General features: G+C 60.2%; 36 protein-coding genes and 2 pseudogenes. 16 read left to right on the forward strand and 22 right to left on the reverse strand.

The window, feature by feature from the left end:
• The 4 genes and pseudogenes from HCZ87_RS06385 to HCZ87_RS06400 form a co-directional block, all read right to left on the reverse strand.
• Positions 1-220: pseudogene (locus HCZ87_RS06385) on the reverse strand (spermidine/putrescine ABC transporter permease PotC); the annotation flags it as partial.
• Entirely contained in the window at positions 210-1,121 is a 912-nt protein-coding gene (locus tag HCZ87_RS06390) for an ABC transporter permease (protein ID WP_167642937.1), read from the reverse strand. The pseudogene HCZ87_RS06385 and the gene HCZ87_RS06390, both read right to left, overlap by 11 nt.
• A 3-nt stretch (positions 1,122-1,124) precedes the next feature.
• On the reverse strand, positions 1,125-2,216 hold the full coding sequence (locus tag HCZ87_RS06395; protein WP_167642938.1) for an ABC transporter ATP-binding protein: 1,092 nt from the start codon (positions 2,214-2,216) through the stop codon (positions 1,125-1,127).
• Positions 2,200-3,867 (reverse strand): amidohydrolase, encoded by a 1,668-nt coding sequence (locus HCZ87_RS06400; RefSeq protein ID WP_167642939.1) that lies wholly within the window; start codon positions 3,865-3,867, stop codon positions 2,200-2,202. Before HCZ87_RS06400 ends, HCZ87_RS06395 begins: the two co-directional genes overlap by 17 nt.
• A 150-nt stretch (positions 3,868-4,017) precedes the next feature.
• On the opposite strand from HCZ87_RS06400, the gene HCZ87_RS06405 reads away from it, so the two are divergent.
• Complete coding sequence (locus tag HCZ87_RS06405; RefSeq protein WP_167642940.1) at positions 4,018-4,719, forward strand: GntR family transcriptional regulator; 702 nt, start codon at positions 4,018-4,020, stop codon at positions 4,717-4,719.
• On the opposite strand, the gene HCZ87_RS06410 is transcribed toward HCZ87_RS06405, so the two are convergent.
• The 10 genes from HCZ87_RS06410 to HCZ87_RS06455 all read right to left on the reverse strand — a co-directional run bounded on the left by HCZ87_RS06410 (position 4,716) and on the right by HCZ87_RS06455 (position 16,142).
• Positions 4,716-6,137 carry an amidase gene (locus HCZ87_RS06410; protein WP_167642941.1) on the reverse strand — a complete coding sequence of 474 codons (1,422 nt, stop codon included), beginning with the start codon at positions 6,135-6,137 and terminating at the stop codon, positions 4,716-4,718. The two genes, HCZ87_RS06405 and HCZ87_RS06410, sit on opposite strands and share 4 nt — an antisense overlap.
• A gap of 4 nt (positions 6,138-6,141) precedes the next feature.
• A complete protein-coding gene (locus HCZ87_RS06415) occupies positions 6,142-6,576 on the reverse strand; it encodes a VOC family protein (protein WP_167642942.1) in 435 nt (144 codons plus the stop codon).
• 50 nt (positions 6,577-6,626) lie between these two features.
• Positions 6,627-8,057 carry an aldehyde dehydrogenase family protein gene (locus HCZ87_RS06420; protein ID WP_167642943.1) on the reverse strand — a complete coding sequence of 477 codons (1,431 nt, stop codon included), beginning with the start codon at positions 8,055-8,057 and terminating at the stop codon, positions 6,627-6,629.
• A 224-nt stretch (positions 8,058-8,281) separates the two neighbouring features.
• Positions 8,282-9,847, reverse strand: coding sequence for an alkaline phosphatase (locus HCZ87_RS06425; RefSeq protein WP_167642944.1), 1,566 nt, complete (start codon positions 9,845-9,847; stop codon positions 8,282-8,284).
• 314 nt (positions 9,848-10,161) lie between these two features.
• Positions 10,162-11,478, reverse strand: a complete 1,317-nt coding sequence (locus HCZ87_RS06430) for a TRAP transporter large permease subunit (RefSeq protein WP_167642945.1) — start codon at positions 11,476-11,478, stop codon at positions 10,162-10,164.
• Positions 11,475-12,026: a TRAP transporter small permease subunit gene (locus HCZ87_RS06435; RefSeq protein WP_167642946.1), complete on the reverse strand. Its 552-nt coding sequence runs from the start codon at positions 12,024-12,026 to the stop codon at positions 11,475-11,477. Before HCZ87_RS06435 ends, HCZ87_RS06430 begins: the two co-directional genes overlap by 4 nt.
• A gap of 56 nt (positions 12,027-12,082) precedes the next feature.
• Positions 12,083-13,099 carry a TRAP transporter substrate-binding protein gene (locus tag HCZ87_RS06440; protein WP_167642947.1) on the reverse strand — a complete coding sequence of 339 codons (1,017 nt, stop codon included), beginning with the start codon at positions 13,097-13,099 and terminating at the stop codon, positions 12,083-12,085.
• Positions 13,100-13,133: 34 nt separating this feature from the next.
• On the reverse strand, positions 13,134-14,177 hold the full coding sequence (locus tag HCZ87_RS06445) for an L-idonate 5-dehydrogenase (RefSeq protein ID WP_167642948.1): 1,044 nt from the start codon (positions 14,175-14,177) through the stop codon (positions 13,134-13,136).
• 4 nt (positions 14,178-14,181) lie between these two features.
• Positions 14,182-14,949: an SDR family oxidoreductase gene (locus HCZ87_RS06450; RefSeq protein ID WP_167642949.1), complete on the reverse strand. Its 768-nt coding sequence runs from the start codon at positions 14,947-14,949 to the stop codon at positions 14,182-14,184.
• The gene (locus HCZ87_RS06455; RefSeq protein ID WP_167642950.1) at positions 14,946-16,142 is read right to left on the reverse strand and encodes a mandelate racemase/muconate lactonizing enzyme family protein; all 1,197 of its coding nucleotides are present in this window, start codon (positions 16,140-16,142) and stop codon (positions 14,946-14,948) included. The genes HCZ87_RS06450 and HCZ87_RS06455 overlap by 4 nt, the downstream gene beginning before the upstream one ends.
• A gap of 198 nt (positions 16,143-16,340) precedes the next feature.
• Between HCZ87_RS06455 and HCZ87_RS06460 the strand changes: the two genes are divergently transcribed.
• Complete coding sequence (locus HCZ87_RS06460) at positions 16,341-17,051, forward strand: FadR/GntR family transcriptional regulator (RefSeq protein ID WP_167642951.1); 711 nt, start codon at positions 16,341-16,343, stop codon at positions 17,049-17,051.
• Between the two features lie 69 nt (positions 17,052-17,120).
• On the opposite strand, the gene HCZ87_RS06465 is transcribed toward HCZ87_RS06460, so the two are convergent.
• The 6 genes from HCZ87_RS06465 to HCZ87_RS06490 are packed head-to-tail and all read right to left on the reverse strand — an operon-like array spanning position 17,121 to position 23,568.
• A complete protein-coding gene (locus HCZ87_RS06465) occupies positions 17,121-17,414 on the reverse strand; it encodes a hypothetical protein (protein ID WP_167642952.1) in 294 nt (97 codons plus the stop codon).
• Positions 17,411-17,677, reverse strand: a complete 267-nt coding sequence (locus HCZ87_RS06470) for a sarcosine oxidase subunit delta (protein WP_167642953.1) — start codon at positions 17,675-17,677, stop codon at positions 17,411-17,413. Before HCZ87_RS06470 ends, HCZ87_RS06465 begins: the two co-directional genes overlap by 4 nt.
• 9 nt (positions 17,678-17,686) lie before the next feature.
• The gene (locus HCZ87_RS06475) at positions 17,687-18,937 is read right to left on the reverse strand and encodes a sarcosine oxidase subunit beta family protein (protein WP_167642954.1); all 1,251 of its coding nucleotides are present in this window, start codon (positions 18,935-18,937) and stop codon (positions 17,687-17,689) included.
• Positions 18,934-19,605: a TetR/AcrR family transcriptional regulator gene (locus tag HCZ87_RS06480; RefSeq protein WP_167642955.1), complete on the reverse strand. Its 672-nt coding sequence runs from the start codon at positions 19,603-19,605 to the stop codon at positions 18,934-18,936. The genes HCZ87_RS06475 and HCZ87_RS06480 overlap by 4 nt, the downstream gene beginning before the upstream one ends.
• Before the next feature lies 1 nt (position 19,606).
• Entirely contained in the window at positions 19,607-21,157 is a 1,551-nt protein-coding gene (locus HCZ87_RS06485) for a trimethylamine methyltransferase family protein (RefSeq protein ID WP_167642956.1), read from the reverse strand.
• Entirely contained in the window at positions 21,154-23,568 is a 2,415-nt protein-coding gene (locus HCZ87_RS06490) for an FAD-dependent oxidoreductase (RefSeq protein ID WP_167642957.1), read from the reverse strand. The genes HCZ87_RS06485 and HCZ87_RS06490 overlap by 4 nt, the downstream gene beginning before the upstream one ends.
• A gap of 173 nt (positions 23,569-23,741) precedes the next feature.
• Here HCZ87_RS06490 and HCZ87_RS06495 point away from each other — a divergent pair, with 173 nt between their 5' ends.
• The 4 genes from HCZ87_RS06495 (at position 23,742) to HCZ87_RS06510 (ending at position 28,069) form a co-directional block, all read left to right on the forward strand.
• Entirely contained in the window at positions 23,742-25,370 is a 1,629-nt protein-coding gene (locus tag HCZ87_RS06495) for an ABC transporter substrate-binding protein (RefSeq protein ID WP_167642958.1), read from the forward strand.
• Positions 25,371-25,587: 217 nt separating this feature from the next.
• Positions 25,588-26,004 carry a hypothetical protein gene (locus HCZ87_RS06500; protein WP_167642959.1) on the forward strand — a complete coding sequence of 139 codons (417 nt, stop codon included), beginning with the start codon at positions 25,588-25,590 and terminating at the stop codon, positions 26,002-26,004.
• Between the two features lie 98 nt (positions 26,005-26,102).
• The gene (locus HCZ87_RS06505) at positions 26,103-26,378 is read left to right on the forward strand and encodes a hypothetical protein (RefSeq protein WP_167642960.1); all 276 of its coding nucleotides are present in this window, start codon (positions 26,103-26,105) and stop codon (positions 26,376-26,378) included.
• 11 nt (positions 26,379-26,389) lie between these two features.
• Complete coding sequence (locus tag HCZ87_RS06510; protein WP_167642961.1) at positions 26,390-28,069, forward strand: S8 family peptidase; 1,680 nt, start codon at positions 26,390-26,392, stop codon at positions 28,067-28,069.
• A gap of 80 nt (positions 28,070-28,149) precedes the next feature.
• Here HCZ87_RS06510 and HCZ87_RS06515 read toward each other — a convergent pair whose 3' ends face one another.
• Positions 28,150-28,824, reverse strand: a complete 675-nt coding sequence (locus HCZ87_RS06515) for a response regulator transcription factor (protein WP_167642962.1) — start codon at positions 28,822-28,824, stop codon at positions 28,150-28,152.
• Positions 28,825-29,321: 497 nt separating this feature from the next.
• Between HCZ87_RS06515 and HCZ87_RS06520 the strand changes: the two genes are divergently transcribed.
• From HCZ87_RS06520 to HCZ87_RS06565, 10 genes are all read left to right on the forward strand, one after another.
• On the forward strand, positions 29,322-30,992 hold the full coding sequence (locus tag HCZ87_RS06520) for a transcriptional regulator (protein WP_254868541.1): 1,671 nt from the start codon (positions 29,322-29,324) through the stop codon (positions 30,990-30,992).
• A gap of 12 nt (positions 30,993-31,004) precedes the next feature.
• Positions 31,005-31,877, forward strand: coding sequence for a phosphatase PAP2 family protein (locus HCZ87_RS06525; protein ID WP_167642964.1), 873 nt, complete (start codon positions 31,005-31,007; stop codon positions 31,875-31,877).
• On the forward strand, positions 31,877-33,256 hold the full coding sequence (locus HCZ87_RS06530) for a S8 family serine peptidase (RefSeq protein ID WP_167642965.1): 1,380 nt from the start codon (positions 31,877-31,879) through the stop codon (positions 33,254-33,256). The genes HCZ87_RS06525 and HCZ87_RS06530 overlap by 1 nt, the downstream gene beginning before the upstream one ends.
• A 369-nt stretch (positions 33,257-33,625) precedes the next feature.
• A complete protein-coding gene (locus HCZ87_RS06535; protein ID WP_167642966.1) occupies positions 33,626-34,804 on the forward strand; it encodes a site-specific integrase in 1,179 nt (392 codons plus the stop codon).
• A 150-nt stretch (positions 34,805-34,954) separates the two neighbouring features.
• Entirely contained in the window at positions 34,955-35,686 is a 732-nt protein-coding gene (locus tag HCZ87_RS06540) for a hypothetical protein (protein WP_167642967.1), read from the forward strand.
• An 83-nt stretch (positions 35,687-35,769) separates the two neighbouring features.
• Positions 35,770-36,018: an AlpA family transcriptional regulator gene (locus HCZ87_RS06545; protein ID WP_254868542.1), complete on the forward strand. Its 249-nt coding sequence runs from the start codon at positions 35,770-35,772 to the stop codon at positions 36,016-36,018.
• Between the two features lie 117 nt (positions 36,019-36,135).
• Entirely contained in the window at positions 36,136-36,354 is a 219-nt protein-coding gene (locus HCZ87_RS06550) for a hypothetical protein (protein WP_039982563.1), read from the forward strand.
• Between the two features lie 180 nt (positions 36,355-36,534).
• A complete protein-coding gene (locus HCZ87_RS06555; protein ID WP_167642968.1) occupies positions 36,535-37,683 on the forward strand; it encodes a hypothetical protein in 1,149 nt (382 codons plus the stop codon).
• A 333-nt stretch (positions 37,684-38,016) separates the two neighbouring features.
• Complete coding sequence (locus tag HCZ87_RS06560) at positions 38,017-41,028, forward strand: TrlF family AAA-like ATPase (RefSeq protein ID WP_167642969.1); 3,012 nt, start codon at positions 38,017-38,019, stop codon at positions 41,026-41,028.
• Between the two features lie 64 nt (positions 41,029-41,092).
• On the forward strand, positions 41,093-42,472 hold the full coding sequence (locus HCZ87_RS06565; protein ID WP_167642970.1) for a PIN domain-containing protein: 1,380 nt from the start codon (positions 41,093-41,095) through the stop codon (positions 42,470-42,472).
• A gap of 91 nt (positions 42,473-42,563) precedes the next feature.
• Here the strand turns inward: HCZ87_RS06565 and HCZ87_RS06570 are convergent.
• Positions 42,564-42,794 (reverse strand): annotated as a pseudogene (locus HCZ87_RS06570) (transposase); the annotation flags it as partial.
• Positions 42,795-42,888: the final 94 nt, after the last annotated feature.

Genomic DNA, 42,888 nt, shown 5'->3' on the forward strand with positions numbered 1-42,888 from the left:
GCACCGAGTTGAACGCGGCACGCTGGATGGTCTCGTTGTTCCAGGCGCTGACGTACCAGCGCAGCGACCAGCCACCCCAGACCCCGACCGAGGATTCCGCGTTGAAGGAATAGACCACCAGCGAGACGATCGGCGCATAAAGGATGACAAAGATCGCAAGCGCGACAGGCGCAAAGCCCGGCATCCGGCGCAGGTTGAAGGATTTGGTTCTAGTGGCCATCTGTTTCGCCTTTCTTCCCGTCCTGACGCACGTAGACGATCAGCAGGATCATCACGATGAACAGCAGGGTCATCGACAGGGCAGAGCCAAGCGGCCAGTTGCGCCCCTGTCCGAACTGGAGTTCGATGAAATTGCCCATCATCATGTTCTTGCCACCGCCCAGAACGCGCGGCGTCACATAGGCGCCGATAGATGGGATAAACACCAGGATGCATCCGGCGATGATGCCGGGACGGCAGGAGGGCAGGATGACATGGCGCAGCACCTGCGCGCGGTTGGCGTAGAGATCATAGCCCGCCTCGACCAGCCGCAGATCCAGCTTTTCAAGGCTTGCATAGATCGGCAGCACCATCAGCGGCAGATAGACGTAGATCAGGCCAAAGAGCACAGCCCCATCGGTGAAGAGCATCTGGATCGGCTCGTCGATCACACCGATACCGATCAGAATATTGTTGATATGGCCGGTGTTGCGGATCAGATCCATGATCGCGAAGGTCCGCACCAACAGGTTGGTCCAGAACGGGATCGTGATCAGGAAAAGCCAAATATTGCGGGACTTGGCCGGTCGGGTGGCGATGAAATAGGCGGTCGGGAAACCGACAAGCAGCGCCCCGCTCATTGTCATCAGGGACAGTTTGAGCGACCGCCAGAAGATCGCCAGGTTGGCGTCGGCAAAGACCAGGGAATCGTCAAAGATATCCTTGGTGTAGATCACACTTAGCCAGCCTTCGGTGGAGAATTGCCCGAATTTCACGCCACCGTAGTCGCCACGCTCCATGAAGGAGAACAGCAGCACGACGATCAGCGGCCCAGCCGCAAACAGGAGGATCGTCAGGATCGCCGGCGCCGACAAAAGCCAGCGACGGCGGGTATCTTGGGACTGTTCTGGTGTCTCGGACATCGCTCAGTCCTTCAACAAACGCGCGGATTGCGGATCGACCACGATGTAGACATCGGCGCCGGGCTCCAGCGGCGCTGTCGCCGCCGAGCGGTTCTGTTCGCGGGCGATGAAGGGCTCGCCGTTGTGCAGCCGCAGATAGTAATGCGTATCCGTGCCAAGAAAGACCGTGCGCTCCAGCCGTGCAGGCAGGGCGTTGGCGCTGGCCTCGGTGCTGACCTGCACATGTTCGGGCCGGATCATGAGGGTGACGGCGGTGCCGGGGGCGACATCCACATCGCCCGTTGCAGAAAGGGTTGCGCCGTCCAGAGTGACGCGATGCTGCGCCCCATCGCGGGACTCGATGGTGCCCGCGATGAAATTCGCCTCGCCGATGAAATCCGCCACAAAGCGGTCAGCGGGCCGGTCGTAGATCGCCCGCGCATCGCCAACCTGAAGCACTTCGCCCGCGCTCAGGACCGCGATGCGGTCCGACATGGTCAGCGCCTCTTCCTGGTCGTGGGTCACAAAGATGAAAGTGATCCCGGTTTCGGTCTGGAGGCGTTTCAGCTCGACCTGCATTTCCTTGCGCAGCTTGTAGTCCAGCGCCGAGAGCGGCTCGTCCAGCAACAGAACCCGCGGCGAGGGCGCCAGCGCCCGGGCCAGCGCCACCCGTTGCTGCTGACCACCGGACAGCTGCCCGGTGCGCCGCTTGGCAAAGGCCTCCAGCTGGACCAGCGCCAGCATTTCCTTGACGCGGGCGGCGATCTCCGCCCGCGGCTTGCCCAGCATCTTCAGACCAAAGCCGATGTTCTCGCTGACCGTCATATGCGGAAACAGCGCGTAGTTCTGGAACACCGTGTTGATCGGGCGTTTGAAGGGCGGCAGCGTGGCGATGTTTTCGCCCATCAGCTTGATTTCGCCCTCGGTGGGGGACTCAAACCCCGCAATCAGCCGCAGAAGCGTTGTCTTGCCACAGCCCGAGGGGCCAAGCAGCGTGAAGAATTCGTTCTGATTGATCGTCAGATCGACCCGTTTCAGCGCGGTGAAGGTGCCAAATTTCTTGACGACACCTTCGGCTGCGACGGAGGGCTGGGTAAAATCAGTTTCCGATTTCATGGGTCACCTTTCCGCCGCAGATTGTCATGACCGGTTTCATGGCCGGGATGTCCTCGACCGCAGTTGCCTCGATATCCGCCGACAACAGCACGAGATCCCCGAGATAGCCCTTTTTCAACATGCCCTTGCGGTCTTCGGCGTGCTCGGCATAGGCGCCTTCGATGGTGTAGCCGGCCAGCGCCTCTTGCAGGGTGACGGTGTGATCGGGCAGATGCGGCTCCCAGGGTTTCCAGGTCAGGGCGGCGTGAATGCCGGCCAGAACGTCGATCCGGGCCACCGGCCAGTCCGACGAGAACGGCACATGCGCGCCCGCGTCGATCATCCGCCGCCAGGGGAAGGCCAGATGCCAGCGATCCGCGCCAAGCCGGGATTTCGCGGGTTCGATCTGGAAATCCATCGCGCCCGGGGGGTGCGGAGGCTGCATGGAGGCGATGGCGCCGATTTCCTTGAAACGCGGAATATCGTCTTCGTGGATCAGTTCCACATGCTCGACCCGGTGGCGAGCGTCGCGTTCGCCATTGGCCTTTGCCGCGGCCTCATAGCCGTTGAGCACCTGGCGCACCGCCGCATCCCCGCAGGAATGCACCGCGATTTGCAAGCCGCGCCGGTCTGCCTCGACCATCATTTCGGTCATCTGTTCTTCGGTAAACAATGGCTCGCCGCGATGGCCCGGGCGGTCGGCGTAGTCCTCCAGGAAATAGCCGGTGTAGCCCTCCATGACGCCGTCGCAGAAGCATTTGACCAGGCCGGAGTTGATCCAATCGCCCGTATAGGTCTCATGCATCATCGAGGCCTTTTCGAGCATGTCCACATCCATGAAGTTCTTGAAGTGGAACGGCACCTTGATGCGGCAGGTCAGATCGCCGTCGGCCTCGATCTCTTTCAGAAGCTCCATCGTATAGAGGTTGCCGTCCATATTGTGGATCGAGGTGATGCCATGTTGCGCACACCAGTCCAGACCGGCCAGCAGGTCGGCCTTGTCCTTGGCGCGTTCCTCGGGCGTCGGGGCGGGATCAGGTTCGCCACCGGTGGAGAGGCCCAGGCTGCTGCGATGCTCGCCGGAATAGAAATCGACCGGGCTGAAGGCTTCGGCCTCGCGCAGCTCGCCATTGGCCAGCCCGTCCTCGCCCATGACAATCTCGTTGCCGGGGCCGAGTTCCTTGCCATGCAGCAGGCTGGTTTCCTTGAGCAGCAGCGTGTTGGCCCACATGGTGTGATAGTCAAAGGACACAAAGGCCAGCGGGCGGTCCGAGATCATCCGGTCCAGAACATGCCGGTCAAAGAGCTGCCCGTCGCCGAGCATGTCGTAATCGACCCCCTCGGCATAGACCACCTTGGCATCGGGGTTGGCTGCGGCCTGGGCGCGGACTTTTTCGCAGATCGCGTCAAAGCCTTTGGTGCCGGTCAGTTTCAGGTGCTTGAGCGAGGCGCCGCCGCCAAAGAGATGCATATGCGCCTCGATGAAACCGGGCAGCAACGAGCCGCCCTTGGCGTCAACGATCCGCGTCTGGGGCCCGGCATGAGCCATCACCGCATCGTCAGAGCCGACCTCCAGGATGCGCCCATCGGCGATCGCAACGGCAGAGGCTTTTGGGTTCTCCGGGTCCATCGTCAGTGCATGCGCACCGGTGACAATAATATCTGCTTTCATTCTTTTTGGGACGCCCGGGTTCCCCCAAAGCGCCGCTTCTCCCTGTTTTGTGGATTCTTTTTTGTATACGTTTTCGGTGGGCATCACACTTGTCAACTGATTACTCTTGGGTTAGGCCAAATAGTTACCTTTGGATCAGAAAGTCGCCCAATGAGCGTTCAAAATCACGGCAACCTTCGGCAAACCACCTATGAGGCGATCAAGAGGCTGATCGTCACCGGGCAATTGCCGCATGGGTCCCGGGTCGCGGAGGCCGATCTGGCGGAGCGGCTCAAGGTCAGCCGCACCCCGGTCCGCGAGGCGTTGAACCGCCTTGAACGCGATGGTTTTGTGCTGCCGCGCCCCCGCAGCGGCTATTCGGTCATGACCATTGACATGGAGACGGTGAACGAAGCGTTCGACGTGCGCGACCTGCTTGAATCTGAGACGACACGACTGGCCTGCCGCGCCATCGACGACAGCGGTCGCGCCGCCCTGAACGCCATTATCGACGAATGCGACCGGCTCGCCGCGCTCCCTGATCGCTCGATCGAGGATGATCTGCGCGAAATGCAGATCGGCATCGACCTGCATCGCGTTATCGCGGACCTTGGCGGCAACCGTCTGCTCTGCGATCTTCTGGACGGCATCCTTGACCGCTGTCAGGCCTATATCTGGCTGGACGTCAGCCACATGGACACCTTTGGCGACGCCCGTGACGAACATCGCGTTATCGTCGAGGCCATTTGCCGGGGCGACGAAGAAAACGCCATCGCCCTGACCCGCCGCCACGTGGAGGACTCGCGAGAGAACATCCTTACTGTGTTGCGGCGGCGTCAGGGCATCCATGGTATGACGGTTCGCTCCGATTAACTGCGTCTCGGGTCGATCGGGACGGCCTTGTCCAGCCCGAGCATCTGTTCCAGCTGGTAGGCCGCCGCCAGAACCGCATGATCGCCACGCGGCGGACCGCAGAGTTGCAGGCCGACCGGCAAGCCCTCGGGCGTCAGGCCGACAGGCAGCGACAGCACCGGGCAGGAGGTGATCGACAGCATCGACGTCAGCTGCAACCAGTCCATATAGTCCTTGAAAACATAGCCGTTCAGCTCTTTGGGGCTGCTGATTTCGACCGGGAAAGGCGGCATGCAGGTACAGGGTGCAAGCAGCAGATCGTGGGTTTCAAAGAACGCCACCATAGCCTGAAACAGGATCCCGCGCTGACGCTCGGCCTCTGCCAATACCGCGCCGGATTGGGTCAGGCCGCGTTCGGTGTTCCAGATATTGTCGGCCTTCCACATCTCTGGCTGGGCCTGAACCGATGGGCCTTTGCCCGCCGCGAAACTGGCCGCGCGGATGGCGTGGAAGGTCTCCATCGCCTTGGAAAAATCGGGGATCTCCTCGGTGACCTCCCAGCCGGCCTTGACCAGGTGTTCCACCGCTTTGTCGCAGGCATCGGCCACGTCCTTGTGGACCGGCGAGACGCCCAGATCGCGACTATAGGCGACGCGGCGGGGGCGGTCGTCGGGCCGCGCGGCCTCGGAAAACGGGATCGCGGGGGCGGGCAGCGCGAGCGGATCGCCGGGGTGGGTGCCTGCCATTGCATCCATCATCAACGCCACATCGCTGACGGTGCGACCCATCGGCCCCTCGACCGCAACGGTATCAAAGGGAAACGGATTCGGCCCATTGGCCACGCGCCCCGGCGAGGGGCGCAGCCCGACAATGCCGCAAAACGCCGCCGGTGTACGCAGCGATCCGCCATAGTCGGACCCGCTGGCAAGCCAGACCTCACCGGCCGCCAAAGCCGCCGCCGATCCACCGGAGGAGCCGCTGGCGGTCATGCGGGTATCCCAGGGTGTCACCGTGGGCTCAAAGACCTGATTGAACGTATTGCCGCCCGCGCCAAATTCCGGCGTGTTGGATTTGCCGATGACGATGGCGCCATTGGCCTCCAGCCGCTCCACCATGAAATCCGAGCGATCCGGCACATTGTCGGCATAGATCGGCGAGCCATAGGTGGTGCGCACCCCGGCCACATCGTTCAAATCCTTGATTGCGATCGGCAGACCCGCCAGCCAGGAGGGATCGTCCTTGCGCACGTCGCCCATGGCCTCAACCGCCTTTGCGGCGGCCAGGGCGCGGTCCTTGCACAATGTCGGCAAGGCCTTGATGTCATCCTCGACCGCAGCAATCCGGTCAAAGGCGGCGTTCACTGCCTCGGTCGGGGTGACCTCACCGGCCTTGAGTTTCTGCACCAGCGCAACCGCGCTCAGTTTATAAAGCTCTGTCATGCTGTCACCAGCTGCCCGTATTGGCCATCGAGGCCCAGGGCTCCTGTGGCGCAAGCTTGTCGCCGGTCTGGATCAGCTCGATGGAAATGCCGTCGGGCGAGCGCACAAAGGCCATATAGCCGTCGCGGGGCGGGCGATTGATGGTGACGCCGCCATCCATCAGGCGCTGGCAGGTCTCGTAGATATTATCGACCTCGAAACACAGATGCCCAAAGCCACGACCGACGGTATAGTCCTCCGGGTCCCAGTTGTAGGTCAGCTCCAGCTCCGGGCCTTCGCGGCTGCTGTCCAGATCCCCCTCGGCGCGCAGAAACACATTTGTATAGCGGCCCTCTTCGCTGCTGATGCGTTCGGTTTCGCGTAGCCCCAGAAGGGTGCAGTAAAACGCCAAAGACGTGTCAATATCAGTGACCCGAACCATCGTGTGCAAATAGTGCATATCGTGTTTCCTAAACTTATCAGAGGGTTGAGGGGGATCTTACTCCAGGTTTATGCCTCCTCGATCCAACCGCTGACGGCCTTGACCTCGAGGAATTCTTCAATGCCCCAGACACCGCCCTCGCGGCCAATGCCGGACTGGCCAAAGCCCCCAAAGGGCGCGCCAAAGGGAATATCGGTGCCGTTGAGCCGCACCATGCCGCTGCGCAATTTACGTGACAGGCGCTGTGCGCGCGCAGCATCCGTGGTCCAGAGATAAGCCGCGAGCCCATAGGGGCTGTCGTTCGCCATGGCGATGGCCTCGGCCTCGGTGTCAAAGGGGATGATCGACAGGACGGGACCAAAAATCTCCTCGCGGGCGATGGTCATGTCATTGGTCACATCGGCAAAAACGGTCGGCTCCACAAAAAAGCCGCCCTCGTCAGCGGCCCCGCCGCCGGTGACCAGCCGGGCCTCTTCCTTGCCCTTCGCCATGAAGCTCTTGACCCGTTCATACTGCGCGAGGTTCGCCAGTGGCCCCATATCGGTGGCGGCGTCCTCGGGATCGCCAACCTTCAGGGATTGCGCCACATCGCTGGCCGCCTTGACGACCTGATCATAGACGCTGCGCTCGACCAGCATGCGCGAGGGTGCGTTGCAGGACTGGCCGGTGTTGCGAAACATCGACACCGCGGTCTCCCGCCCTGCGGCCACCGGATCCGCATCGGAGAAAACGAGGCAGGCACCTTTGCCGCCCAGTTCCAGGCTGACGCGTTTGATATCATCGGCGGCGGCATGGGTGACAGCGGCCCCGGCGCGGGTCGATCCGGTCAGCGACACCGTGGCGACATCGGGGTGGCGCACCAGCGCTTCGCCCAGGTCCGGCCCGGTGCCAAAGACCATGTTGAACACGCCTGCGGGCACCTCTGCCGCATGCATGATCTCGGCAAAGACCTGCGCCGAGAGGGGCGACAGCTCCGAGGGTTTCAGCACCATGGTGCAACCCGCCGCCAGCGCCGCGCCGACCTTCAGCGTGATCTGGTTCATCGGCCAGTTCCACGGCGTGATCAACACAGCAACGCCCATCGGCGCCATCATGATCCGGTCCGACCCATCGCCGACGTCGGGCGTGCTGATCCAATGGACCTTTTCGATGGCCTTGATGAAGTCTTTCAGATGGCCCTTGCCAGCCCCGACCTGTGCGGCGGCGGACATCGTTGCCGGCGCACCCATCTCGCGGGTCATGGCCACGGCCAGATCCTCTGCGCGCGCCTCATAGCAGGCCAGAACCCGTTCCAGAACCGCCTTGCGTTCGGCCACGGAGGTCTCTGCCCAGGCATCAAAAGCCGCGCTTGCGGCCTGAACCGCGCGCGCGCCATCCTCGGCGCCGCTTAGGGCAAGCGTGCCGATTGCGGTGCCAGTTGCGGGGTTAATGATCTCGTGTTCAGCTACGGCTTGGGTCTTTTGCCATGCGCCGCCGATATAGGCTTGATCCAGTCGCATCTCGGGTCTCCGGTTGGTGTTATGGGGAGGCTAGCCAGTTTGAGGAAGGCAATCAACATCATTGTATACGATTTTGTATTTTTGAAGGTGGTGATGCCAGCCCCCTAAATTAGTGGATGTTTTTTAGGCACTTGCGCAATGCAGGACAAACCAATCGGCCCGGGGCAGCATATGTGCCCCGGGCCGACTCTCTTCTAGGGACGACCGGAAATCGGGTCGTCAGATCAGATGCTGACGCCTTTGGGGTCCAGGGTGATCTTCCACAGCTCCTCGTCGGCGCGATCCATCAGGCGCACGGTCATCTGCTGGGTCTTGGCGTCGATATCGACCAGACCGAAGAATTGCAGACCGGCGGAGGGCGGCAGGTTGGCGCCCTGCTCGGCGGTCGGCGCCTTCACAAATTTGACCTCGGGACCAAAGGTGCCATCGAGGGCGTTGGGGCCGAAGGTGCCGGCGTGCAGCGGGCCGGAGACGAATTCCCAGAATGGATCAAAGTCCTGAAACGCCGCCTTGTCGGGGTTGTAGTAATGCGCCGCGGTGTAATGCACATCGGCGGTGAACCAGACGGTGTTCTCGATCTTGGCGGTCTTGATAAAGCGCAGCAGGTCGGCGATCTCGAACTCGCGGCCCTTGGGGGTGCCATTGTCGCCATTGGCGACGGCTTCGACATAGTCGCCATCGCGCACCACCAGACCCAGCGGCATATCGCAGGCGATCACCTTCCAGGTCGCGGTGGAGTTGGTCAGCTCGCGCTTCAGCCAGGCGATCTGCTCGGCCCCCAGCAGCGTGGTCGCCGGATCCTTCGGATCCTCTTGCAGGCCGAGATCATTGCCCGCGCGATAGCTGCGCAGATCAAGGAAGAACACGTCCAGCATCGGGCCATAGGCGATCTTGCGATAGACGCGACCGGGCTCTGCCGGGGTGTAGCTGATCGGGGTCATCTCGTGGAAGGCCCGCGCCGCGCGCGAGGCCAGCACATGCACCGATTTCTCCGTGTAGCGGTCATCGGCGGTCAGATCCTTGGAATCGGACCAGTTGTTTACCACCTCATGGTCGTCCCACTGGAAGAAGGTCGGGCAGAGCGCATTCATCGCCTGCACGTGTTCGTCCATCAGGTTGTATTTCCACTGGCCGCGGAATTCGTTGAGCGTCTCTGCGACTTTGCGCTTTTCGTCGATCAGGGTGGTGTTTTTCCAGATCAGCTCGCCATCCTTCACCACCTCGTCCTGCATCGCGCCATCGGCATAGATGGTATCGCCCGAATGGATAAAGAAATCCGGCTTGTGATGCGCCATGGTGGCATAGGTGCGCATGCCTTCATCGTCGATCCCCCAGCCCTGACCGGCGGTGTCGCCGGACCAGGCAAAGCGGATGTCACGGCGCGCGGTCGGCGCGGTGCGGAACTGGCCGACGATCGGGTCAGAGCTGGCCTGAAGGTCGTTCAGATCCGCCGCCACGAAGCGGTAAAAGATATCCTGATCGGAGGGCAGCCCCTCCACCATGCGCTTGACAGCAAAGTCGCCATTGGGGTCGGCATACATCGGCGCCAGCTGGCGGGCATTGGCAAAGCTCTCGGTGGTGGAGACTTCCATCATCACCTTGGCGGGACGGTCGGTGCGGGTCCAGATCATACCCGAGGAGGTGCCGACATCGCCCGACTGAACGCCATGGGTGAACATCGGACGCGCCGAAGCGCGTGACAGCGAGGGTGCCGCCAGCGCGGCGGTGAATGCGGTGCCGCCAGCCAGAAAGGCGCGGCGGCTGGGACGGAGAAAACGAGAAGAAGACATCTGAATTTCCTGTCTAAGTAAGGATGGGTGCCATCCTCAGACCGCAGGAATGTAAAAACAGATCTCGTTTTGGATGAAGAGTTCGCTATGGTTTTGTAACGACCGCCGAGCGGGGCGATCCAGCCTCCACCGCGCCGCTTGCGCGCGCTCCGTCCAGCGACCGTTGCTTCCCTCTTGGCCGCGTAGCTCTCTTCCTCTTGCGACCCTAGCAAGCGGCCTTGCGCAGCGGGCGGGCCGGTGGCCCGGGCGTCCTGCCCAGGCCGGCGACAGCCCCCCCCGACGCGGCTGTTGCGCCATGCCCGAGGCCGGGGCTGCTAGCGTCCGGTGAGACCCGGAAACGCCACCAGCAAGCCGACCGCGAGGATTTGCAGCGCGATAAAAGGCAGCAACGCACGGAAAATCTCGCCCAGCGATATATCCGGTGGCGCCACGGACTTCAGGTAGAAGGCGGCCGGGCCAAAGGGCGGCGACAGGAAGCTCACCTGCATGTTCATCGCAAACAGCACCCCGAACCACACCGGGTCGAGGCCGAGCGTCTTGATGATCGGCACGAAGATCGGCATCGTCAAAAGCGCAATCCCGACCCAGTCGAGAAAGGCCCCGAGAACAAAGAGGATGGCCATCATCACCAGCACGATCACGGTTGGATTGTCGGAAATCCCCGTCATCAGCTCGGAGATGAAACGAATGCCGCCCATCAGGTTATAGACCCCGACAAGCGCCGTGGCGCCGATGCCGATCCAGACGATCATGCCGACCGTGGCCAGGGTTTGCATGGCGCTGTCGCGCAGCATTTTCAGCGAGAACTCCCCGCGCAGGAGGGTCGAGAGCAGCACCCCGCCTACCCCGACAGCCGAGGCTTCGGTCACCGAGGCAATACCGGCGTAGATCGACCCCAGCACAAAGAAGACGACCAGCAGCGGCAGGACCAGCCCCTTGAGCAGCTTGATCTTTTCCGCGGCGGGCATAGGCACCGGATCAGGTGGCGGTGCAATATTCGGGCGGCCGTAGGACAGCACGAGAATATAGATCACGTAGAACATCGCCAGCATGAAGCCGGGAATAAAGGCCGCCGTGAACAGGTCTCCGATCGACACATTGGCCGTCAGCCCGTAGATGATCAGCACGATCGACGGCGGCACCATCGTGCCCAGAGAGCCACCGGCGCAGACCACGCCGATCGCCAGCTTGCGGTCATAGCCCTGCCGCAGCATCTGCGGCAGCGCGATCATGCCCAGCAGGACGATCTCGCCGCCGATGATCCCGGACATCGCGGCCAGCACCACCGCGACAAAGATCGTTTGCACCGCGACGCCACCGCGCAAGCGCCCGCCGATCAGCTTCATCGCGTCAAAGAGGTCGCGCGCAATCCCGGATCGGTCCAACAGCGCCGCCATCAGCACGAACATCGGCACCGAAACAAAGACGAAGCTTTCGACAAAGGTGTATATGCGCGAGGTGATGATCGGCACCGCCATGGTGCCATAGCCCAGGAGCGCAAAGACCAGCGCCACCAGCAATGTGACAAAGGCCAAGGGCATTCCCGTCAACAGCAGCGTGACCATCAGGCCAAACATCCAGAGCGTCAGCGGCCCGATGCCGATGGCCGCGAAATCGAGAAGGGCACTCATGCGTCATTCTCCGAGGCGCGCTCGACCGGGGCGCGCAGGTAGTTGAGGGCGAGGATCAGGAACTGCACCGCCATGGCGATCAACATGAGCAGCAAGAAGCCCTTGACCAGCGCCGGCGTCGGCGGGTTCCAGGCAGAGCCGGAGGTTTCCATGCGAAAGGCGCCGGACGGTGTCCAGAAGGACTTTGACACCATGATCCAGCAGGCAAAGGCGAAGAACCCAGAGGCGATCAGCGACAGGAGGGAAATGGCGACATTCAGGCACCGCCTGCCGCGCGGCCCGATCACGTCATAGATCAGCACAACCCGAATATGGCTGTTGCGCGACACGCAGAACAACCCGCCATAGAGGAAGGCGAGACCGCACAGAAAGGTCGTGGTCTCATGTGCCCAAAGCGTCGGACTGTTGAACACATAGCGCAGGAAGACCTCGAGCAGCAAAATGCCGGCAGCCAGCACGATGCCCGCCGCAAAGACATAGCCCCCCTTGTCGATGATGCGCCCAAGGCGGCCCGCTTCGGGCGCCGCGCGCATGGACAAATCACTCATGTTTTTCCTCCCCGCTCAAAATCCGGGGCGGGTCACACCGCCCGCCCCGGTTTTGTTCACTTGATCAGGCCCTTGGATTCCAGATACGCGTTCAGGCCGTCATAGACCTTCTGCGCCATCTCGGACTGGCTTGCGACCTTTTCCCATTCACCGCGCGCGATGCCACGGAACTTGGCGCGCTCCTCGGCGGGCCAATCGTGGATGGTCACCGCACCCGAGGCTTTGGCCGCTTCGATCGCCGCCAGATCGCGCTCTTGCAGGGCGTTGATCTGGGTTTGCTGGAAATCCTTGATCGACGCGCGGAACATCTCCTGCACCTCTGCGGGCAGCGCGTCCCATTTGGCCTTGTTCATCGAGACCTCAACAAGCGGCAACGAGTGGAAACCGGGATAGACCGGGTGCAGGGCCACGTCGTTCATGCCCACCTCCTGGTTGACCGAGAAGACCGAATAGTCGGCAGCGTCGATCACACCCTTGTCGAGCGAGGTATAGACCTCGGAGGCGGGCAGGTTCACGGGCGCGGCGCCCGCAGCGCGGAAGACATTGGCGATCAACCCCTCCGGGTTACGCACCTTGATCCCTTCAAGGTCGGCAACGCCATCCAGCGGCACTTTGGAGACAAAAGCCTCCAGCCCCGGGGTCGAGACGCCGATGAATTCCAGCCCATAGGGGTTCAGAAGCTCGTTCATCAGCTCGGCACCGCCGCCGTTCTCGACAAAGTCGATCATCTCGGCGGGGTCGGACCAGGCGCCGACCGGGTTGGCGATCAGGCCAAAGGCCGGGTCCTTGCCCGCAAAATAGGACGTGTCGGTGATATGGCCGTCGATGATGCCCGCGCCCACGGCATCCTGGGTTTCCTTGTAATCGACGATGGAGCCCACCGGCAGCAGCTCGACGACAACATTGCCGTCGCTCATCTCTTTCAGCGTTTCGGTCCAGCCCTGCTGGAACTCGAAATTCGGGTTGCCCGCCGGATCGGACGATTGAAAGCGAAAGCTGTAGTCCTGTGCGGTGGCGGCCATGGCCGTCAGGCCAAGGGCCAGCGCGCTGGTGAGCAGGGTCTTGTAGGTCATCGAGGTCTCCTCCCTCTGGGTGAATTCCGGCCTGTCAGCTGCCGGAGAAACGGATCTGCACCTTCATGGCGCGGGTTTTGTCAGCGGCCAGATCAAAGGCCGCGACGGCGTCGTCAGCGTCGTGAACACCAGTCAGGAGCGGACGCAGGTCAATGCGCCCCTCGGATATGACCCGCGCAGCGGTGGCGAACTCTTCGTGGAAACGGAACGCACCGCGCAGGGTCAGCTCCTTTGCGACCGCCAGTTGCAGCGGCAGCGGCGCATCGCCTCCCATGCCGACCAGCACCACCGTGCCGCCGGCCCGCGTCGCATTCAAAAGCCCGCCCAGCGCCTGCGGCGCGCCGGAACATTCAAAACTGACGTCAATCTGCCCCTTGTCGCGCTGCACCGGCGACAAGGCCTCCGGCGCGCTGGCCAGGTTATGTGTCTCATCCGCGCCCATGTTCCGGGCCACGCCAAGCGGCGTATCGGAAATATCGGTCGCGATGATCCGCGTTGCCCCGGCCAGACGCGCCGCCGCGATCACCAGACAGCCGATCGGGCCGCAACCTGCGACCAGAACCGTCTTGCCGACCAGCGACCCGGCCTGGCGCACGGCATGCAGGCAGACCGCCAGCGGCTCGGTCATCGCGGCAAGGGCCAGATCGGCCTCGGGCGCAAAACGTTCAACCAGCGTCGCGGGCAGCGTCAACGACTCGCGAAACAGGCCCTGTTCATGCGGCATCCGCATCGCCGAGCCGTTGAAACGCATATCAAGACATTGGTTCGGCTGTCCTTGCAGACAGTACGCGCAGCGCGCGCAGGGTCTTGAAGGGTTCACCGCGACCTTGTCGCCAACCGCCAGCCCCTCGACGCCCGCCCCGACGGCAGCGACCACGCCCGAGACCTCGTGCCCCAGCGCCATCGGCTCGCGAATGCGGATCGCACCAAAACCACCGTGCAGGTAATAATGCAGGTCGGACCCGCAGATCCCGCCGTTGGTGACCTGCACTTGTACCTCGCCCGGACCGGGCTGCGCAGCGGGCGCCATGCGTTCGATCCGCAAATCGCGCGCCCCATGTATGACAATTGCCTTCATCGCGTCACAGCACCGAAATCATGCCGCCGTCGGCATAGATGATCTGGCCCGAGACATAGTTGGACGCATCCGAGGCAAGGTAGATGCAGGTGCCCGCAAGCTCCTCTGGCAGGCCCCAGCGGCGCATCGGCGTGCGCCCTTTGACCCAGGCGTCAAACTCCGGGTTCGACAACAGCGCCTCGTTCATGTCGGTGACCATGTAGCCCGGACCGATGGCATTGGCCTGAATGCCCTTCTCGCCCCATTCCGCCGCCATCGCCTTGGTCAACATCTTGATGCCGCCCTTGGCGACCGTGTAGGGCGCGACGGTTGCACGGGCCAGTTCCGAGGTCAGCGAGCCGATGTTGATCACCTTGCCCCGGCCCCGATTTGCCATGCGTTTCGCGGCCTCGCGCCCCACGACAAAGGCCGCCGTCAGGTTGATGTCGATCACCCGTCGCCAATCGGCGGTGTCCAGCTCCAGCATCGGCTTGCGGAACTGGATGCCGGCGTTGTTCACCAGGATATCGACCTCGACGCCGTCGCCGTCCAGCGCCTCGAAGGCGGCGACGATCGCCGCCTCATCTGCAACGTCAAAGGCGGCGGTCAGCACGTCAAAGCCCTGGTCGCGCATCTCTTGCGCGGCGGCTTCCAGCCTCTCGGGATTGACACCGTTCAAAACGATGCGCGCGCCAGCCTGCGCCAGCCCCTCGGCAAAGGCGCGGCCCAACCCGCGAGAGGAGCCGGTGACAAGGGCGGTCTTGCCGGTCAGATCGAACAGGGGATGGCTCATGAGACCTCCGAAATACGTGTTGTCAGGTCGCCGCGATCAAAGAAATCGGGGCGCAGTTCAGTGCCAAGACCGGGGCCTTCCATCGGGTAGACATAGCCGCCTTCGATGCGCGGCACCTCGGTCACCAGCTCGCGATACCAGCCGTTGTAGAAGGCGCGAACCGATTCCTGGATCAGTGTGTTGGGCTGGCTGAAGCTCATGTGGATCGCGGCGGCAAAGCCCACGGGGCCGATGCAATCATGCGGCGCAAAGGGGCGGTGGTAGGTGTCGGCCATGGCGGCGATCTTGCGCCCCTCGGTCAGGCCGCCGGTCCAGCACAGGTCGGCCATGACCACATGCGCCGCGTCGCGGTCAAGGTAGTCCTTGTAGGCAAAGCGCGAGCCCAGCGTTTCCGACGCGCAGGTCCAGATCGAGGTCGAAGCCGCAAATTCCGCCAGCGCCTGCGCGTTGTTCATACGGATCGGATCCTCGTACCAGCGCGGGGCGTAATCCTCCAGAACGCGGGCGATATCCTTGGCCACCGGCAGGTTCCACAGGCAATGCAACTCGACCATGATCTCCATCCGGTCGCCCACGGCCTTGCGGATCTGTTCAAATGGTTTCACCGCCTGTTTCATCTGTTCCGCGGTGATGAACATGCCCTTGTTCTCGATCGCGGGCGGATCGAAGGGCCAGATCTTCATCGCGGAAATGCCGCTCTCCAATAGGTTTTCGGCCAGCGCGCCTGCGTCGGTCATGAAGGCGTCGAGATCCTCGTACTGGCCCTCGTCCCGGTTCCAGGTGTCCACCGGCTTGATCTTGTTGGTGCGCACATAGCGTGTGCCGGCACAGGTGTTGTAGACCCGGATGCGGTCCCAGCTCTGGCCGCCCAGCATCACATGCACAGGCTGGCCCGCCACCTTGCCGAAGATGTCCCACAGCGCGATGTCAATGGCCGAGGCCGCGCGGTATTCCACGCCGGTGCTGGCCTGCGCATTGGGCAGGCTGACCATCTCCTTGTGCAGCGCCTCGATGTTCAGCGGGTTCTGACCCAGGAGGCGCACCGCAAGCGTATTGTGGATATGTGCCTCGCAGGCTTCGGCCCCGTAGAAGGTTTCGCCCAGGCCGGTGATCCCGGCATCGGTTTCCACATGCACCCAAAGCACGTTTGCGAATTCCTCCGCACGGTAGGTGCGGATGGCGGTGATCTTCACGTCAGATGTCCTCCCTGCGCGCCCGGACAGGCCGGTGGCGTTTCTCACGCCATACCTACCCGCCCAAACCGATCACAACCACATTTTGTGACAATTTCCCATTGATTGTCAGACAATTAACATGCAAATCTGCTCAATATCTCAATTTGCGTCCTTCGATGAAAGGAACATCCCGAACTGACACAGAGGATGCATGTCATGACAAAACCCATCTCCAGCGAAGCCGGACTGGCCGAAATGGCCATGAAGGGTATTCGCGACCTGATCCGCGCCCAAGGTTTGCGCCCCGGCGACACGCTGCCCTCCGAGGCCGCCCTGGCCGCGCATCTGGGCGTCTCCCGCCCGGTCACGCGCGAGGCGCTGCGCGGTCTGGCGACGCTACGAATCCTGGATATCGGCGGCTCACGCAAGGCGCGGGTGGCCTTGCCCGACGCCTCTGCCCTGAGCCTTGTGCTTGATCATACCACCTATAGCCGGGGGCTGAGCATCCAGCAGGTGCTGGACGTGCGCAGGACCCTGGAAATGCGCACCGTCGGCCTGGCTGCGATGCGCCGCAGCGACGCCGAGGCGACAGAGCTGCTGGATCTCACCGCGCGCATGTTTGCCGCCCTGGAAGGCGGGCACACCGAGCTGATGGAGCTGGACATCCGCTTTCATTCGCTGATCGCCAAAGCCTCGGGCAATCATCTCTATGCGATGATGGTCGACAGTTTCTGGATTATCACGCGCCAGACCTGGGCCATTGGGTGGCGCTCGCGCGCGACCCAGCAGAACCGCCGCGACAATATCAAATGCCACGAACGCATCGCCACCGCCATCATGGCGCAGGACGCCAGCCGCGCAGAGGCAGCCATGTCCGAGCATTTCGACAGCGCCGTGAGCGTGCTGCTGCGCGCAGGGGTAACATAGAGCGCAAGATCGCCAAGCGGCGGGCGGCAAGCGCATCAACTCAGCAGTATATCGGCGCGACCCTGCGGATCAAACCTCCGCAACGCCGCAGGTGGCCATAGCTTTCAGGCTTTTTAGCAAAGGTTCGGCCTGGCTCTGCGCAACATGGACGCGGAACCTGTGCTCATCCCCGAACCTGTAGAGAAACACGCCAAGGCCGAAGAGCGCCCTGGCGACCGACGCCGATGGCACCTCCAGGCTCACCTCCGAGCCGCGCCTTAGCGTGTCGCCCTGAAAGCCCTGATAGGACTTGCCATCAAATGAGAAATGCAGCGGCTTTGCCCGGTCGATCAGGCCAGCGCGGTCGGTGCGATGCGAGGTCATTCCGCCCCCTCTCTCAGAGAGCGGGCCCCCAGCACATCCATCGTGACGCTGTCGCGCTCCATGACAAACAGCTCGGAACAGGGCAGATGCATCCAAACCTCATGCACCGCGCCTTTCTCGTTGCGTTGCGCGTAGAGATAGCTCGCCCACTCCTTGGCAGACACAGCCTCGGTTGTCGTCGGTCTGGCCTTGCCCAACTCGCCGGCGAAGTGAAACTCGGTCTCGTTGCGGGGGCCACAAAAGGGGCATGGAAAAATCTGCACGGGCCTCTCCTAATGTGCGATGCCGGACGCGGCACCCTCGTCAATGAGGTGCCCCGTCTCGAAACGGGCACGGTCAAAGGGGCGGCTGATCTCGTGATGCGCGCCAGTCGCAAGGAGATGCGCGAAGAGATAGCCGCCCGCCGGGATCGCCTTGAACCCACCCGTCCCCCAGCCGCAATTGAGGTAGAGACCATCCAGCCCCGAGGGCCCCAGTATCGGCGAGCTGTCCGGCGTCACATCCACAATTCCCGCCCAGTGGCGCAGCAGCTTGACCGAGGCGAGCGCAGGCATCATTTCAACAAGACCGGCCAGCACGGTTTCCTGCACCGGCAGATTGCCGCGCTGCCCGTAGGACGGGACACGGTCCAGGCCACCGCCGATCACCAGCCCACCCTTGTCGGACTGGCTGAGATAGGTCCCGAATGGCGGACAAAGAACAACCGTGTCCAGAACGGGCTTCAGGGGTTCGGATACGAAGGCCTGCAAGGCGTAAGAGGTGATCGGTAAATCGACACCGGCCATGTCGGCGATCACCGATGAATGCCCCGCCACTGCCGCACCGACCACGCCGGCCCTGATGTCGCCTTTTGAGGTCCGCACCCCGATGCAGCGCCCGCCTTCGGTCAGCAGATCCAGCACCTCGCAATTCTGGATGATGTCCACGCCCCGTGCATCTGCCGCCCGCGCGTAGCCCCAGGCGACCGCATCGTGGCGCCCGGTTCCCGCACGCGGCTGCGAGACGCCACCGTGAATCGGAAAGCGCATGTCGGGGCCGAAATTCAGCAGGGGCGCGCGCTTGCGAACCTGATCGCGGGTCAGCAGTTCCGCATCGACACCGTTCAGCCGCATCGCGTTGACCTGCCGCGCGGCCATCTCCATCTCGGGCTCGGAATGGCAGGTCGCCAGCATACCACGCTGTGAAAACATGACGTTGTAGTTCAGTTCACGCGACAGGGTCTCGTAGAGTTTGACCGACAGGTCATAGAGCGCGGCACTTTCGGGATAGAAATAGTTCGAGCGGATCACGGTTGTATTGCGCCCGGTGTTCCCACCGCCAAGCCCCCCCTTCTCGATCACCGCGACATTGGTCACACCGTGGGTCCTGGCAAGATAGTAGGCCGTTGCCAGACCGTGCCCGCCTCCGCCGATGATCACCACATCATAGGCGGCTCTTGGCGTGGGCGTCCGCCAGGCCTTGCTCCAGCCGGTCTGCCCGCGCAGACCTTCGCGAAAGACGGAAAAGGCGGAATAGCGGGTCATTGCTGGCTTAGTCCGCCGACAAATGCACGGAACTCCGCCAGCGCATCAGGATCCGGCTCGGCCCCCGTGAACCCGCGCAGGTAGCCCTCGATCCGCGACAACCTCGCGTCCATCGGCTCACGGACCTCAAGCGCGTGATAGCCAAGCTGCATGTAGTAGAGAATGCGAGCACGGGTATCGGCGTCATTCGCGGGATAGCCGAAGCGCGCGAACATGGCGCTGACCGCCTGCAATCGCGTCGCGTCGGCGGCGTCGATGCGCTGGCGCACGCCGCCATCCCGGCGCGACCATTCACGGACCGCGAAATCCAGGCCGCGATCAAACAGATTGGGATCAATGAAGCAACGAAAGAAGTTGCAAACGCCTTCGGTGATAGATTCGGCAGGCGCGGCCACGCTTTCGACGATAGTGCGCGTGTTGCGATTCTCCCAGTCATCCAGCAAGTCGGCGAGCAGGTGTTTCCGGCTTTTGAAATAGCCGTAAAAGCTGGAGCGCGACACCTCCAGCCGCGCGCCGAGAGCCTGCACCTTGACCTCGCCCACGCCATCGCTGACCAGCACGTCGCGCGCGACATTCAGCCAATCCTCCCGGGTGACCTTCACGTGCCCCACAAGCGGTTCCTTGCTCGGATCATCGCGGTGCAAGAGCGGGGTGATACGTGCGGTCATCTTAACTCTCCGGCGGTGCGCCGCCCTCGGCGGTGCGTTTGTCGATGAAGGCCCTTAGCTGTTCGAGCCGATCCGGCGGGATCATCGTCTGTTCAGGCTTGGCCAGGATGCTTTCCCAGACCTCCGTCGCCCGGGTATTGGCATCGCGCGAACCGCGTTCGGTCCATGTTCCGAAGTTGGCATAATCATGCACGATGGGTTCGTAGAACTCTGTATTATAGCGCTCCATCGTCTGCGGCGCGGCAAAGAAATGGCCCTGTGGCGCAACCTGAGACAATGCGTTGGCAAAGCCGATCTCATCCGTGCCTGCCTTGTTGCCCGCGCAAAGCTCGGCCACCATGTTCAGCACTTCGACATCGGTGACGATTTTTTCATAGGACACCGTCAGCCCGCCTTCAAGCCAGCCTGCCGAATGGATGACAACCGTCGCCCCGGAGAGCAGACAGCCCCACAAGCCCATCTGGTTCTCGTTCGCGGCCTGTGCGTCGTTGACGTTTGATGCAGAACCGGCTGCCGACCGCCAGGGCAGCCCTAGCATCCGCGCCATCTGACCCGCGGCCAGCGACGCCTGAAATTGCGTCGGCGTCCCAAAGGCGGGAGCGCCTGATTTCATGTCAACGTTGGACGTGAAGGTGCCATAGCAGACCGGCGCGCCCGGGCCGGCCAGTTGTGTCAGCGTGATCGCCGCCAGGCATTCCGCATGGCTCAGCGTGATTGCGCCCGCCACGGTAATCGGGGCCATCGCCCCCATCAGCGTGAAGGGGGTGACGATGCAAAGCTGACCGTGGCGCGCAAAGTCGATCAGCCCCTGCGCCATGGGAACATCGAGTGTCCGGGGCGAGTTGGTGTTGATGACCGTATAGGCATGCGCGCCTGCCTTAAACTCCTCCTCCGACAGACCGCGCGCAATGCGCAGCATCTCGAAATTGTCCAGGGCCTGCGGCGTGCCACGTGAGAAGAGGAAGGGGAACTTGTCGGTTCTTTCTGCCTGCGTCAGCAAGGTGAAGTAATGACGCAGATGGGTCGGCACGTCCTGAGGCTCAACCGACGGCGACATCATCTGGAAGACGTCAAAATGATGCGACATGCGGGCCAGGTCAGTGAAGTCCTGCGCCGACCCGGGGCGGCGTCCGCGCCGCAGATCGGTGGCATGGGGCGCACCCGCTCCGGGTTGGAAGGCCAGCGCGCCCAGCTCCAGCACGATGTCGCGCTCGGCTGTGCCAGCGTGGCAGTGGATGGATTTCGGCGCACTGGCAATCGCCGCCTCGACAATCTCGCGCCCGATATAGACCATGTCGCCGTCGACGCGGGCCCCGGCGGCGGCATAGAGCTTGACCGCCTCCGGCAAAAGGACGCGCATGCCCAGGTCTTCGAGCATCCGCAGCGCCGTTTCGTGCATGTTCGCGGCTTCGTCGTCGGAAAACACCGACATGACCGGAAACGGATTGCGCAACTGGCGATAATTGACCGTCCGTTTTGAGGCAGGCGGCGTGCCATCACCGCGACCGCGCCGCTTTCTTGAACGTGGCTGTGCTGGTGTTTTGGTCGTCATGACGCACCTCGCATTGCCGTGCCTTGCGGATCGTAGGGCGAGGCCGCGATCACCCGCGCCGGGCGTTCTGCGCCCACGATATGCACGGCCAGATTGGTTCCCGCGTCGGCTGCCGCCCGGTCGACCATGGCCAGGGCCAGCGATTTTCCGACGGTGTGGCCATAGCCGCCCGAGGTGACAAACCCCACCAGCGCGCCATCCTTCCAGACCGGTTCGTATCCGCTGGCCTCGGCATCCTGCGCGTCGATTTCCAGTGTGACGATAACCGTCTCGGGGCCGTCCCCGCCCCGTTCTTTCAGCGCTGCATCACGGCCGATGAAGTCCGGTTTCGTCCAATCAATCCAGCGGTCCATACCCGTCTGTGCTGGCGTGTAGCCTTGGGTGAATTCGGCGTTCCAGATGCCAAAACTTTTCTCCAGCCGCAGGCTGAGCAAGGCATTGAAGCCGACTTCCCTGAGGCCCAGCTCCGCCCCCGCCGCCAGCAGCGTCTTGCGCAGCGTGATATGTTCAGCGGCAGTGCAGTGAATTTCATAGCCAAGTTCACCGGTGACCGAGAGCCGTCCCACCTTGGCACGGATCAGTCCGACATCGAACGTGCCACAGCCCATGAATGGCAGGTCCGCAATTGGCCCGTCTGTCAGCTTTTCCAATACTTTGAGGCTGTTCGGTCCCGACAGGCTGAACCCCACCGTCGCGTCGGCTATGTCGCGCAGGATCACGCCGTCGTCCATGTGATCCTGGAACCAGCGCATATGCCATTCGCGCAGGTAGTAGCTGCCCATGATCCACCAGCTGCCGTCGCCCCAGTTGAACACCGTGAGGTCGCCCTTGAGCTTGCCCTCAGGTGACAACATCGGGGCCAGTTTCGCGCGACCGGGCTTTGGCAGTTTGGACGCCATGATCCGGTTGAGCCAGGCCTCTGCACCAGGTCCAGAAACCTCGAACCGTGAAAAGCCCGAAATGTCGAGCAGCCCGACGGCCTCTCGCACGGCCTTGCATTCCGCAGCGACGATGGCGTGCGCATTGGACCGCTTGAGCGTGGGCACCTCCTCGAAATCCGCAGAGGGCGCAAAATACAAGGGCACCTCCAGCCCCCAGCTTGCGCCCCAGCGGCACCCCGCCGCTGACATATCGGAATAGGCCGGCGCCGTCTTCAGCGGGCGCCCCGCGGGCAGCTGTTCATTCGGGTAGGTCATCACGAAACGACGGGTGTAGAACTGGCCGGTGGTTTCCTTGATGTATTGCTTGTTCTCGGCGAAGGGACCGAAACGCGCGACATCCATTCCGAAGACGTCAGCCTCCGGCTCACCGTGGATAATCCACTCGGCCAGCGACTTGCCGACCCCGCCGCCCTGAAGGAACCCGGCCATCACGCCACAGGCACACCAATAGCCCGGCTTGCCACGCACCGGCCCCACCAGCGGGTTGCCGTCGGGCGCAAAGGTGAAGGCGCCGTTGACCCATGTCTTGACGCCCACGTTCTGAAGCGCGGGATAGCGTTCAAACCCCAGGATCAATTCCTTTTCGATCCGGTCCGGGTCCTCCTGCTGCAACTCGAATCCGTACTCCCACGGGGCGCCGTCCATCATCCAATGCTGGTGGTCGATCTCGTAAATGCCCAGCAGCATCCCCTGCTGATCCTGCCGCATATAGGTGAACCCTTCGAGATCGACCGTCATCGGCATTTCCTTGTCGAGCGCGGCCACCTCGGGGATCGTGTCAGAGATCAGGTAGTGGTGGTTCAGCGGCGAGACCGGCAATTCGATCCCTGCCATGCGGCCAACCTGCTTGGCCCAGAGACCCGCAGCGTTGATCACATGTTCGGTGTGGATCGTGCCTTTTTCGGTGACGACATCCCAGCCATCAGCGGTCTGGATCAGCTCCAGCACGCGGTTGTTCTCGATCACCTCGGCGCCGCGTTTCTTGGCGGCCCCCGCGTAGGCATGCACGGTGCCGGTGGTGTCGACATAGCCTTCGCGATCCGCATACATGCCGCCGAGGATGCCATGGGTGGACATCAGCGGATTCAGTTCTCCGGCTTCCTTTGGGGTGATCAGATGCACGTCGTCGATGCCAATCGACTGGAAGGTGCGGTAAGCCGATTGCAGCCATTCCCAACGGTCGGGCGTGCCCGCCAGCGTCATGCCGCCTGTCATATGCATCCCGACAGACTGTCCTGATTCCTTTTCGATCTCGCTGAGCAAATCGATGGTGTAGGACTGCAAGACAGCGATGTTGGGGTCCGCGTTCAGCGCGTGAAAACCGCCAGCAGCGTGCCAGCTGGACCCTGCCGTGAGCACCTTGCGCTCGATCAGGCAGACATCAGACCAGCCGAATTTTGCCAAATGATACAACACCGAAGCGCCGACGACGCCTCCGCCAATAACAACGGCACGGTAGTGAGACTTCATGGCATTCTCCTCAAACTCTGCGCGGCGCGCGTCGGTTGTATCATTCACAACTTGCTTTTTGGACACTGATGTCCATTATCTAGAAACACCATTAGACACCAATGTCCAACAAAAAATATCGGGACTAAATCCAAACAAGAAACGCCAAGACAACGACGACAGGGAGACCAAAGATGACATCAAAGAAACTGCATCCTGCGGTACAGATGTACGCGCAGGAGTATCAATCCGGCCAACTCTCGCGGCGGGAGTTTCTCTCGCGCGCAACCATGTTGGGCCTCAGCGCGACGGCAGCCTATGGGCTGATCGGGATCGCCTTGCCCGGCAAGGCCAGCGCTCAGGCAACCAGGGGCGGGACATTGCGCGTCAATATGGAAACCAAGGCAATGAAAGAGCCGCGCCTTTGGGACTGGAGCGAATATGCCAACTTCTGCCGAGGCTGGCTCGATTACCTGGCCCTGTTCAATCGCGACGGCAGCGTGACCGGTGGCCTGATCGAATCTTGGGAGGCCAATGACGATGCGACGCAATACACGTTGCACCTACGCCCGGGCGTCACCTGGAACAACGGAGATGCGTTTGGCCCCGAGGATGTGATCCACAACTTCGAACTTTGGGCTGATGGCACCGTCGAGGGCAACTCGATGGCCTCGCGTGTCGCGGCCTTGCAGGACCCGGAGACGAAAATGCTGCGCGATGGTGCTGTCGTGGCGATTGATGACCTGACGGTACAACTCAACTTGAACAGCCCCGATATCAGCATCATGGCGGCGCTTTCGGACTATCCCGCCGCCGTCGTCCACCGCAGCTTTGTCGCTGGCAGCAATCCGATCGAATCGCCGATCGGCACCGGCGCATATCTGCCCGAAAGCTACGAGGTCGGGGTCAAAGGCGTGCTTGTGCGAAATCCGCACCATAACTACTGGCGTGAAGGGGGATGGCTTGACCGGATCGAGTTCATCGACCTTGGAACGGATCAAAACGCCCTTGCCGCTGCCGCCGAGGGGGACGAAATCGACCTGACCTACCGCACCGACAGCGACTATGTCGATGTGTTCAACGCGATCGGATGGACACCGAGCGAGGTGGTCACCGCCAACACGCTCGCGGTCCGGTTCAACCAACGGTCGGCTCCCTACGACAATCTCGACGTCCGGCGCGGCATCCAGATGATGGTCGACAACCAGACCGTGCTTGAACTCGGTATCGACGGGCTTGGTCTGCTGGGGGAAAATCATCACGTCTGCCCAATTCACCCAGAATACGCAAAGCTGCCCCCGCTTGAATTTGACGCGGCAAAGGGCGCGTCGTTGGTCGCCGATTCCGGACATGCCGACACCGAATTCGAGATCATCTCCAGCGACACCGACTGGCAAAAGAACACCTGTGACGTGGTGGCGGCGCAGATGCGAGACGCCGGGCTGAACGTCAAGCGGACCATCCTTCCCGGCGCGACGTTCTGGAACGACTGGTTGAAATATCCGTTCTCCGCCACCGAATGGGGCCCGCGCCCCTTGGGCATCCAGATGATGGCATTGGCATATAAATCCGATGCAGCGTGGAACGAAACGGGCTTTTCCAATGCCGAATTTGATAGCTTGCTGGAAAAAGGGCTGTCGGTTGCCGATGTCGATGCGCGGCGCGAGATTATGGCGAAAATTGAAAAAATCATGCAGGATGAAGGCGTTGTCATCCAAGCCTTCTGGCGATCAGTGTTCAACCACTCCAATGGCAAGTTTGCGAATGTCGACGTGCATCCCTTCTATGAACTCTTCCTACACGACATTCATCTGATCGGCTGAGGCATCTGAAGCACAGCAAGAGAAAGGGCCGCCTCGTTGCGGCCCTTTCTCGTCTTGAGCGCCCTGGGCTCGGGCCTCCTCCGCACAGCTGCTGCCGCCCTCTCATCCCATAAGAGAGCCGTAACTCTCCAAAGAGATCCACGCCTCTCCTTTGCCGGGGCGAAAACAGAGTTGCCAGAACACTGGCGCAGTTTTCAAACCGACAAAGGATTACCAAATGTCTGATTATACCGCCGCCGAATTGCAGGAAATGGAAGCCGAGTTTTCGGCAATGGATGCCGAGTTCGCAGGTCTCGGCCTTGAAGAACTGGACAGCGAATTCGGCGAGGCTTTTGCCGAGTTGGACGCGGAACTGGACGCCGCCGGGATCAGCACGCTGGATGTCGATGCGATGTCCATCGCCGAAATGGCCGACAATGACTATGATGCGCAGTTCATTGGCCGCTTCCTGCGCAACAAGGCCCAGAAACTGATCGCCACCGTTGTCCGCCTGGTCAAGCGCTATGGCAAATGCGCCAAATGTGCGCCCAAGGTCCTGACGGCGGTGAAGTATTTCAAGGCAAAGAAATACGCATCCGCGATCCGCGCCGCCTATGATGCCTATCGCTGCATCCGGGCCTGCACAAAGAAATAACACCCGCGCGCGAGACCATGCATTCCCCTCCCTCATGGTCTCGCGCCCCTTTTCGCCGGGTTCGCAAGATTGTCCGGCACCCCCAACAGGAGCCTCCAATGACACCCCTCAGCCTTCCCAGCGATCAAGAGGTAATTGATGCGTTCTTTGCGGAACACACCACCGCCGAGCCAGTGATTGACGCCATGTCGGATGACACCTCCATCGACAGGTTGATTGCACAGCTCGAAGCCAGCTTTGCAACCGCGACGCAACTGAGCGAGCCCGCCCGCACCAAGCAGGGCAGCCTGCGCGACGCGGTGCGCGACCTCGCCACGCGGCTAGAAGAGATCGCCACCGATCTGGCCCTGATCAATCAGCAACTCAACGATTGAAGGATAAGACAATGAACGAGGTCATATCCCGCAAAGATCGCAAAGCCACCCGCCATTTCATCATCGGCAAACCCGCGACACAGCCGGCCCATCTGCAAGAGGTGGACCTGGAGGCGCTTGGCGCGGAGCTCACCCAGCGCCAGGCAAAAATCGCGGCGCAAACCGTCGATGGCGCGCCCGCCGCGCCGCTGGCGTTTAAGGCGATGCGCGACCCGGACAGCCAGAAGGTCCACACGCTGCAAGCTGAACTGACCGAGGCCCATGTCGAAGAGCTGCGAACCCGTCACGGCGCGGCACTGATCATCGAAGAAGACCACGATCTCGAGATGTTCTCGATCCGCCCTGGCGCCGACGCGTTTGAGATGAGCATGGCCCGGGCGTTTTCCACGCAAGACGACGAGCTGAAAGTCACCCTGAAGGTGGTGGATGAAAACGACGCGCCGCTGCCCAAGGTGCAGGTCGATCTTGCCGGTGACCTGTGGTCGGATCGGCAATTGACCAACACACAGGGCAAGGTCACGCTGAAACTGTTCGGCGAAACGCTCGACAGCCTGACCCAGCTGCGGCTGAAACCACCGCATGGCCATTGGAGCCGCGTGATCGAGAGCCCGGCGCTGTCGGCGCAGGAGAACACGGTGCAGCTCAGCAAATTGCCGGTCTCCCCTGAGGGGCCGCAGGCCAATATGTGGGGCAACGACACCATCGGCAATGTCACCATGCCCGAGGGCGCGCGGGTGCGCGTTGCGGTGATCGACAGCGGTTTTGCCGATGGTCACCCTGATGTGGTCGCCGCAGGCGGGCGCGGTTTCGCCGAGGGCGGCGACCCCGAGGAAGACTGGAAGAGCGATGACAGCGGGCATGGCACCCATGTGGCGGGCACAATCGGCGCGCTGAACAACACCATCGGCATGCGCGGCGTGGCGGACAATGTCGATATCTTTGCGCTGCGGGTGTTCCCGGGGGCCAGCATTTCCAAGCTGATGGCGGCGATCGACACCGCCATCGAGTTGCAGGTGGACGTGGTCAATATGTCGTTAGGCGGCGCCAACCCCAGCGCGCTGTTGCAGCAGCGCATGCAGGCGGCGCGCCAGGCCGGAATCCTTCTGGTGGCGGCGGCCGGCAATAACGCAGGGCCGGTGATGTATCCCGCCGCCTACCCCGAGGTCATGGCCGTGGCCGCGATCGGCAAGCACGGCACCTTCCCGGAGGACAGCTTTCACGCCCGCCACGTCACCCAGCAGACCAGCACCGACGGCAGCTATTTCGCCGCCGCCTTCACCTGCCGCGGTCCCGAGATCAATGTCTGCGCCCCGGGGGTGGCGATCATCTCGACCGTGCCCGGCGACAGCTACGTGGCAAACGATGGCACCTCCATGGCGTCGCCGCATATCGCTGGCATCGCAGCCGTGCTGCTGGCCCAGAACCCGCGGATCCAGATGATGCCGCGCAGCGATGCCCGCTCGCAGGCGTTGTTTCAGGCGGTGCTGGATGCGGCGCGCCCCTTGGGGCTCCCTGCGGAGTTCCAGGGCAGCGGGCTGCCGATCCTGACCGGCGACACACCAATTGCGCCACAACCGGGCGAAAACGAGACCCCGACCACTCCGCCGCCCAATGATACTGGTCTCGACGCGGTGGCGAACCTCATCCAGAAGGCGCTGAACGCGGCCAAGGCAATCAAGGAACGGGCCTGACCCAAGCACCGCTTTTATCGCAACTCCGCATGGCAAGCCATGCGGAGTATCTTGCGTCTTCGCCTACCGCCGAACAGGGATCACGCGCAGTGGAGCGTGGCCTGTTCTGACGGCATCACTCCGGCCTGAACCGCCGACACCGCCAGCGCGGTGCGATTGGCAGCTCCCGTCTTTTGCATGATGGATTTCACATCGCTCTTTACGGTGGTGAGCGGAACATCCAGCGCCCGGGCGATCTCCTTGTTCGGCGCACCGCGGAGCAATTGCCCCAGGACCTGTGTCTCGCGCGGGGTCAGCCCGGTCTGGATCGCGCGCAAACTGGCCAGCGGGCGGGTGCTCTGGACCAGCCGGTGCAGCACATCCGCCGCCCCATCCGGGAGCACACGCTGGCCTTCGGCCGTCAGCCGGACATACTGCGGGAATGTCGAAAGCGGCGCGCTGGACTGTACACAGCCGACCGGCCCGCTGGCAAAGATCCGGGCCAGTTGTGCAGCATCAAAGCCAGGCACCACCAGCAGGGAGCGCAACCGCGGCTGGTCCTTGTGCAACTGCGACAAGGCCCGAAACGTCAGCTCCGACAACCCCTCTCCCAGATCGACCACCAGCACATTCGCGCTGCCACTTGCCTTGCACCGGCCCCTGCACAGCGTCAAGAAATCTTCCTCCGAGACGGAAAACCGAATGCCGTCTTGCTCCAGCACCGCGCCCAGAGCCGATGTGAAAAACGAATTTCGAGACACTAATAAAGCCTTCATGATGCGATCCTCGCTGGAAATACGAAATCCTTAAAACACCTCCATGATCACCACCCCGCGTTAGCCCACCGTGAAGCTTCCCTTGGGTAAATTCGGGATCTGAAAAAGGGAAATCGCCCTGCAAGCTCAGACAGCTGGCGGAACGCGCAGCTACCGGATCAGCAGCGTCAGCCCGGCGTCGCCTGACAGCCTAACGCTGCCGCCCCGCAAACCTTAACACTTCCCTAACGCAGCCCTTGGCAGAGTGATTCTTGCATTTGGGCGGGAAGTGGAAAATGCTTTTCAACACGAAACCTTTGGAATATGCGATAGACCTACACACCGAGCCGTCCTTTTCGCAGCCCGGCCCTCCCTCCTCTGGGGAAGCCTGCGCCAAGATCACAAGGACGCACCATAGTCCCTCTTCTCTTCCAAATGCACCCGTTTCTCCACATACTCGGCCTATGCCGACGCCAACACAAACCGTTGCCAAGCTTTTTGTGATCGGCCCCCTCCGATTGAGTGACGGGGCCGGCAAAACGGTGACGCCGCGCAGCAAGAAAGCCTGCGCGCTGCTGGCCCTGCTGGCCCTGGCGCCGCGCTGTCAGCGCACCCGGGTCTGGTTGCGCGATAAACTCTGGAGCGAAAGCTGCGAGCGGAAATCCTCGACCAGCCTGCGTCAGCTTCTGTTTGAACTGCGCCGCGATTTGGGCGGGTTGTTCGATGCCATCTTCGAAGTGGATCGCCATGCCATCATGCTTCGGCGCGATGCCGTCTGGATCGACATCCGCAATATCGAAACAGACCTCAGCACCCTGACAACGCTGCGTGTCACCGCAGACACGGATCTCCTTGAAGGGATCGACGTGGCGGATGAAGAATTCGAAGATTGGTTGCTGCTGGAACGCCAAGCCTGGCGCAACCGTGCGGCGGATCTGTTTGCTCAACTCGCGCAGCTGCCCAGCCCCGCAACCCCGCAGGCCACGCCCCCGGCCGCCGTCTTTAGCGAAACCATCCCGGAGCCGCGTCTCTGCGTTGGTGTCTTGCCCAATATCCAGCAAGGATGCGACGCCGACACCGCCTTCATTGCCGACCACCTGGTCGAGGGGATTGTAAAGAACCTCAGAGAACTGCACCCGCTGGATATCTACGACCTGCGCGACGCCAGCGGGCCCTCCGACGGGTTGGTCGGGGCCGGCAATACCGATTACCTGCTGCGCGTCCGGGCACTTCAGATCCGCCATTCGCTGACGCTCACCTTCTTCTTTTACGCGGCCAAGAACATGGCGCTGGAATGGAGCCAATCCATTCAAACCAGCGTCGACGAGGCGCTGACCTTTGACAGCTACGTCCTGGCGGGCTTTATCAACCAGAACGTGGACCGCATCTCGCGCCATTTCGAGCAGCGCCTGAAAACGGAATTCACCGACCAGCCCAAGCCCATCGTTGCGGCCATGTCGGCGCTGAACATGATGTTCCGACTTGATGATCGCGCCCTGGAAAACGCCGAGGCGATGCTGAGAGATCATGCCGATACGGCCTCGGCGGGCCTGTTTGACGCGATGCGCGCCTATGCCGCCAGCTTCAAAGTGGGCGAAAACCTTGGCGCGCTTGACCCGCAGGATGTCAAAGCCACGGATGCGCTGGCCCGCGACGCGCTGAACGGCAACCCGTTCAATTCCATTTCCCTGGCCTGCCTCGCCCATGCGATGGGCTATGTGTTTCATGAACATGGGCTTGCCAGCGATCTCTTGGAAAAGGCGTTGCGCCTGAACCCGAACCAGGCCTTTGTGTGGGATCACTACGCGCTGAACCGCATGTATGTCGGCGATTTTGAAGCCGCCCATAAGGCCGCCGAACGCGCCGTCTATCTGGGCAGCTTCAGCCCGCTGAGCTACAGCTATGACACCACATTGGCGATGACCTCGACAATGCTGGGGCGCAACCAGCTTGCCATTGCCTCCAGCCGCAATGCGCTGCGCAAACAGCCCAGGTTTGCCGCTGCCATGCGCTACCTGCTTGTGAATCTTTCCAAAATGGACCGCGAGGAAGAGGCCCGCAGCACCTATGAATCGCTGCTGCTCCGCGATCCTGATTTCGCCGACCCAGAGGTGCAGAAAGCCCGTTTTCGCCTTGTTCAAGAAGGCACCGAAACAGATCTGATTTCAACGATTAAGAAGTTTACTTGAAGGGAGACACCATTGAGTATTCAAGACATTCTCACCCAACACAGGTTCATAGTGACCCCCACCGGGTTGCGCCTTGATGACCAGGCCGAAGCTGCCGTCGATAATCCCGACACCGCAGCAAACGCCGGCGCGACCCTGTCGCTGTTGTCGCTGAACCGCAACCGGAATCGCAATCGCAACCGGAACAGAAACCGCAATCGAAATCGCAACAGGAACCGGAACCGCACTCTGGACACAACCGCGAGCGCAGCGCTGCAAGAACCCTGGAAAGAGCGGGAACTGCTGCATGATCTGCGGTCGGAATGGCAGGATCTGCCGGTGCCGCTGCCGCCAAATGCGGAAGGCTTGCGCCGCCATGCCCGTGATCTATTGGTCAAGCAGGCCCTGCGCGCCACTCCGCAAGAGGCCCATCGCGAAGCAGAAATCCTGCGCGAGGCCAACATCGAGCTTTCCGGCTATCTGCGTCCCCTTGGCATCGAGGAGCTGGGCGGCTATGGCGCCACCGAGGGTCTGTTTTACCTGATCCTGGCGCTGACCGACGAAATCGGCCTGCGCTACAAGGATCGCTACAACGTGCTGCGTCCCAATCAGATCGAGCCACGCCTGCGCCCGCTGTTGCCCAACCCGCCGCATCAATCCTATCCGTCAAACCACTCGTTTCAGTCTTTCTCGATTGCCTTTCTGTTCTCTCGGATCCTGCCGGAGCACCCGGCCAGTTCCGAATTGTTCAACAGCGCAAGACGCATCGCCGAGAACCGCGAATGGGCGGGGCTGCATTACGCATGTGACACGCAGGCCGGCTATCAACTGGCCCGCATGATCGCGCCGGTTCTAGAAAAAGTCTGCAAAAAGCAAATGCTCGCAGCTCAAGCGGAGTGGCTCTGATGGGACAATATGAAACCGATCTGACTGTCGCCGGGCAGGAGAACTATCCGCAGTATAACGCGCTGTGGCACCTGCAAACCCTGGGCGTGCTGGACGAGCGCAATGCACCGCGGGGCTGGTCCCCGATGACACCGCAGAAACCCACGCGCGTGGCCGTGATCGACACCTCTGTCGCGCCGCAGCATCCCAACCTCAAGGACACGATCAACACGGAGCTGTCGATCGACTTTTTCTCCGCGCGGCTCGGCTCCTTTCCCTATCGTGGCGAGCTGGACACGCTTGATCTGGACTGGGACACCAACATCGCTGATGGGCTGCCTCATTCCGTGCGTCTGTTGACAGAATTCACGGATCGGCTGTCGAACGGGTCTGCCGCCCATCACAACAAGGTCCAGCCCTGCACACAGCCCGATTTCTCCGGCCATGGAACCTGTATCGCAGGCCTTGTCGGCGCCCGGCCCTGCGTGGCGCAGCGCCGCCTAGCATCCGGCGAGACCCAGCCTCTGGTCCTGCCCTATGCCGGTGTCGATCCGATGTGCGAAATCGTTCAGCTCTCGACCAATTTTGATCCCGAACCGGAAGGTATGATTCTGGCCTTCCTCTACGCCGAGCTGATCCAGGCCGATGTCGTGCTGCTGCCGCGCACGATTTCGGACCCCAGCCGGATTGTGCCTGAACTGGGCGATATCATGCTCGGCAATCACAGCATAAAGGATCTGGTTCGTCAGATTGCCGCCACCCCGGCCCAGGACGAGATGTGGAGCGAACTGGCTGAACTCATCGTCAACGTGTCGCAAAAACGGCCCGTCGTCTGCGCCGCCGGGAACGCCAATGAAGAGGGCGCGATCTATCCGGCGAACCTCGCCACCGATCACAATGGCATCATCTCGGTCGGAGCGGTAAACGCCAAAGGGTTCCCCAGCAGCTACTCGGGCCGTCAAGGCATCACCGTCTTTGCCCCGAGCAATGACGCCAAGTCCTTTGACGCCACCTCGGTACGTTTGGACGAGCGATCAGCTGACTACGAGGGGATTGGTGTTCCTGCGAGCAATGAGAACGAGAAGTATTCCAGCTTTGACGTGATCAGCACCGATGTGCCCGGGCCAGCGGGCTACTCGGGCAGCGTCTTTGCGGGCCCGCCGCGCGATGGGGCGCTCCAGGAATATGGGTCGTATTTCAGCCGGTTTGGCGGCACCTCTGCGGCCTCTGCCTTGGTGGCGGGCTTCTTGTCACTGGGGCGCACGGTCGCGGCGTATCCCTGCGGTTCGGGGAGCGCGGCGAAGAGTTGGCTCTTGTCAAAAAGCCACCAGCAAGCGGACAGCGATATCCCTTTCCAGGTCCCCTGCTGGTCAGGGACGCCCCAGTTTCCTGACTCATAGAGCCATATCGGCGGCAGGTGCGCAGAGCGTGTGATGCGGGTTTGTGATCTTTCACACCCACGCGCCTGCTGCTGTGTCGTTTTTGTGTGGGGACCGGGCGCAAACGCGAACATCCGCCTTATTTGAGGCGGTTTTGATTTTGGTATTTGGTTGCGGGAGTAGGATTTGAACCTACGACCTTCAGGTTATGAGAGCGCTTAGGGCGTCTCGCACCCTCTGCCCCGATTTGCGCCCGCCTACTATATCTTATTGGTTTTGCTCATTTTTCATTGACGTCAAACTTCACCGGCTTCTACCTCTTACGCCAAGATATGCGTTCATTTGCTTCCACAGTGCTTCCACGGAAGCGAAGCAGAGAGGAGACCAAACATGCCAAAACTGACGAAACGAACCGTCGAAGCCCTCATGCCAGAGGCCAAGGATTACTTCCTCTGGGACAGCCAAATTGCAGGTTTTGGCGTCCGGGTCATGCCCTCTGGCGCGAAGACCTATCAGGCGCAGTATCGAAAAGGTGGCAGAACCCGGCGCGTATCGGTTGGGCGGCATGGCAAAATCACCGTTGATGAAGCCCGTAAGCTGGCCAAGGAGATCATGGGACAGGTCGCCAAGGGCGAGAACCCCGCCGAAGAGATCTCACAGCACCGCAAGGCCCCCACCGTGGCTGCGCTCTGTGAGCGCTTCTTTGAGGCCCACGCAAAGGAACGTTGCAAGCCTTCCACCCAAAAGGAATATCGGCGCGCCATTGATCTGTTTATCGTACCCGCACTGGGGAGCTTTAAGGTCGTAGACGTCGAGCGCCGGGACATTGCCGAGTTGCATCACAAATTCCGCGACAAACCCTATCAGGCAAACCGGACGCTGGGCGTTCTGTCGAAGATGTTCAATCTGGCCGAGATCTGGGGCCTGCGCCCGGATGGCTCTAATCCCTGCCGCCATGTCCCGAAGTATCGCGAGGTGAAGCGGGAACGCTTCTTGAGCCAATCGGAGCTGCAACGGTTGGGGCAGGTTCTGACCGAGGTGGAACGCGAAGACAGCGAGACGCCGCATATGGTCGCGGCGTTCCGGCTATTAATCCTGACCGGCTGCCGGTTGGGTGAGATCCAAACTTTGAAATGGGACTACATCACCACCAACGGCATGGAGCTGCCCGACAGTAAAACCGGGGCGCGGCGCATCCCCCTGCCCCAACCGGCGCGGGATGTGCTGGCGCGCCTGCCGCGCACCCCCGGCAACCCTTACGTGATCGAAGGGAAACTGCCCGGCCAATATGCCACTGACCTGCAACACCCATGGCGGCGCATCCGAGACCGGGCGGGCCTTTCTGGCGTGCGCATTCATGACTTGCGCCATACCTATGCATCGAATGCGGTCTCTGCCGGAATGCCGATCCAGATGGTTGGGCGATTGCTGGGCCATACCCAGATCCAAACCACAATGCGGTATGCACATCTGGCAGATGATCCGGTCCGGCAAGCCGCAGAAGAAAACGCCGCGCGGCTGGGATCTATGGTCGGTGATATTGGACGTCCGAGATTGCGGGCCGTGTAGCGGCACGTACCGATACGTAGGGGCTAAGGTTGCCGCCAATCCCGTACGTTACGTATAAGGGTTTCTAGACCCACCAACCGACCGTTACCTATACGTAGGGACCGGCCAACGCCTACGTATACGTATCATAACAGACAAGAGACATTTCCTTTGACCAGTCATTCCACAGATCAGCTAAAATACCTGTGGCGCATCAGCGTGCCGCTGTCCCGCGTTTGGGTCGAGTACGGCGAACCCAAACTCAAGGCACGCTGGGAAGAATTGCAAAAGGTCTCCGCCATCACTGCATTCGATGACGCAGCGCAACAAGTTCGCGATGCAGAATGTAGCCCGATGGAAAAGATGCAAATGCTTTTGCAGAAACCACAGGAAATCTTGACCGCGCGGGCAGAAGTTGAACGTAAGCTCAAACAAAATATCCTAAGCTATATCTCGCAGGGGCATGCCCATGCCTACGGGTTTGAAGCCCCGCGCAAAGTCGCCAATGCTCCGGTCTACATTCCCAAATCAACTTGGGCTGGAAAGGTTGATTGGTACGAGCGCACGCTTAGCCATCAGGGGCTAGAATTTGTGGAAGTGCGCATAACCACCAACCGTATCCGCAATGAGATCCTAGACCGTGGCAATGTCACGGTAAAAGCCCCCACGCCTGCTGGCCGCCCCACTATCGGCCCATCGATCCAAGCTGCATTCAAGGCCTTGGAAAAAAGTGGGGAGATCGATCTGTCTGCGTCTCAACGGTCGCACTACCCCAAGATCCAAGCGTGGCTGGAATTGAACGCACCTGATCTGAACGTGCCTGCCGCGCAAATTTCCGGCAAAACAATACACAAATATTTTTCGCCTCTTTTCAAAGACTTAAAGAAAGTCTCAAATCTATAAATCCTAGAGGAATTTATAGAACTATTTAGAGATTTTGTCTTGGGGCAAGCCTAGAGCATCGAAAACGAAACAAGGGTAAAACGATGCTCAACAAGACACCAGCCAACGCAAACAACGCCCCCGCACAGGACTATTTGGACGGCTTCATTGACGAACGCACAGCGGCGGATTTCCTCTGCCAGAGCGTGCGCACCATCCAGAAATGGCGCGTCACCGGCTACGGCCCGAAGTTCTACAAATCGGGCCGTTCTGTGCGCTATCGCCGCCGCGACCTGCTGGAATGGGCAGAAGGTCGCCGCCACGGCAGCACCAGCAGCTACAGCGCCGCATAAGTTTTGCCCGCGTCGGGGTTGGCAGCGCCGCGCGGGATTTTGGGGCCGGATGGCTCTCAGGGGCGCGGGCGAAACAGTCTCGCGCCCTTTCTTCTCCCAAATTCAGGACAAATCACCATGGCAAATCAGCCTGCACAGAAATTCAAGATCGGCCTTATCACGGCCACCGTCTGGCAGAATGACGGGTTCTATTCCGTTGATCTGTCGCGCAGCTACAAGACCGATACCGGCGAGTGGCGCAATACCGGCAGTTTCCACCATTCAGATCTTCTCAATCTGGCCAAATGCGCGGAACGCGCTGAGATCTGGATTGGCCGTCAAATATCTGCAAAGTGATCCAGCGCCGGGCCATGCCCGGCCCCAAAACCCATGCTGCCCCGCCGGAGGCAGAAAGGGGGTCAAAGACCCCCGCCCCCTTTCCCAACATCTCGACAGACACGGCGGCCAAATGGGCCGCGCGGGAGGGGGGGCTTGTAACACCCCCCTCCACGAATACGAAAGCGAAGGCCAGCGTAAATGGAAGCGGATATCCTGCATTCGGGCTTTGATGGGCTTAAATTCACTGTCGAGACCGATATCCCACCAGAACTGCGTACCGCGCTGGCGGAGGCCAAAGCGCAGGCAGTTCAATCCAGCGCTGAGGCCATTCTAGAATTCGGCTCTGTGGCCCTCTCAGTGCGCCGTACAGGCGGTTCTGCCTTTTCCGCCCATACTGGGGAGTATGGGGCCGAGTGGTACTTTCTCGACCCGGAAAACCGCCCTGCAAACAATCCCGGCATCACCGTGGACTTTCGCGCTTTCCTGCTCGCCACTGGCGGGCTGGACGCCGCAGAGAAACACTTTCGCACTTGCATGGACGCCTTTGGCATCCGTTATTCCGATCACCTGTTGCGAGTGACGCGCGTGGACTATGCCATCGACTTTCTCGCGCCATGGTTTGAACCAGACCGCGAGGCTCTGGTGGTGCCTCCCGGCACCCGTGTTCAGGAACACACCGGCATTGATGAAACCGAAACCCACGCAACTGGCGCGCGTGTCACCGGCCTACGCGCCGGAGCCGTCGCCAACCGACAATTGGTGATCTACGACAAACGGCAAGAGGTCATGCAGAAGGGCAAGCTGGGCTGGCTGACGATCTGGAACGACGCGCGCGCCCAATTGAACCGCCCGCCCTTGGATCTGTCCGACCGGCTGGCAAGCCAAGTCTGGCGGTTTGAGCTACGCATGGGGTCCAAACAACTGCGCAACCGCTGGGAAATGCGAAGTTGGCAAGACCTACGCGATATGGTCGGAGACGCCTACACCGAGTTCTGCGACAAAATCCGTTACACCTGCCCCACCAGTGACAGCAACCGCGCCCGCTGGCCCACGCACGACCTCTGGCGCGAGGTCGCCAGCGTCATCGCCAATGACCTGTATGAGAATTGCTCTGGCGTGCTACCCAGCGATGTGATCGAGACCAACCTGGCCGAACACATGCGCATGCTGGACCGACAAATCCTAGGCCTTCTGGTGTCACGAGCTGCCGCGTCAGAGGTGCAACCGGAGGGGTTTGCAGAGTTTCTCGACACGCATATCGAAGCGATCCAGCGTTTGTCTGAGGAACACCCTACACCGCTGGCAGAGCGCATCGGCAAGGCGGCGGGGCGGTACCGGTTTAGGTAATCCTGAACTTGTCTGCGCTCCGCTTCAAATGTCAGCAAAGCGCAGAAAGCGCCCTTTGCAAACTCAGCCGTTTGTCGCAATCAGCTGAGTATTTATGCTGCGGCGCAGTCCGCCGTTCCTGCCGTTCGCTGTGTCTGCGAGGGTTTCTGACTCGACGACCTCACACAGTTCGGGACGGAAACGCCGCTCCCATCGCAAAAGCAGTTTCGGCTGGCAGCCCGAAGCGGACAAGCATTTTAGGTCTCTCCTGCGCTGCTCAGATGGTTCAATTTTTGGTTGATTAGCCCTTTGCGGCAGAGTGTAGTGACTCACAAATCTGATTTGGAACGCAAAATGATAGATACGAACATTCTACTACGTGGTTCTGAGTGGCGCAGATGGGATCCACATATCCATGCGCCAGGGACCGTATTGAATGATCAGTACCCCACTTTCGAAGGGGAGCCAACAGAAGAGGCTTGGGACCTCTATCTGCGAGCTTTAGAGACCTCTACTCCAGTTATCGAGGCGCTTGGGGTTACCGATTACTACAGCACTGAGTGCTATCAGAAAGTCCGGGAGTTCGGTCAACGTGGGCGGCTAGGTAGCGTCGGTCTTATCTTTCCAAATGTTGAATTGCGATACGGTGTAGGCACCGCTAAGGGCGCGCCTGTAAACTTTCACCTGATGGTATCGCCGGAAGATCCAGAACATCTGGAAAAACTGTCTCGTTTCCTCGCCAAGCTAACTTTCAAATCGGGAACTGACACGTACCGATGCACCCCCGAAGACATCAGACGTCTCGGACGGGATTTTACAGGTAAATCGCTAAATGATCGCGCGGCCTTTTCGGCGGGGGCAAACCAATTCAAGATTGAAGTCGATCCGTTCATCGAAGCTTGGCAGGACACGCCGTGGATCAGAGACAATGCACTAATTGCAGTTCCCGGAAGCAATCAAGATGGATCTGCTGGACTGCAAAAAGACGCTTCTCTCGCAGCACTTCGCCGCAAGATTGAACGTATTGCTAATGTTATTTTTGCTTCGCAGCCGAAGCAACGTGACTTCTGGGCCGGATTATCCGGAAAACTTTCAGAGGAAGACTTCATCGACTCCTACGGCTGCTACAAGCCCTGCATGCATGGCAGCGACGCCCATGAATTGGCAAGAGTAGGCGTACCAGATCTGCAAAGATATACGTGGATCAAGGGCGACTTGAGCTTTGAGAGTTTACGTCAAGTCTGCCTTGAACCCGTTCACCGCGTCATAGTGGCGACAGATCCCCCCACCGGGGCGTTGTCCTCGCAAGCCATCAGTTGTGTCAGTGTAAAAAATGCTGACTGGTTTGGTAATAAACCTATTCCTCTGAACGCAGGTTTAATCGGGATTATTGGCGCGCGAGGATCGGGGAAAACCGCACTAGCTGATATGATTGCCGGTGGCGCATATGCACTTTCCGATCATGTAAATGAAAAGTCGTTCGTGCGAAGAGCACGGGAACTTTTGGGCGACGCGGAACCATGTCTATGCTGGCAAGATGGTACCGAAACTTCCAATCCGCTCAGTTCTATCGACCATGAAGAAGTGTGGGATGCGCCGAAGGTTCAATATTTGTCGCAGCAGTTTGTAGAACAACTCTGCTCATCTGATGGTGCTACCGAAGCGCTTCTAAAAGAAATACAGCGTGTTATCTTCTTGTCGCATCCACGTGAAACGCGAGCTGACGCGGTAGATTTTGGCCAACTATTGGACCTAAGAGCTGCTAGAGGACGAGAGGCGCGGCAACGCTACGAAATCGCTATCGCTCAGATTGGCGAACAAATCGGAAAGTTGCGAGATCAACAAAATGCCTTGAATGGGCTGAAGAGAAAGCGAGATGATCTCGCCGATCAGAAGCGCAAAGATAATGATCAGCGAGCAAAACTCGTACCAAAATCGGCTGAGAAGCACGCCCAAGATTATGAGAAGGTAACATTAGCTGCTGAAAAAGTACGCCAAGCCATCGAAGGTGAGGATCGTAGGCTAGCCCAGCTAGATTTGCTGGAAGACTACGTCAATGACTTTCAGAATAGACAAGTACCTAACCAGCTGGCTGAACTGAAAGCTGAGCACGCACGAGCGGGCCTCGAAGATGCAATGTGGGAGTCTTTCCGTCTTAAGTTCACTGGTGATGTCTCCGGGACCATTGAGGCCGAAAGAAAGCAAGCCGGGAAGAGAAAGAAGCAGTTGACAGGTAAGGCTGCAGTCAAACCGTCGCCGGAGGATCCACCAACAGAGGTCAGTCTACTGCCCGCAGATACACCGATTGAAACACTGCCATTGTCTCTTTTGGCCGCCGAAGAAGAACGGCTACAACGTTTGATCGGAGTGGACAAAAACAAGCAAAGGCAACACGCTCAGCTGTCTGAGAAAATCCGCCGAGCTGACGCGTCGTTGAAGTCGCTAGAAACTCAAATACAAACATCGGAGGCGGCTAAAACCGAGATTGCGGCAAAGCTCGAAGAAAGAGATCGGAGTTACGAAGGGGTTTTCGCGGGTATCGTTGCGGAAGAAGTAGCTCTCGCTGACCTCTATGCCCCCTTGATGAAGCGCTTGGACCGAGAAAGCGGTGCCCTAGGTAAGCTCCGCTTTTCTATCAGACGACATGTTGACGTTAAGAGCTGGGCAGATCGCGGAGAGGAATTGTTTGACAAGCGCCGCAGCAGCGGTTTTCAGGGGCTTGGAGCCTTACAGAAAGCAGCCATGGTGCATTTAGCCCCATCTTGGCAAAACGGTGATGCCGCCGCAGTTTCCGCCGCAATGGCGGAGTTTCGGGACAAGCACGATCAAGACATTCGAGCGAGTGCCAAAGTGGATCCAAACATTGATCGACCGAGTTGGCTCAGGTGGCTAAAAGACGCCTCAGAATGGCTATATAGCACGGAGCATATCCGATTGTCGTATGGCATTCAGTATGAAGGTGTTGAACTCGAGACACTGTCTCCCGGAACGCGCGGTATTGTGCTGTTGCTGCTTTATCTTGCCATCGATACCGAAGATGACAGGCCGCTGATAATTGACCAACCTGAAGAAAACTTGGACCCGAAGTCGATCTTCAATGAGTTGGTCGGACTTTTCAGAGATGCCAAACTTCGCCGTCAGATTATCGTTGTAACCCATAACGCCAACCTGATCGTTAACACTGACGCAGAGCAAGTCATCGTTGCGGAATGTGGGCCCCTGCGCGCCAATTCTTTGCCAAACTTCACTTACACTAGTGGATCTCTAGAAAACCCAGTCATTCGCAAGCACGTCTGCGAAATTCTTGAGGGAGGCGAAAGAGCTTTTCAAGAACGTGCAAAACGACTCCGAGTAAGCCTGACCTAGTCTTCGGGTCCAAGTTTACTCTTGCTTACGGACGGCATTTTTGATCGCGGGGAAATTTCAACTCATGGATTACAGCAAATACTCTACGATTGTGTTTTTGGATGCAAACGTCATCTTGGAAGGCGGCAAGATTGGTGATCAGCCATGGCATGAGATTGATGATTCCGGCGGAATTTTGCTGCTTTTTGTTCCTCAAGTCCTGAAAGAGATTGATAGCAAGAAGCGGGATGGTCGACTTGCTAAACATGCACGGGACTTCAATCGGTTGATTGCGCCCGCAGCCGAGACAGGCGGGCCTGTTCGATTGGTTGACGGTCCACCTTTGGTCGATCTGTCACTTGCAGTAACGAACCGCGTCGATTGGGACAAGCTTCATGATCTTGATCCCGAGGAGCCAGACGCTCGCGTTGTGGCGCAGGTGCTAAACGAAAAGCACACTAACTTTGATGCAAGGTTGTTTGTAAGTCAGGATATTAACCCCATCGGGATGGCGACACGACATGGTTTGAAAGTGAAAAGATTGCCAGAAAGCTGGTTGCGAGCAGCGGAGCCGAGTCCAGATCAACGAAAGATCAGCAAGCTCGAGGAGCAGGTCCGGGTTTTGAAGGCCACCGAACCAGACCTTGAGGTACTGGTAAACTTTTCAAGTGGGGAACCATTTGTGCATGTCGCTGTTCCAGATCTGACTCCAGAACAGAAACAGGAGTTACAGCAGGTCATAATCGATGAAAACCCAAGGGTTTCGGAGGGACAACGTGGTATGTTGACTGCTGCATTAAATTATGACCACGAATACAATGGGAAATACAAGCGATGGCAGAATAAGACAGTACCGAACTTCGCCAAATCTCTTAGCAATGACATCAATCTCATGTGGGCGCAAACGCCAATATCTTTCGAGCTGCGCAATAACGGAGCAGTTCAAGCAGAGGACTTGGTTCTAAATGTGAAGGTAGTTAATGGCACGATATCAGATCGTTGGAATATTGTTCCAGTCTACCCCCCTGCTCCGAGGCCGGATCCGAACAGACTTTTCTCTGGCATGCATAACTACACATCATTGAGTGACGTTCGCACGCTGAACATTGGCCGTCATGAAATGTGTTTCTACAATGATGCAGATGGTGGCGATTCATTTGAGGTGCATTGCCAGGACTTCCGGCACGGTCGAAGCTGGGTGTTTGATGCTATCTTGACCGCTGAACCAACAACGAGCGACGATGTCGTTCTAATAATAGACATCACGGCCTCTAACATGAGAGGCAGCACTCAAAAGGTGTTCAAACTTTCTCATGCTGTCTGTTCAAAGGAGCTGTCGTCGATTTACGATATCCGAGGCTTGGGATTTGTAGCTGATCTGCCAATGAAAGAGGAACTAAAACAGTTTGACGAGGATCATGACTTCTCCCGGTTCAATTTTTTGAACTATGACAAAGAGGATTGAGCCCGCCTCAAAAATTCGCTTTCGCGGCGAAGGGCCGTTATGCGAGTTGCGACTGCAGCAATCTGGAAAAGGCTATAGCCTCCGGTCTGGGCAGGTCAGTCAGGTCCCGCCGAAGCCGCTGGTTCTCTTTCTCAAGCTCATTCAGCCGCGTCAGTTGCGACCGCTGCATCCCGCCATAAAGCTTGCGCCATCGATAGAAAGTCTGCTGCGTCACCCCGATCTGGCGCACCGCTTCGGCAATCGTCGCACCTTGTCCTTGAAGAACTTCAACCTGCCGAAGCTTCGATACAATCTCTTCCGGCTTCTCTCTCTTCCCAGCCATCGCTGATCCTCCAAATTGCGGGGTAATCCCCCCGTTTCTGCGGGGACTTGGTCGTAGAATTTACGCGGCCGTTCTCAGTTTCTGGGCGGGGGTC

The sequence above is a fragment of the Phaeobacter sp. HF9A genome (assembly GCF_011806385.1).
GTDB lineage: Bacteria > Pseudomonadota > Alphaproteobacteria > Rhodobacterales > Rhodobacteraceae > Epibacterium.

Bases quoted from the DNA above. Each gene is read 5' to 3' on its own strand.
- HCZ87_RS06390 (WP_167642937.1), bottom strand. From the start codon at position 1,121: ATGTCCGAGACACCAGAACAGTCCCAAGATACCCGCCGTCGCTGGCTT.
- HCZ87_RS06395 (WP_167642938.1), bottom strand. From the start codon at position 2,216: ATGAAATCGGAAACTGATTTTACCCAGCCCTCCGTCGCAGCCGAAGGT.
- HCZ87_RS06400 (WP_167642939.1), bottom strand. From the start codon at position 3,867: ATGAAAGCAGATATTATTGTCACCGGTGCGCATGCACTGACGATGGAC.
- HCZ87_RS06405 (WP_167642940.1), top strand. From the start codon at position 4,018: ATGAGCGTTCAAAATCACGGCAACCTTCGGCAAACCACCTATGAGGCG.
- HCZ87_RS06410 (WP_167642941.1), bottom strand. From the start codon at position 6,137: ATGACAGAGCTTTATAAACTGAGCGCGGTTGCGCTGGTGCAGAAACTC.
- HCZ87_RS06415 (WP_167642942.1), bottom strand. From the start codon at position 6,576: ATGCACTATTTGCACACGATGGTTCGGGTCACTGATATTGACACGTCT.
- HCZ87_RS06420 (WP_167642943.1), bottom strand. From the start codon at position 8,057: ATGCGACTGGATCAAGCCTATATCGGCGGCGCATGGCAAAAGACCCAA.
- HCZ87_RS06425 (WP_167642944.1), bottom strand. From the start codon at position 9,847: ATGTCTTCTTCTCGTTTTCTCCGTCCCAGCCGCCGCGCCTTTCTGGCT.
- HCZ87_RS06430 (WP_167642945.1), bottom strand. From the start codon at position 11,478: ATGAGTGCCCTTCTCGATTTCGCGGCCATCGGCATCGGGCCGCTGACG.
- HCZ87_RS06435 (WP_167642946.1), bottom strand. From the start codon at position 12,026: ATGAGTGATTTGTCCATGCGCGCGGCGCCCGAAGCGGGCCGCCTTGGG.
- HCZ87_RS06440 (WP_167642947.1), bottom strand. From the start codon at position 13,099: ATGACCTACAAGACCCTGCTCACCAGCGCGCTGGCCCTTGGCCTGACG.
- HCZ87_RS06445 (WP_167642948.1), bottom strand. From the start codon at position 14,177: ATGAAGGCAATTGTCATACATGGGGCGCGCGATTTGCGGATCGAACGC.
- HCZ87_RS06450 (WP_167642949.1), bottom strand. From the start codon at position 14,949: ATGAGCCATCCCCTGTTCGATCTGACCGGCAAGACCGCCCTTGTCACC.
- HCZ87_RS06460 (WP_167642951.1), top strand. From the start codon at position 16,341: ATGACAAAACCCATCTCCAGCGAAGCCGGACTGGCCGAAATGGCCATG.
- HCZ87_RS06465 (WP_167642952.1), bottom strand. From the start codon at position 17,414: ATGACCTCGCATCGCACCGACCGCGCTGGCCTGATCGACCGGGCAAAG.
- HCZ87_RS06475 (WP_167642954.1), bottom strand. From the start codon at position 18,937: ATGACCCGCTATTCCGCCTTTTCCGTCTTTCGCGAAGGTCTGCGCGGG.
- HCZ87_RS06480 (WP_167642955.1), bottom strand. From the start codon at position 19,605: ATGACCGCACGTATCACCCCGCTCTTGCACCGCGATGATCCGAGCAAG.
- HCZ87_RS06485 (WP_167642956.1), bottom strand. From the start codon at position 21,157: ATGACGACCAAAACACCAGCACAGCCACGTTCAAGAAAGCGGCGCGGT.
- HCZ87_RS06490 (WP_167642957.1), bottom strand. From the start codon at position 23,568: ATGAAGTCTCACTACCGTGCCGTTGTTATTGGCGGAGGCGTCGTCGGC.
- HCZ87_RS06495 (WP_167642958.1), top strand. From the start codon at position 23,742: ATGACATCAAAGAAACTGCATCCTGCGGTACAGATGTACGCGCAGGAG.
- HCZ87_RS06500 (WP_167642959.1), top strand. From the start codon at position 25,588: ATGTCTGATTATACCGCCGCCGAATTGCAGGAAATGGAAGCCGAGTTT.
- HCZ87_RS06505 (WP_167642960.1), top strand. From the start codon at position 26,103: ATGACACCCCTCAGCCTTCCCAGCGATCAAGAGGTAATTGATGCGTTC.
- HCZ87_RS06510 (WP_167642961.1), top strand. From the start codon at position 26,390: ATGAACGAGGTCATATCCCGCAAAGATCGCAAAGCCACCCGCCATTTC.
- HCZ87_RS06515 (WP_167642962.1), bottom strand. From the start codon at position 28,824: ATGAAGGCTTTATTAGTGTCTCGAAATTCGTTTTTCACATCGGCTCTG.
- HCZ87_RS06530 (WP_167642965.1), top strand. From the start codon at position 31,877: ATGGGACAATATGAAACCGATCTGACTGTCGCCGGGCAGGAGAACTAT.
- HCZ87_RS06535 (WP_167642966.1), top strand. From the start codon at position 33,626: ATGCCAAAACTGACGAAACGAACCGTCGAAGCCCTCATGCCAGAGGCC.
- HCZ87_RS06545 (WP_254868542.1), top strand. From the start codon at position 35,770: ATGCTCAACAAGACACCAGCCAACGCAAACAACGCCCCCGCACAGGAC.
- HCZ87_RS06550 (WP_039982563.1), top strand. From the start codon at position 36,136: ATGGCAAATCAGCCTGCACAGAAATTCAAGATCGGCCTTATCACGGCC.
- HCZ87_RS06555 (WP_167642968.1), top strand. From the start codon at position 36,535: ATGGAAGCGGATATCCTGCATTCGGGCTTTGATGGGCTTAAATTCACT.
- HCZ87_RS06560 (WP_167642969.1), top strand. From the start codon at position 38,017: ATGATAGATACGAACATTCTACTACGTGGTTCTGAGTGGCGCAGATGG.
- HCZ87_RS06565 (WP_167642970.1), top strand. From the start codon at position 41,093: ATGGATTACAGCAAATACTCTACGATTGTGTTTTTGGATGCAAACGTC.